Origin of the sequence: Nocardioides insulae DSM 17944 (genome assembly GCF_000422825.1) — a bacterium.
Classification (GTDB): domain Bacteria; phylum Actinomycetota; class Actinomycetes; order Propionibacteriales; family Nocardioidaceae; genus Nocardioides; species Nocardioides insulae.
The window spans coordinates 343,241-400,687 of sequence record NZ_KE383929.1; the positions used below are offsets into that span (position 1 = coordinate 343,241).

The 57,447-nt window shown below is 71.3% G+C and carries 50 protein-coding genes and 1 other RNA gene (2 of these 51 only partly in view); 23 read left to right on the forward strand and 28 right to left on the reverse strand.

Going from position 1 to position 57,447, the window contains the following annotated elements; all coding sequences use genetic code 11:
• A protein-coding gene (locus G515_RS0116170; RefSeq protein ID WP_028660985.1) for an alpha/beta hydrolase fold domain-containing protein crosses the window boundary here: on the forward strand, window positions 1-516 show its 3' portion. 378 nt of this gene lie to the left of the window's left edge; only the last 516 of its 894 coding nucleotides appear in the window; its start codon lies off the left edge, out of view; it ends in the stop codon at window positions 514-516.
• Between the two features lie 30 nt (window positions 517-546).
• Here the strand turns inward: G515_RS0116170 and G515_RS0116175 are convergent, their stop codons facing one another.
• A complete protein-coding gene (locus G515_RS0116175) occupies window positions 547-1,047 on the reverse strand; it encodes an SRPBCC family protein (RefSeq protein ID WP_028660986.1) in 501 nt (166 codons plus the stop codon).
• Window positions 1,044-1,361 carry an ArsR/SmtB family transcription factor gene (locus G515_RS0116180; RefSeq protein ID WP_036555894.1) on the reverse strand — a complete coding sequence of 106 codons (318 nt, stop codon included), beginning with the start codon at window positions 1,359-1,361 and terminating at the stop codon, window positions 1,044-1,046. Before G515_RS0116180 ends, G515_RS0116175 begins: the two co-directional genes overlap by 4 nt.
• A gap of 150 nt (window positions 1,362-1,511) precedes the next feature.
• On the opposite strand from G515_RS0116180, the gene G515_RS0116185 reads away from it, so the two are divergent.
• The 7 genes from G515_RS0116185 (at window position 1,512) to G515_RS0116215 (ending at window position 7,564) form a co-directional block, all read left to right on the forward strand.
• Window positions 1,512-2,273 (forward strand): maleylpyruvate isomerase family mycothiol-dependent enzyme, encoded by a 762-nt coding sequence (locus G515_RS0116185; protein WP_245565441.1) that lies wholly within the window; start codon window positions 1,512-1,514, stop codon window positions 2,271-2,273.
• Between the two features lie 123 nt (window positions 2,274-2,396).
• Window positions 2,397-3,566, forward strand: coding sequence for a ScyD/ScyE family protein (locus G515_RS0116190; RefSeq protein ID WP_157571149.1), 1,170 nt, complete (start codon window positions 2,397-2,399; stop codon window positions 3,564-3,566).
• A gap of 113 nt (window positions 3,567-3,679) precedes the next feature.
• The gene (locus G515_RS0116195; RefSeq protein ID WP_028660990.1) at window positions 3,680-4,249 is read left to right on the forward strand and encodes an RNA polymerase sigma factor; all 570 of its coding nucleotides are present in this window, start codon (window positions 3,680-3,682) and stop codon (window positions 4,247-4,249) included.
• Entirely contained in the window at window positions 4,246-5,073 is an 828-nt protein-coding gene (locus G515_RS0116200) for a cupin domain-containing protein (protein WP_028660991.1), read from the forward strand. The genes G515_RS0116195 and G515_RS0116200 overlap by 4 nt, the downstream gene beginning before the upstream one ends.
• Complete coding sequence (locus G515_RS0116205; RefSeq protein ID WP_028660992.1) at window positions 5,070-5,930, forward strand: ATP-binding cassette domain-containing protein; 861 nt, start codon at window positions 5,070-5,072, stop codon at window positions 5,928-5,930. The genes G515_RS0116200 and G515_RS0116205 overlap by 4 nt, the downstream gene beginning before the upstream one ends.
• Before the next feature lie 123 nt (window positions 5,931-6,053).
• A complete protein-coding gene (locus tag G515_RS0116210; RefSeq protein ID WP_157571150.1) occupies window positions 6,054-6,926 on the forward strand; it encodes a hypothetical protein in 873 nt (290 codons plus the stop codon).
• A gap of 2 nt (window positions 6,927-6,928) precedes the next feature.
• Window positions 6,929-7,564, forward strand: coding sequence for a hypothetical protein (locus G515_RS0116215; RefSeq protein WP_036555895.1), 636 nt, complete (start codon window positions 6,929-6,931; stop codon window positions 7,562-7,564).
• Here G515_RS0116215 and G515_RS0116220 read toward each other — a convergent pair.
• Entirely contained in the window at window positions 7,550-7,819 is a 270-nt protein-coding gene (locus tag G515_RS0116220) for a DUF1876 domain-containing protein (RefSeq protein WP_028660995.1), read from the reverse strand. The genes G515_RS0116215 and G515_RS0116220 overlap by 15 nt on opposite strands.
• Before the next feature lie 179 nt (window positions 7,820-7,998).
• Between G515_RS0116220 and putP the strand changes: the two genes are divergently transcribed.
• Entirely contained in the window at window positions 7,999-9,495 is a 1,497-nt protein-coding gene (gene putP, locus G515_RS0116225) for a sodium/proline symporter PutP (protein WP_028660996.1), read from the forward strand.
• 105 nt (window positions 9,496-9,600) lie between these two features.
• On the opposite strand, the gene gdhA is transcribed toward putP, so the two are convergent.
• Complete coding sequence (gdhA, locus tag G515_RS0116230) at window positions 9,601-10,938, reverse strand: NADP-specific glutamate dehydrogenase (protein ID WP_157571187.1); 1,338 nt, start codon at window positions 10,936-10,938, stop codon at window positions 9,601-9,603.
• Window positions 10,939-11,089: 151 nt separating this feature from the next.
• Window positions 11,090-11,443 (reverse strand): VOC family protein, encoded by a 354-nt coding sequence (locus tag G515_RS0116235; RefSeq protein WP_028660998.1) that lies wholly within the window; start codon window positions 11,441-11,443, stop codon window positions 11,090-11,092.
• Window positions 11,444-11,512: 69 nt separating this feature from the next.
• Here G515_RS0116235 and G515_RS21915 point away from each other — a divergent pair, with 69 nt between their 5' ends.
• From G515_RS21915 to G515_RS0116250, 3 genes are all read left to right on the forward strand, one after another.
• Complete coding sequence (locus tag G515_RS21915; RefSeq protein ID WP_157571151.1) at window positions 11,513-12,109, forward strand: TetR/AcrR family transcriptional regulator; 597 nt, start codon at window positions 11,513-11,515, stop codon at window positions 12,107-12,109.
• Between the two features lie 45 nt (window positions 12,110-12,154).
• Window positions 12,155-14,059: an alkyl/aryl-sulfatase gene (locus G515_RS0116245; protein ID WP_028660999.1), complete on the forward strand. Its 1,905-nt coding sequence runs from the start codon at window positions 12,155-12,157 to the stop codon at window positions 14,057-14,059.
• A gap of 135 nt (window positions 14,060-14,194) precedes the next feature.
• On the forward strand, window positions 14,195-15,667 hold the full coding sequence (locus tag G515_RS0116250; protein WP_028661000.1) for an MDR family MFS transporter: 1,473 nt from the start codon (window positions 14,195-14,197) through the stop codon (window positions 15,665-15,667).
• A 290-nt stretch (window positions 15,668-15,957) separates the two neighbouring features.
• On the opposite strand, the gene G515_RS21920 is transcribed toward G515_RS0116250, so the two are convergent.
• The 7 genes from G515_RS21920 to G515_RS0116285 form a co-directional block, all read right to left on the reverse strand.
• Complete coding sequence (locus G515_RS21920) at window positions 15,958-19,476, reverse strand: ATP-binding protein (RefSeq protein ID WP_245565442.1); 3,519 nt, start codon at window positions 19,474-19,476, stop codon at window positions 15,958-15,960.
• Complete coding sequence (locus tag G515_RS21925; protein WP_051218489.1) at window positions 19,473-20,213, reverse strand: DUF4194 domain-containing protein; 741 nt, start codon at window positions 20,211-20,213, stop codon at window positions 19,473-19,475. Before G515_RS21925 ends, G515_RS21920 begins: the two co-directional genes overlap by 4 nt.
• Window positions 20,210-21,742, reverse strand: coding sequence for a DUF3375 domain-containing protein (locus G515_RS21930; protein WP_084653656.1), 1,533 nt, complete (start codon window positions 21,740-21,742; stop codon window positions 20,210-20,212). The genes G515_RS21925 and G515_RS21930 overlap by 4 nt, the downstream gene beginning before the upstream one ends.
• A gap of 172 nt (window positions 21,743-21,914) precedes the next feature.
• The gene (locus G515_RS0116270) at window positions 21,915-24,911 is read right to left on the reverse strand and encodes a bifunctional [glutamine synthetase] adenylyltransferase/[glutamine synthetase]-adenylyl-L-tyrosine phosphorylase (protein ID WP_028661001.1); all 2,997 of its coding nucleotides are present in this window, start codon (window positions 24,909-24,911) and stop codon (window positions 21,915-21,917) included.
• Window positions 24,912-24,983: 72 nt separating this feature from the next.
• On the reverse strand, window positions 24,984-26,321 hold the full coding sequence (gene glnA / locus G515_RS0116275) for a type I glutamate--ammonia ligase (protein WP_028661002.1): 1,338 nt from the start codon (window positions 26,319-26,321) through the stop codon (window positions 24,984-24,986).
• A gap of 65 nt (window positions 26,322-26,386) precedes the next feature.
• On the reverse strand, window positions 26,387-28,468 hold the full coding sequence (locus G515_RS0116280; RefSeq protein WP_028661003.1) for an NAD(+) synthase: 2,082 nt from the start codon (window positions 28,466-28,468) through the stop codon (window positions 26,387-26,389).
• A 45-nt stretch (window positions 28,469-28,513) separates the two neighbouring features.
• Window positions 28,514-29,050, reverse strand: a complete 537-nt coding sequence (locus G515_RS0116285; protein ID WP_028661004.1) for a GNAT family N-acetyltransferase — start codon at window positions 29,048-29,050, stop codon at window positions 28,514-28,516.
• Between the two features lie 165 nt (window positions 29,051-29,215).
• On the opposite strand from G515_RS0116285, the gene panB reads away from it, so the two are divergent.
• Complete coding sequence (panB, locus tag G515_RS0116290; RefSeq protein ID WP_028661005.1) at window positions 29,216-30,070, forward strand: 3-methyl-2-oxobutanoate hydroxymethyltransferase; 855 nt, start codon at window positions 29,216-29,218, stop codon at window positions 30,068-30,070.
• A 230-nt stretch (window positions 30,071-30,300) separates the two neighbouring features.
• Here panB and G515_RS0116295 read toward each other — a convergent pair whose 3' ends face one another.
• Complete coding sequence (locus G515_RS0116295) at window positions 30,301-30,513, reverse strand: SPOR domain-containing protein (RefSeq protein ID WP_028661006.1); 213 nt, start codon at window positions 30,511-30,513, stop codon at window positions 30,301-30,303.
• Window positions 30,514-30,585: 72 nt separating this feature from the next.
• On the reverse strand, window positions 30,586-32,085 hold the full coding sequence (locus G515_RS0116300) for a SulP family inorganic anion transporter (protein WP_028661007.1): 1,500 nt from the start codon (window positions 32,083-32,085) through the stop codon (window positions 30,586-30,588).
• Window positions 32,086-32,389: 304 nt separating this feature from the next.
• On the opposite strand from G515_RS0116300, the gene G515_RS0116305 reads away from it, so the two are divergent.
• Window positions 32,390-33,769: an NAD-dependent succinate-semialdehyde dehydrogenase gene (locus tag G515_RS0116305; RefSeq protein WP_028661008.1), complete on the forward strand. Its 1,380-nt coding sequence runs from the start codon at window positions 32,390-32,392 to the stop codon at window positions 33,767-33,769.
• A 98-nt stretch (window positions 33,770-33,867) separates the two neighbouring features.
• Here G515_RS0116305 and G515_RS0116310 read toward each other — a convergent pair whose 3' ends face one another.
• On the reverse strand, window positions 33,868-34,308 hold the full coding sequence (locus G515_RS0116310) for a tetratricopeptide repeat protein (RefSeq protein ID WP_084653657.1): 441 nt from the start codon (window positions 34,306-34,308) through the stop codon (window positions 33,868-33,870).
• Between the two features lie 88 nt (window positions 34,309-34,396).
• On the opposite strand from G515_RS0116310, the gene rnpB reads away from it, so the two are divergent.
• Window positions 34,397-34,782, forward strand: an RNA gene (rnpB, locus tag G515_RS22865) — RNase P RNA component class A.
• 254 nt (window positions 34,783-35,036) lie between these two features.
• On the opposite strand, the gene G515_RS22810 is transcribed toward rnpB, so the two are convergent.
• Entirely contained in the window at window positions 35,037-35,750 is a 714-nt protein-coding gene (locus G515_RS22810) for a ComEA family DNA-binding protein (protein ID WP_169570668.1), read from the reverse strand.
• Window positions 35,751-36,038: 288 nt separating this feature from the next.
• On the opposite strand from G515_RS22810, the gene G515_RS0116320 reads away from it, so the two are divergent.
• The 4 genes from G515_RS0116320 (at window position 36,039) to G515_RS0116335 (ending at window position 40,924) form a co-directional block, all read left to right on the forward strand.
• The gene (locus G515_RS0116320; RefSeq protein WP_028661010.1) at window positions 36,039-37,316 is read left to right on the forward strand and encodes a cytochrome P450; all 1,278 of its coding nucleotides are present in this window, start codon (window positions 36,039-36,041) and stop codon (window positions 37,314-37,316) included.
• 37 nt (window positions 37,317-37,353) lie between these two features.
• A complete protein-coding gene (locus G515_RS0116325; protein ID WP_036555898.1) occupies window positions 37,354-38,469 on the forward strand; it encodes an NAD(P)-dependent alcohol dehydrogenase in 1,116 nt (371 codons plus the stop codon).
• Window positions 38,466-39,914: an aldehyde dehydrogenase family protein gene (locus tag G515_RS0116330; RefSeq protein WP_051218491.1), complete on the forward strand. Its 1,449-nt coding sequence runs from the start codon at window positions 38,466-38,468 to the stop codon at window positions 39,912-39,914. Before G515_RS0116325 ends, G515_RS0116330 begins: the two co-directional genes overlap by 4 nt.
• Before the next feature lie 113 nt (window positions 39,915-40,027).
• Entirely contained in the window at window positions 40,028-40,924 is an 897-nt protein-coding gene (locus tag G515_RS0116335; protein WP_028661013.1) for a hypothetical protein, read from the forward strand.
• Here the strand turns inward: G515_RS0116335 and G515_RS21940 are convergent.
• The 3 genes from G515_RS21940 to G515_RS0116350 form a co-directional block, all read right to left on the reverse strand.
• Window positions 40,914-41,969, reverse strand: coding sequence for a sulfotransferase family protein (locus tag G515_RS21940; protein ID WP_084653659.1), 1,056 nt, complete (start codon window positions 41,967-41,969; stop codon window positions 40,914-40,916). The two genes, G515_RS0116335 and G515_RS21940, sit on opposite strands and share 11 nt — an antisense overlap.
• Window positions 41,970-42,150: 181 nt before the next feature.
• A complete protein-coding gene (locus G515_RS0116345; RefSeq protein WP_028661014.1) occupies window positions 42,151-42,972 on the reverse strand; it encodes a sulfurtransferase in 822 nt (273 codons plus the stop codon).
• 235 nt (window positions 42,973-43,207) lie between these two features.
• Window positions 43,208-44,686: an RNB domain-containing ribonuclease gene (locus G515_RS0116350; RefSeq protein ID WP_028661015.1), complete on the reverse strand. Its 1,479-nt coding sequence runs from the start codon at window positions 44,684-44,686 to the stop codon at window positions 43,208-43,210.
• 19 nt (window positions 44,687-44,705) lie between these two features.
• Here G515_RS0116350 and yaaA point away from each other — a divergent pair, with 19 nt between their 5' ends.
• A complete protein-coding gene (yaaA, locus tag G515_RS0116355) occupies window positions 44,706-45,500 on the forward strand; it encodes a peroxide stress protein YaaA (RefSeq protein WP_028661016.1) in 795 nt (264 codons plus the stop codon).
• Window positions 45,501-45,517: 17 nt separating this feature from the next.
• On the opposite strand, the gene G515_RS0116360 is transcribed toward yaaA, so the two are convergent.
• Genes G515_RS0116360 through G515_RS0116370 form a run of 3 tightly spaced genes read right to left on the reverse strand, consistent with a single transcriptional unit; the run spans window position 45,518 to window position 48,607 of the window.
• A complete protein-coding gene (locus G515_RS0116360; RefSeq protein ID WP_028661017.1) occupies window positions 45,518-46,690 on the reverse strand; it encodes a bifunctional RNase H/acid phosphatase in 1,173 nt (390 codons plus the stop codon).
• Window positions 46,687-47,460 carry a zinc ribbon domain-containing protein gene (locus G515_RS0116365; RefSeq protein ID WP_245565443.1) on the reverse strand — a complete coding sequence of 258 codons (774 nt, stop codon included), beginning with the start codon at window positions 47,458-47,460 and terminating at the stop codon, window positions 46,687-46,689. Before G515_RS0116365 ends, G515_RS0116360 begins: the two co-directional genes overlap by 4 nt.
• A 22-nt stretch (window positions 47,461-47,482) precedes the next feature.
• The gene (locus G515_RS0116370; protein ID WP_028661019.1) at window positions 47,483-48,607 is read right to left on the reverse strand and encodes a Nif3-like dinuclear metal center hexameric protein; all 1,125 of its coding nucleotides are present in this window, start codon (window positions 48,605-48,607) and stop codon (window positions 47,483-47,485) included.
• Between the two features lie 140 nt (window positions 48,608-48,747).
• Between G515_RS0116370 and G515_RS21945 the strand changes: the two genes are divergently transcribed.
• Genes G515_RS21945 through G515_RS0116385 form a run of 3 tightly spaced genes read left to right on the forward strand, consistent with a single transcriptional unit; the run spans window position 48,748 to window position 51,300 of the window.
• On the forward strand, window positions 48,748-49,152 hold the full coding sequence (locus G515_RS21945) for a hypothetical protein (protein WP_157571152.1): 405 nt from the start codon (window positions 48,748-48,750) through the stop codon (window positions 49,150-49,152).
• Window positions 49,133-50,641, forward strand: a complete 1,509-nt coding sequence (locus G515_RS21950) for a sensor histidine kinase (RefSeq protein WP_245565444.1) — start codon at window positions 49,133-49,135, stop codon at window positions 50,639-50,641. Before G515_RS21945 ends, G515_RS21950 begins: the two co-directional genes overlap by 20 nt.
• Window positions 50,626-51,300, forward strand: coding sequence for a response regulator transcription factor (locus tag G515_RS0116385; RefSeq protein ID WP_028661020.1), 675 nt, complete (start codon window positions 50,626-50,628; stop codon window positions 51,298-51,300). Before G515_RS21950 ends, G515_RS0116385 begins: the two co-directional genes overlap by 16 nt.
• 37 nt (window positions 51,301-51,337) lie before the next feature.
• On the opposite strand, the gene G515_RS0116390 is transcribed toward G515_RS0116385, so the two are convergent.
• The 6 genes from G515_RS0116390 to G515_RS21960 form a co-directional block, all read right to left on the reverse strand.
• Entirely contained in the window at window positions 51,338-52,219 is an 882-nt protein-coding gene (locus G515_RS0116390) for a serine/threonine-protein kinase (protein WP_036555899.1), read from the reverse strand.
• Window positions 52,220-52,224: 5 nt separating this feature from the next.
• Window positions 52,225-52,659: a hypothetical protein gene (locus G515_RS0116395; RefSeq protein ID WP_028661022.1), complete on the reverse strand. Its 435-nt coding sequence runs from the start codon at window positions 52,657-52,659 to the stop codon at window positions 52,225-52,227.
• A gap of 248 nt (window positions 52,660-52,907) precedes the next feature.
• Window positions 52,908-54,461: an AMP-binding protein gene (locus G515_RS0116400; RefSeq protein WP_028661023.1), complete on the reverse strand. Its 1,554-nt coding sequence runs from the start codon at window positions 54,459-54,461 to the stop codon at window positions 52,908-52,910.
• A gap of 116 nt (window positions 54,462-54,577) precedes the next feature.
• Window positions 54,578-56,233 (reverse strand): phosphomethylpyrimidine synthase ThiC, encoded by a 1,656-nt coding sequence (gene thiC, locus G515_RS0116405; RefSeq protein WP_028661024.1) that lies wholly within the window; start codon window positions 56,231-56,233, stop codon window positions 54,578-54,580.
• A complete protein-coding gene (thiD, locus tag G515_RS21955) occupies window positions 56,230-57,096 on the reverse strand; it encodes a bifunctional hydroxymethylpyrimidine kinase/phosphomethylpyrimidine kinase (protein ID WP_051218493.1) in 867 nt (288 codons plus the stop codon). The genes thiC and thiD overlap by 4 nt, the downstream gene beginning before the upstream one ends.
• Window positions 57,093-57,447, reverse strand: partial view of a thiamine phosphate synthase gene (locus G515_RS21960; protein ID WP_036555900.1) — the 3' portion only. Its footprint extends 224 nt past the window's final position; the window shows 355 of its 579 coding nt (coding positions 225-579); the start codon falls outside the window, past its right edge; its stop codon occupies window positions 57,093-57,095. Before G515_RS21960 ends, thiD begins: the two co-directional genes overlap by 4 nt.

Sequence of the window (57,447 nt, forward strand, 5' to 3'; positions counted from 1 at the left end):
ACCACGAGCGCCCGGCTGTGGCTCGAGGCCGCGCAGCGCTACGGTCCGACGGCGCTGGCCGGCGACTCCGCCGGCGGGCAGATCGCACTGTCCACCGCGATCCTGCTGAGGGACGAGTACGACGCCGCCGTCCCGTCCCTGCTGATCTCGCCGGCGCTGGACCTGGAACTGACCAACCCCGAGGTAGACCTCGTGCAGCCGAGCGACCCGTGGCTGGGGCGGGAGGGCGGCGTGTTCTTCGCGGATGTCTGGCGCGGGGACCGTGACTGGCGGGACCCGTTGGTGAGCCCGCTCTTCGGCGACCTCGCCGGGCTGGGCCCGCTGAGCGTCTTCACCGGCACCCGGGACATCCTCAACCCGGATGCCCGCCTGCTGCGCGACCGCGCCCGGGCGGCAGGTGTCGAGGTCGACTTCCAGGAGGCCCCCGGCCTGCTGCACGTCTATCCGCTCACCCCCACCCCCGAGGGCGCCGCGGCCCGACGCCGGATCGTGGAGACGCTCGGCTCGATCGGCTGAGCCGGCAGGGAGGGCACATCGTCCCCGGCCTCACTCCCTGCCGTACATCAGGGAACCGGGGGTGGTGAGGCGTTGACCGGTCTCCAGGAGGGTCTTGAGCCCGGAGAGGATCATCGGCCAGCCGCCGTAGAGTTCGGCGTTGGCCGCCTCGGGGAGCTGGTCGTGGATGACGGTGAGGCGGCACGAGTCGCCGACCTGCTCGATCTCCCAGGTGACCCGGGTGGCACCGAGCGACCTGACCTGGTCGCTCCACAGCGCGGTGAAGGTCTGGACGAGCAGGTGCGGCGGCTCGACGACGAGGTTGTCCCCCTCGCTGATGGCGGTGCCCGGGACGCCGGCGCGGTAGGTCGATCCGGCGGTCCACTCGGACTCGACCCCGACGCCGAAACTGTACGTGGCGCGAAGATCGGGGTCGACGATCGCCTGCCACAGGCGGTCGGGCGTGGTCTTGATGTAGATCTCGAACACGGCGGTGTCGCCCACGGGGGCGGTGCCGCGCTGGAACGAGACGGGCGCAATGGTGTCGTTCACGAGGGCTCCTCGAGACTCCTCTTGAGCTGGGACAGGGTGGCCGTCCACGGCTCGGCGTACTTGCTGACCCATCGATCGTGGATGAGGCGGATCGGGATGGGGTTGAGGTGGTGCAGCTTCTCGCGGCCCTGCTTGCGGGACACGACCAGGCCAGCCGCCTCCAGCACCTTGAGGTGCTTCATGACTCCGAATCGCGACATCGGTAGCCGCTGCTCGAGCGCGGTCAGGGTCTGACCGTCCTCGGCGAACAACGCGTCCAGCAGGGCCCGGCGGGTGGGATCCGCGAGCGCCTTGAAGACGTCGTCCTCATCCATCGCCCCACAATAGGTGACCATTTAGTCACATGTCAACGGCTCTGCGGCCGGTCGGGCCGAGGCCTCCCGAGGCTGAGGCGTCGGGGCAGGTGTGCCCGATCGTCCGGTAGAGCCGCGTACCGTCCACGCTCGGCCCAGTAGGGTCGGGTCGTGCTGGAATTCATGGAGTACGGCGACGGGCTCGGCGCGGCCGGTACGGTGCTGCGCGAACACGCCAACCGCAACGGACCGCAGGCAGCGGTCCCCACCTGTCCCGGCTGGACGCTGCGCGACCTTGTCGCCCACCAGGGCGCCGTGCACCGCTGGGCCGCCGGCGTGATCCGCACGGGGTCGCTCGACACGGTCGACGCCGACGCCTCGTTCGCGGAGGGGCTGGCCGATCCGGACCAGCTGACCTGGTTCGACGAGGGCGCCCGCGCACTGCTCCAGGCGCTGGCCGATGCACCCGAGGACCTCGACGTGCCGTTCTTCCTGGCCGGCGATCCCCCGCCCCTGATGGGCTGGGCCCGTCGACAGTGCCACGAGACCACCATCCACGCCGTGGACGCGATGTCGGCCTCCTTCGGCCGCGCACCGCTCCCGGCGGAGACCTGGCTGGGTCCGCGGCTGGCCGCCGACGGGGTCGACGAACTGCTCACCGGCTTCCTACCGCGTCGCCGGCACCGCCTCCGCTCCGAGTCCCCGATCACGGTCCGGGTCGAGAGCACGGACACGGGTCAGGCCTGGACCCTGTCGGTCTCCGCGGAGCCCGTGACCACCGTCCGGGGCGGCGAGGCGAGCGCGGACGTCGTCCTCTCCGGCACGGCGGTCGAGCTCTATCTCGGCCTCTGGAACCGCAGCGATGGCCCCACCTCCTCGGACCCCGGCTTCCTCACCCAGTGGCGCGACCAGATGCAGGTCAGCTGGCGCTGAACCCCGACCGTCCCGGTCCGGCCGGAGATCAGCCGCCTTCAAATGGGGCATGACACGGCCTGATCGACGGGTCTTCCATTCTGGGTGGGAGGGAAAGACCCCCCACAGGTCAAAGGGGACCGGATGAAAACGACCACCAGACGCATCGGGACGGGGGTGGTCACCGTCGCGCTCGCGCTGGTGGCGGCCCCCGCGATCGCGGGCAACGGACACGGCGGTGGCTCCTCCACCGCGCTGCGCACCATCACGGCGCTCGACGGCCCTCGCGGCGTCGACGCCCTCGGCCACGGCCGCACCCTCGTCACCGAGACCGGCGGCGCGTTCAGCCTGGTCGTCGAACAGCGGCGCAAACCGGCGAAGGTCATCCCCCTGGGCGCACTGCCCGGCGGACTACCACCGGCGATCGCGGCCGGCAGCCACGGGAGCGTCTACCTGCTCACCGGCGCCGCGGAAGGTCCGCCCGAGGACGAAACACCCGCGCCCGAGGCGCTCGAGCCGACCGAGCCCGGTCCCGCTGCGGGGGCGACGCTGTTCAAGTGGCGCCCCGGCTGGTCCAAGCCGAAGCCGGTCGCGGACATCGGCGCCTACCAGGCCGACGACGTCGACCCGTACGACCTGGAGGACAACCCGGAGGAGAGCAATCCCTACGGCCTCGCCGCGCTCCGCGACGGCACCGTCCTGGTCGCCGACGCGGCCGGCAACGATCTGCTCCGGGTCTGGCCGAACGGGAAGATCCGGACGGTCGCCCGGGTCCTGCCACGGACGGTGACCGTGCCCGAGGGTCTGCCCGACGTTCCTGAGGAGGAGGGCGGTCCGCTACCGCCTGCCGGTCTGGAACTACCGGCCGAAGCGGTCACCACGTCCGTGACGGTCGGCAAGGACGGCTACTGGTACGTCGGCGAACTGCGCGGCTTCCCCGCAACGCCGGGAACCTCGCAGATCTGGCGTATCAAGCCCGGCTCGGTCAACGCCACCTGTGACCCGGAGCGGCCGCGCAACCGGCAGTGCACCAGGTACGCCGACGGGCTGACCTCGGTGACCGACCTCGCCAGCGGACCGTACGGCATCTACGCGATGTCGCTGTCCAAGATGGGGTGGCTGTCGATGGAGTTCGGAGTGCCCGGATCGGAGGTGGGCGGCCTGTTCCTCGTCGGTCAGCGGAAGGGACGCACCTACACCAAGGAACTCCTGACCGACCAGCTCATCATGCCCGGTGGGGTCGACGTCAACGGCCGGGAGATCTACGTGACCGGCCCGATGTTCGGACCGGGCGCGCTGATGAAGGCCGGCTGACCCACCTCGGTGTGGCTCCCCGTCTCCCGAGGACGCGGGAGCCACACCCCGACCGCAGAATCCTCGTGGTCCGGACGGGAACCGATCGCCCGTCCGGATGCGACAGGGAAGTTGTGGGCACTGACGGAGAACAGGTCGAGGACGCCGTCCTGCTGCGTGCGGCAGCGGACGGCGACCTCGCCGCGCTCCGGGAGCTCTACGACCGGCACGCCCCGTGGCTCTCGGCCCGTCTGATGCGTCGGTGCAACGATCGCGAGGTCGTCCTCGACGTCGTGCAGGACACCTTCGTGGCGATGTGGCGCGACGCCGGCAAATGGCGCGACGAGGGCGAGGTGGCCGGCTGGCTGTGGGGCATCGCCTTCCGCCGGATGGTCTCGCGGCTCCGGCAGCGCCGCCAGGTGGTGCTGGTCCCGGACTGGGAGACCGCCACCACCGGTACCCTCCCCGCCGCCGAGGAGCAGGTGCTCCTCGGCGTCGAGTACGGCGACCTGGGCGAGGCCCTGCGACGGCTGTCGCCGGAGTTCCGAGCGGTGGTGCAGGCCTGTGTCCTGGACGGTCTGACCACCCGTGAGGCCAGCCGGTTGCTCGGCGTCCGTCCGAACACGTTGAAGACCCGACTGCACCGCGCCAAGGCGCAACTCCGCGAAGCTCTGGCGGACCGACGTCTGGAGGGACTCTCATGAGCACGACCGCTCAGTGGCACGCCTCCCCCGCGCTGTTGCGCGAGTACGCCGGGGGTGGGCTCGACGCCGTCACCTCCGCCTCGCTGGAACGTCACGTCGACCGGTGCACCCGGTGCCGTGCGGCCGTGGGCGCCGTGCTCGAGCCAGCGTGGCTCGACGACGTGTGGGACGGTGTCCGCTCGGAGGCGCAGGCCCTCCGCCTCCCCGCGCCGCTGCGCTGGGCCAGGGGGCTCGGGCTGCCCGAGCCCACCGCCATCCTGTTGGCGGCGGCCGCCTCGATGCGGGTCGCGTGGCTCTCCAGCGCCATCGTCGCGCTGGGATTCGCCACCGCCGCCACGACCCTCAGCGACGGCGTCCTGTGGCCGTTCCTGCTGGTCGCGCCGATGATCCCCGTGCTGGGCGTGGCCGCCGCCTACCCCTCGCACGACGAGGCCTTCGACGCGCTGGCCGTGGCGACGCCGTACGGGCGTGGCCGGCTGATCCTGGTCCGCACCCTGGCCGTGCTGATCAGCGTGTTGCCCGTCTCCGGCGTCCTCGGCCTCTTCCTGCCCGGACCGCTCTGGGTGGCGGCCGCGTGGTTCGGCCCCGCCCTGGCCCTGGTGCCGGTGATGATGGCGCTGGCCAGCTTCATCGGCCCCCGGCTCGCGGCCCCGGTGGTCGCGCTGGCCTGGTGCGGCCTGGTGTTGGGTTCCCTGCGAACCGCGTCGAACACCTGGCCGGTGGAAGTGGACCAGCAACTCCTCTACAGCGCGCTCGCCCTGGCATCCCTCGCGATCCTCGGCCTGCGCTCCCAGCGCAGCCGAAGGATCGGAGCAGCCCTGTGAACGTCGTCCTCGACTCGGTCGGCAAGTCCTACGGGGGCACGGCCGCCCTCACCGACATCACCCTGCGACTCGGCACCGGCGTCACCGGTCTGCTCGGCCCCAACGGAGCCGGTAAGACCACTCTGTTGCGGGTGGTGGCGACCAGCATCTCCGCGGACCGGGGTTCGATCCGGCTGCTGGGACATGACCCGCTCGCCGCCCACCACGACCTCGTCACCGTGCGCCGCGGCCTCGGCTACCTGCCCCAGGAGCTCGGCTACCCCAGCGACATGTCGGTCTTCGGGTTCCTCGAGTACGTTGCGGTGCTCAAGGAGTGGAACCAGCGGCGCGCCCGCCACCGCGAGGTGCGCCGGGTGCTCGACCTGGTCGGCCTGAGCGACCTCGCCGGCAAGCGCGTGGCCCGACTCTCCGGCGGCCAGCGTCGCCGGGTCGGTCTCGCCCAGGCACTGCTCGGAGATCCGGCGCTGCTCGTCCTCGACGAGCCCACCACTGGACTCGACCCGACCCAGCGCGCGCTCCTGCGACGCACCCTCTCCACGGTCGCCCAGCACTCGACGGTGCTGCTCTCCACGCACCAGACCGAGGACGTCGCGGCGCTGTGCGAGCGGGTGATCGTGTTGGCCGGGGGCCGCATCCGCTTCGACGGCGCGGTCGTCGACCTCGTCGCCACCGCCGCGGGCCAGGTCTGGCTGAGCGAGGAGGAGGTGCCCGGGGCGATCGTCACCTGGCGTACCGGCACCGGGCGACACCGGGTCGTGGGAGGTCCACGCCCCGAGCAGGGTCTCCCGGCCGAGCCGACCCTCGAGGACGCCTACCTGCTCATGCTCGGACCGGAGCCGGCGGCCCACCCCGTCTGATCCTCCCGGATCCGCACGTGCATCCCGGCCGGACGCGTCGTCCGGCCGCACCATTCCGATCACCGCAAGGAGCCGATCGTGTATTCCACCCTGCCCGAAACCAGCCATGGCAGCCTCGGAGCCATGGTCGCCATCGAAGCCAAGCGCTTCGCCAAGCACCCGGTGTTCATCATCGGGGTGCTGGTCGCCTTCGGCCTGACCTTCTACCTCCACCTGGCCAACACGAAGGACTACACCGACGCGGTCCTGGCGATGACCATCATCCCCGCCTTCTTCATCGGACTGCCCAGCCTGGTGGTCGCGGCTCGGCTGACCCGGTCCACCGAGGTCGCCGTCGAGGCCGTGGGCACCGCGCCCGGGGGCGAGGCCCGCCGTACGCTCGCGGTGGCGGGTGCGTGCGTCGTCCCGCTGACCGCCGGCCTGCTATGGATCGGTGAGATCTTCGCGATCCTCGCCCTGAACGGGACCCACGCGAACGAGCTGTGGTTCGGCACCATGAACGACCTCCAGGTGTGGTGCATCCTGCTGGCCCTCGCCCCGGTGGCCTGTCTCGGCGGGGCACTGCTCGGCGTCCTGGTCGGCCGGTGGCTGCGCTTCCCCGGTGCCCCCGCGGTCGCGGTGGTCGCCGTCGTGGTCCTCGACCTGGCCGGCCAGGGGATCGTGCAGTACGGCGAGAACAACGAGTACCGGCTGTGGGTGCCGTGGGCGATGTTCCACTCCGGCACGATGGATGACGGCGACTACCAGGGCATCCCCGATCACGGCCAGGGCGTGATGGCGGGCAACCCCGGCTGGTACCTCCTCTATCTCCTGGCACTGTGTGCACTGGCGGTCGGCGCAGCGGTCTGGCACGACCGTGCCGCACGCACCCAGCGGCTGCGGCTCGCACTGTGGGGCCTGCTCGCGCTGACGGTCGTCTTCCTCCTGCTCGCCATGTTCACCGGCGTGGAGCACCTGATGATCTCCGAGCCGCTGCCCTCCGCGAACGCGGGCTGACCGTGACCGGCTGGTACCTGCGACGAGCGGTGCCGTGGCGTTCGGTCCTGGGCTGCCTGGCCTGCGGCGCCGTCGTCGCCCTGGTGGTGCAGCGGTGGGAGTACACGGGGAGCACCCTTGGCCCGGTGCTGGTCCTGGTCACGATCGCGGGGGCGGCCTTCGTCTTCGACGAGCCGGCCGCCGCGGTCGCGGCCGTGGCCCCGCGCGGGGACCGTTGGGCGCGCTCGGCCCGGCTGACGGCCGCCGTCGTACCCCTGTTCGGCGCGGTGCTGCTCGCGACCACCACGCCCGGTCCGTCCGGAGGCGACTGGATCCCCGTCCTGTGCGGTCTGAGCGCCCTGGTCCTGGTCTCCGCCCTGGCCGTGGCCAGCCGCGGGGTGTCCCGACCCGGGAGCGCCGTGGCCTCGGCCGTGGTCCTGGTGGGCACCGCGCCGCTGGTGACCGGGATGTTCCTGGACGTCGACTCGCCCTACCCCGCCCCCGACCTGTCCTCCGCCGTCACGGGTGCGTGGTATGCCGTCGCCGCGGTCTGCCTGGCCGGGCTGCTCAGGCTGCTGCTGGCCGGACCGGCCCGCCCCGCCGCGCCGCACGCCGCGACCGGCGGCACGCGGGCCGCGCCAGCCTCACAGCGCCAGTGAACGCGCCTTGCGGTGCGTGTAGGACTCGATGTCGTCGGCCGCAGCCCCGAGCAACTGATAGGCCAGATCGGACAGGGCCCGGGCCACCGCAAGCTCGTCACCGATGCGGGGCACCGAGTGGTCGTGCGGATTGCGCCGGCTGGTGCCGTGGCCGCGCAACTCCGCCTTGTTCTCCATGCTCCAGACCGCGTCGGCGAGCGTCACATCGCCCTCCTCCTCGATCCGCACCTCGATGGTCCATGTCTTCGTGGTCATCTGGGTCCCCTCCTCGCGGGAACGGCTGAGCCGAGACTCACCAGTCTGCTCCTCCGGCGAGCGCCGGGCCACCCGTGCGGCCGGGCGGCCTCCTGGCGACCGGTCGTACGTCGTACTCCCGGTCCCGGGCGGCCCGCTCCTCCACCTCCGGGCGCCGCGAAGGGTCTAGCGTGGATGGAATGTCCGATACCGCCTATCAGCTGATTGCGCTCGTCATCTACATGGTCGCCATGCTGGCGATCGGCGCCTGGGCCTACTCCCGCACGAGCAGCCTGGACGACTACATGCTCGCCGACCGCGGGCTCGGGCCGGCCGTCTCGGCCCTGAGCGCCGGCGCCTCCGACATGTCCGGCTGGCTGCTGCTCGGCCTCCCGGGGGCGATCTACGTCTCCGGTCTGGGTGAGGCCTGGATCGCCGTCGGCCTGACGATCGGTGCCTGGCTGAACTGGAAGTTCGTCGCACCGCGATTGCGCACCTACACCGAAGTCGCCAACAACTCGATCACCGTCCCGAGCTTCCTGGAGAACCGGCTCAAGGACCGCTCGCGCCTCCTCCGGATCGCCTCCGGCATCATCATCGTGCTCTTCTTCACCTTCTACGTCTCCTCGGGAGTCGTTGCGGGAGGTGTGTTCTTCGAGAGCTCCTTCGACGCGAGCTACCACACCGGCATGATCGTGGTGACCGCGGTGGTCGTCGCCTACACCCTCTTCGGTGGGTTCCTCGCCGTCTCCTACACCGACTTCGTCCAGGGCACGATCATGGTGCTCGCCCTGGTGATGGTGCCGGTGGTGGGCGTGTTCGTCACCGGGGGTTTCGCCGAGACCGCGGACAGCATCCGCGCGGTCGATCCCGACCGCCTCAGCATGGTCGCCGGAGTCACCGGCCTCGGGGTGATCTCCTCCCTCGCCTGGGGACTCGGCTACTTCGGGCAGCCGCACATCATCGTGCGGTTCATGGCCCTGCGGACCCCGCAGGAGGCCAAGCAGGCCCGCCGGATCGGGATCGGCTGGATGCTGATCAGCCTCTTCGGCGCGATCGGCACCGCCCTGGTCGGTATCGCCTACTTCCAGCAGAACCCCGAGGAGACCCTGGACGATCCAGAGGCGATCTTCCTGGCGATGGGTCAGATCCTCTTCCACCCGCTGGTCGCCGGCATCATGCTCGCCGCCGTCCTGGCCGCGATCATGAGCACCATCTCCTCTCAGCTGCTGGTCACCTCCTCGGCACTGGTCGAGGACCTCTACAAGGCCGTCTTCAAGACCAACGCGTCGCAGAAGCAACTGGTGTTCCTCGGCCGGATGTGCGTGCTGGTCGTCGCGATCATCGCCTCGGCGCTGGCCTGGGAGCAGAGCGACACCATCCTCGGCCTGGTGGCCTACGCGTGGGCGGGCTTCGGCGCCTCGTTCGGCCCGGTCATCCTGCTGGCGCTGTACTGGCGACGGCTGACCGCCGCCGGCGCGCTCGCCGGCATGGTGGTCGGAGCGGTCACCGTGGTGATCTGGGGCAACGTCGACGTGCTGACCGACAACCTCTACGAGATCGTCCCCGGCTTCGCACTGAACCTGATCGTCGCGGTGCTGGTCAGCCTGGCGACGTACAAGCCCGACCCCACCATCGAGGACGAGTTCGACCGCGCCGTCGAGTACGCCGAGCGCGAGGCCGAGCCGGCGGCGTGAGGGTGGCCCAGGTGCACGCATCACCGGTCGAGCGGTGATGCGTGCACTCCCGGTCCGTGGCAACCCCCAGCAAATGCTCCTACTGAGGGAGTGCGCGGTCCGGCGTCAGATCACTCCGTGGGAAAGCATCGCGTCGGCGACCTGGAGGAAGCTGGAGATGTTGGCGCCGGCGACGTAGTTGCCGGGCTGGCCGTACTCGTCGGCCGCCACCGCGCAGCGCTCGTGCACGCCCTTCATGATCCGGGTCAGGCGCTCCTCGGTGTACGCCGCGCTCCACGAGTCGCGCGAGGCGTTCTGCTGCATCTCCAGAGCGCTGGTGGCCACCCCGCCGGCGTTGGCGGCCTTGCCGGGGCCGAACAGGACGCCCTTGTCCTGGAAGATGCGGGCCGCCTCGGGGGTGCAGGGCATGTTGGCGCCCTCGGCGACCGCGATCACGCCGTTGCCGACCAGGCCGGCGGCCTGCTCGGCGTCGAGCTCGTTCTGGGTGGCGCACGGGAGCGCGACCTCGCAGGACTCGCTCCACACGCTCGCGCCGGCGACGTGGCGGGCCGAGCCGCGGGCCTCGGCGTACTCGGTCAGCCGGCCGCGGCGCACCTCCTTGATCTCCCGGAGCAGGTCGAGGTCCAGGCCGGCCTCATCGACGACGTAGCCGCCGGAGTCGGAGCAGGCGACCACGTGGGCGCCCAGCTGGATCGCCTTCTCGGCGGCGTAGATCGCGACGTTGCCCGAGCCGGAGACCGCGACCCGGCGTCCGGAGATGCTCCGGCCGGTCGCGGCCAGCATCTCCTCGGTGAAGATGACCGTGCCGTAGCCGGTCGCCTCCTTGCGCATCCGGGAGCCGCCGTAGGCGAGTCCCTTGCCGGTCAGGACGCCGGACTCGTAGCGGTTGGTGATCCGCTTGTACTGACCGAACAGGTAGCCGATCTCCCGCTCGCCCACGCCGATGTCACCGGCGGGCACGTCAGTGTACTCGCCCAGGTGGCGGTACAGCTCGGTCATCAGCGACTGGCAGAAGCGCATCACCTCGGCGTCGCTGCGACCCTTCGGGTCGAAGTCGGAGCCGCCCTTGCCGCCACCGATGGGCAGTCCGGTCAGCGCGTTCTTGAAGATCTGCTCGAAGCCGAGAAACTTCACGATGCCCAGGTAGACCGAGGGGTGGAACCGCAGGCCGCCCTTGTACGGCCCGAGCGCGGAATTGAACTCGACCCGGAAGGCGCGGTTGACCTGGACGCGGCCCTGGTCGTCGGTCCACGGGACCCGGAAGATCAGCTGGCGCTCCGGCTCGCAGAGCCGCTCGATCACGGCCTGATCGACGTACTCGGGGTGCTTGTCGACCACCGGGCCGAGCGACTCGAGCACCTCGCGCACGGCCTGGTGGAACTCCCGCTCCCCCGCGTTGCGCGCCAGCACGGTCTCGAAGTGCGACTCCAGTCGCTCGTGCAGCAGCGCGCTCATCGGCCGGCTCCCGTCGTTGCCGCGTCTCGATGACCGGTGATCGATCTGTGGAGACGGACGGGATTCACGAGAGCAGCACTGATCATGGGCTCATGAAAGACCTCGCCCACTTCCCCGGACAAATCCGGGCGCTACCCCCTCACTGCGTCGGGCCGCCACCCAACCCGATCTCGTTGCCGTCCGGGTCGCGGTAGGTCACCTTGCGTACGCCGTTGTCGTAGGTCTCCAGGTCCGCGGGCTCGATCCCGCGCGCGGAGATCGCGGCCACCCGCTCCTCGAGCTCGTCGAGCGACCCCACGAACAGGGTGTGCCGGGCATGACCGGCACTCTCGGGCAACAGCTCGACGTACAGGTATCGGTGCTCGGCCAGCTCCCAGACCGCCTCCACCTCATTGGGCCGGAAGGCCTCCTCCCCGCCCAGCAGCCGGGAATACCAGTCGATCGCGGCGCCGAGCTCGCTGACGGGCACGCCCGCGAAGAGATCCAGGCTCATCCCCCGACCGTAGCAACGACCACGCTCGGGTCGTTGACCGATTTAAGGCAGTCGCCTTAATCTGGCGCGGTGACCCGACAGAGCGCCAAGGGAGCCATGATCGCTGTGGCGGAGCAGTTGGTGGCTGAGCGCGGACTCGCTGCCCTCTCCCTTCGGCAGGTCCAGGAGCTCTCCGGGCAGGCGAACAAGTCGGCCGCGCAGTACCACTTCGGCTCCCGATCAGGCTTGGTCGAAGCAGTCATCGATGCCCGGATGAGCACCGCCGATGCCTCCCGCCGCGCGCTGCTCTCCGCCCTCGCCGAGAACACCGACGGTCCGACCCCCCGGCGCCTGGTCGAGGCCCTGGTGCTGCCGTTCGTCGAGGCGAGCATCGGGACCCCTGGCAGCCGCTACGCGCGGTTCATGGCCCAGGTGCTGCTCGACCCGGGACTGGCCGCGCCGGTGTGGAGCCACTACCGCGCGGGCAGCCTGCGTGAAGCGGGCGCCCTCCTCGTCGAAGCCTGCCCGCTCCCCTCGACCACCGCGCGTGCCCGGGTGGACCAGGTGATGTCCCTGGTCACGGTCACCCTCGCCTTCGCCGAGGCGCGTGGCCGCGATCCAGCCCTCGTCGGCGAGGAACTCGTGGATGCCTCGCTGGCCCTGCTCGAACTCGACCCCGGCCGCTGACCACCGACGTACCGACCACCCGTCCCAGACCCGAAGGACCCACCGATGCCCGACATCACGACCGTGCCCCAGCCCCCCACGGCGGCCACGCTCGCCGCCCAGAAGCTCGCCGCCGAGCAACTGCCCCACGACGACGGGCAGGACTTCGCAGACGCCCGTCGCGGCTTCATCGCCACCCTCGACCCGATCCGGATCACCGCAGAGAGCGGGCGGAAGGTGTGGGACCTGGAGCGCTTCGGGTTCGTCGAGGGCGAGGCCCCCGACACCGTCCACCCGAGCCTGTGGCGGCAGGCCAAGCTCAACCTGCATCACGGCCTGTTCGAGGTGACCGACCGCATCTACCAGATCCGCGGCTTCGACATCGCGAACATGACCGTGATCCTGGGCGAGACCGGCTTCGTCGTGATCGACCCGCTGACCAGCGTGGAGGGTGCCCGGGCCGGTCTGGATCTGGTCCGCGAGCATCTCGGCGACCGCCCCGTCACAGCCGTCATCTACACCCACAGCCACGCCGACCACTTCGGCGGCGTCCGCGGCATCGTGTCCGAGGAGGACCTCGCCGAGGGCCGGGTGCGCATCGTCGCGCCCGCGGGCTTCTTGGAGCACGCGATCAGCGAGAACGTGTACGCCGGCACCGCCATGGGTCGTCGTAGCCAGTACATGTTCGGCCCCCGGCTCCCCGCCGGCGAGAGCGGCCAGGTGTGCATCGGCCTGGGCGCGGCGCTGGCCGCAGGCACCATCTCGCTGCTCCCGCCGACCGACCTGATCGAGGAGACCGGCACCGAGCTCACCCTGGACGGCGTCCGCATCGTCTTCCAGTACACCCCCGATGCCGAGGCACCGGCGGAGATGAACTTCCACTTCCCCGACCTGCGCGCCCTGTGCATGGCCGAGAACGTCAGCCACAACATGCACAACCTCTACACGCTCCGCGGTGCCCAGGTGCGCGACGCCGCGGCCTGGAGCAACTACATCCGCGACGCCCTGGACGAGTTCGGCGACGAGACCGACGTGATGTTCATCAGCCACCACTGGCCGGTGTGGGGCCAGGACCGGGTGCGAGAGTTCCTGGAGAAGCAGCGCGACCTGTACCGCTACCTCCACGACGAGACCCTGCGACTGGCCGCGCACGGCTACACGCCGATCGAGATCGCCGAGCGGGTCGAGCTGCCCGAGGCGCTGTCGTCGTTCTGGGCCAACCGCGGCTACTACGGCACCCTGAACCACAACGTGAAGGCGGTCTACCAGTTCTATCTGGGCTGGTACGACGGCAACCCCGCGCACCTGCACCCGCACGAGCCCACCGAGGCCGGACGACGCTACGTCGACTGCATGGGCGGTGCCGACGCCGTCCTCGCCAAGGCCCGGGAGTACTTCGAGGCCGGCGACTACCGGTGGGTCGCCGAGATGCTCAACCACCTCGTCTTCGCCGAGCCCGACAACCACGCCGCCCGCGCCCTGCAGGCCGACACCTATGAGCAACTGGGCTACCAGTCCGAGGCGGGCACCTGGCGCAACTCCTACCTCACGGCCGCGATGGAACTGCGCGGCGCGGCACCTCGTGGAGGGGCCGGTTCGGTCCAGGCCGACACGGTCACCGCGATGACCGCCGAGATGCTGGTCGACTACCTCGCGATCCGGCTCAACGGCCCGCGGGCCGGCAACGCCGATCTCTCCCTACGCATCGTGGTCTCCGACACCGGTGACGAGCGATTCGTCCGGGTCAGGCACGGCGTCCTGACCCAGCGCGGGCACCTCGTCGCGGTCGACGAGCCGGCCACCGTCGCGCTGGCCAAGCACACCCTCGCGCTGCTCTCGATGGGGGCCCGCACCGTCGACGACCTGCTGTCCGAGGGACTGATCGAAACGTCCGACGCGGGCGCCACCCTGCGCAGCCTGCTCGGCCTGTGCGACGAGTTCGACGGCAGCTTCGCCATCGTCTCGCCCTGACCCGTCCGAGGCGCGGTTCCGGTCGGTCCGGTGAGGCCCAACTCTCACCGGACCGACCGGAACGCACAGGAATAGAACACACCTGCGAACACGTTGCAGCCGAGGCCGTACCCGATCTCCGCCGAAAGGCCGCACGTGAGCGTCGACCAGACCTCCGCGACGACCGTCGCCCCCGAATCCTCAGACCGCATCCCGGGCCAGGTGAAGCTGGTCCTGATCCTGCTGCTCGCCGCGTCCTTCGTGATGATCCTCAACGAGACCGTGATGAGCGTCGCCGTACCCCGTCTGATGACCGACTTCGGGGTCACCGCGGCGAGCGCACAGTGGCTGACCACCGCATTCATGCTGACCATGGCGGTCGTCATCCCGGTGACCGGCTACCTGCTGCAACGGTTCACCACCCGCGCGGTGTTCATCGCGGCGATGACGCTGTTCTCGGCGGGCACCCTGGTCGCCGCGGCCGCCCCGACGTTCTGGGTGCTCGTGGCGGGCCGCGTCGTCCAGGCCAGCGGTACGGCGGTGATGCTGCCGTTGCTCATCACGACCGTGCTGACCTTCGTGCCCATCAACCGCCGGGGCAGCACGATGGGCCTGATCTCGATCGTCATCGCAGTGGCGCCGGCGGTGGGCCCGACCATCTCCGGACTGATCCTGGCCGACCTCTCCTGGCGTTGGTTGTTCCTGATCATGCTGCCGATCGCCCTGATCGCCCTGGTCGCCGGCGCCGCACTGGTGCGCAACATCTCCGACCCGCAGCGGATCCCGTTGGACGTCGCCTCGGTGATCCTGTCCGCGGTGGCCTTCGGCGGACTGATCTACGGGCTGAGCAGCATCGGTGAGGCCGCCGCCGGACACACACCGGTGGCGCCCGCCGTACCCATCGCTCTCGGCGCGCTCTCCCTCGCCCTGTTCGTGTGGCGCCAGACCGTGCTCCAGCGTTCCGGGGCGCCCCTGCTCGACCTGCGACCCTTCCGGACCAGGTCGTTCGTCGTCGGCGTGATCATGCTGCTGGTGGCGATGGGCGCGCTGTTCGGCACCATCATCCTGCTTCCGCTCTACCTGCAGGGTGTGCTCGGTCTGACCACCCTGGAGAGCGGGCTGGTGCTGCTGCCGGGCGGATTGGTCATGGGTCTGATCGCGCCGTTCGTCGGCCGGCTATTCGACCGGTTCGGTCCGCGACCGCTGGTGATCCCGGGCGCGTTCGTGGTGACCGCCGCCCTCGGCCTGCTGACCCGACTCGGCACCGACAGCGAGGTCGGCCTGATCGTCGGCATCCACGTACTCCTCAGCCTCGGCCTTGGCATGCTGATGACGCCGCTGATGACGTCCTCCTTGGGCGCCGTACCTGCCGAGCTGTACTCGCATGCGAGCGCCATCCTGAACACCCTCCAGCAGCTCGCCGGTGCCGCCGGTACCGCCCTGTTCGTGACCGTCATGACCACCGGCGCGACCGCCGCGGCCGCCTCCGGGCTCGACCCCGTCTCCGCCCAGGCGGAGGGCATCCACGAGGCCTTCCTGTGGGGCAGCGCCCTCGCACTCGTCGCCGCCGCCCTGTCCTTCCTCATCCGCCGCCCCGCCCCCTCCGCCACTCCCCTCCCGGTTCACTGAGCCCACCCGCCCCGCTCCCCATCTGTTGAGTCGGGCCTCGTGGCACGTCGAGTCGGGCCTCGTGGCACGTCGAGTCGGTCCCCGTGGCACGTCCAGTCGGTCCCCGTGGCACGTCGAGTCGGTCCCCGTGGACCGGCTGTCCGCGAACGCCCAGCTCAACCGTCCGCGACGCCCGACTCAACCGTCCCGGAGGCTCGGCTCAACCCTCCGCGACGAGCAACTCAACCGCCCACAACGCCCGACTCGACCGTCTGGAGGGGCGAGCGGTTCGGGGTGGGCGGCCCGGGGGCTCAGGCGTCGCGCAGGCGGAAGACCGAGGAGAGGTTGGTCTCGGTGTTCTTGGTGACGGCCAGGAGTTCGTCCATGTGCGGTTCGAGACCGGTGACCTTGTCCAGCGGGACGCCGATGACCAGCTGGAACCCCAGGCCCTTCCAGGCCCGCACAGCCCGGCCCGCGAACTCCGAGTCGGCCTTGACGAAACCCTCGTCGAGGAAGACCGGGGCGAAGCGAGGCCGGGAGCGCAGCTCGTCGCCGAGCCGGAACCGCAGCGCGGACCCGACGATGAAGGCGACCAGCTCCTGCGACTCACCACCTGACTTCTCCCCCAGCGTCCGATAGGTCGAGCGGAGCTCGCCGGTGTGCTGGTCGTAGCGTTCGGCGCTGAGCTCCACATGCCGGCGTACGTCGAGCAGCCGGTCACGCTCGGAGAGCTCGGCACTGCCGAACGCGTCGTCGCGGGTGCGCAGCCGGGCCATGAACGTCCGCAGCCGGTCGAACCGTGCCTCCAACTGCTCCTCGGTGAGGTCGTCCGGGGCACCGGCGGAGAGCAGCCGGAGCTCGCGCACGAACGCCTGCACGTGGGCCGGGGCGAGCTTGCGCAGCCGGATCCGCAGGCGATCCTTGGAGGCACCGAACTCCAGGCGGCGCAGGATCGCGTTGATCGGCTCGAGCCGGTCCTCGATCTCCTCCACCGAGGCGTTCATCGTGCCCAGCAGGGGCACCAGGTCCTGACCCGACCACTGGGTGACCCGGCGCCGCCACTCGGCACGGCGCTCGGCCAGGCCGGTGGCCCGGATGGACTCGAGGATGGCCTCGAAGTCGGCGTACGACTCCACAGCGCTGCCGAGGTTGGGGTCCGGCCAGAGCCGCTGGTAGGCGGCGAAGATGCCGCACAGCTCCCGCCGGGTCGCCACCAGTTCGTCATGCGCGCCGGAGATCTGCTCGGTCAGCCGGGTCTGCAGCCGGGCGAGGTGCTCGGTGAACCGTCCCAGGTCCTCCGAGTCCGCCGGCTCGACGGCGGCGGCGAACTCGGCGTCGAGGCTGGCCTGCTGGACCTCGCTGAGGATCTCGGGGAGCCGGTCCTCCATCGGTTCGAGGAGTGCGCTGAGGGCGTCCTCGTCCTCGACCAGGCGGGCGTGCTCGGTGTCGAGCCGGTCCTTCTCCAGCCCCAGGGCGTAGCGCCGATTGCGGACTTCGTCGAGCTTGGCCTCCAGGGCCTCGACCTGGTCGGCCAGGGTGCCGAGGTGGTCCTCGGAGGTGAGCATCTCGGTACGCCGGGCGGCCAGTTCCGCGATCCGGGCATCGCTCGCCGCGAGGTCGACCTCGTCGTAGGCCGCGGCCCGGATCGCCTCGTGCGCGTCACGGACGGTGTCGAGGGTCCGCGCCTCGCGTTCGAGTTCGGCGACCTGCTGGTCGATGGTGCCCAGCTCGGCCTCCACGCCGGCGAGCGCGGCGTCCAGGTCGGCCAACGCCTCGGTGTTGCTGAAGCCGAGCAGCGAGCCGGCCTCGGCGCGGCCGTGCGATCCGCGGCCGCCCTGGCGGGTCTGGCCGGCCAGGGTCACGCGGTACCCGCCGCCACGGAGCTGGGCGGGGTCCTCGACGCAACGGGCGTTGCGGCGGGGCTCGGCGACGAACTGTTGCACCCAGCCGGAGAAGGGCGAGTCCCGGTGGACGAGCTTGCCGGCCACGGTGTCGGGATCCTGGGGGGCGGTAGCAGGCAGGTCCAGGTCGGCGGCGACGAACGTGATCCGTCCGCGCAGCTTGACCTGGTCGAGCCGGCGGGAGAACTCCTCGAGCCGGTGGGCCGGCACCAGGAGTTGCCGGGCCACCCCGCCCAGGACGGTCTCGACGGCCAGCCGCCAGCGCGCCTCCTCGGGGGCGACGTCGACCAGTTCGGCCAGGAAGGGCAGCTCGTGGACCGGGAAGCCGGTCGCGTCGCACACCACCGCGCGCAGGTCGTCGAGGTGCTTGGGGATCCGGCTCTGCCGCCCGGCCAACGAGGAACGCTCCCCCTGGAGGGCGGCCTTCCTCGCGGCCAGCGGGTACCGCCGGCCCACGGCCTCATCCCGGCGACGGAGCAGCTCGGCTCGGGCGGCGGGCTGGTCCTCGAGCCAGGCTCCGGCCTCGCGCCGGCGCTGCTCGAACTCCTCCCGGGTGCCCAGCGCGACCTCGCCGAGCGGCGAGATCCGTTCCATCAGCACGCCGCGCCGAAGCTCGCGCTCGGTGCGGACCAGCTTCTCCTGCTCGACCTCGGCGGCCAGCCGCTCGAGCGCGGCGCCACCGGAGCTGCGGTGCTCGTCGCGGGCGGCCTCGATGTCGGCGCGCAGGGCGGCCTCGTCGCGAGTGCTGTCGGCCAGCTCGGCCGACACCCGGGCGCGGCCGGCACGGTTGTCGCGCACGGCGGCGGCCAACAGACGCCGGTGGGTGGTCAGCCGCCACGCCGTGATCGGCGTGTGGCCGGGAGCGGTGACGCCGTACGCGTCCAGCTCGGCGAGCCGACGTCCGGAAGCCAGATGCCGGGCATGCAGCTCGGTGATCGGCGCGAGCACCTCCTGCTTCTGTTCCTCCGTGCGCATCGCGGCATAGGCCTGCTCGAGGTCGTCGAAGTGCCCGATGGCCCGGTCGGCGGCGGCGAAGGTCGCCGGCCGCTCGAGCACCATCTCCTTGTAGAGCTCGTCGACCGACCGCACCTGATTGCCCGCCTGGATCCGGGCCAGCAGCCGGAGGGCCTTCGCCCCGTCGCCGCCCGCGCCGATGCCAAGCCGGGCGTAGAGCAGGTCGGCGAACTCGGCGTAGGAGCGGTGCACCCGCAGTCCCGGGCTGAGCTTCTTGAGGGTGTTGGCATGGAACCGGTCGGGTACGGCGGCCTCGAGCTCGCTCAGCTCCAGCGCGCCGTCGAGGGTGACCAGCTGCATCGAGACGTCACCGGACCGGGTCGCCCGGCGCGGGACGTAGTAGGTGCGCAGCGCGGTGAACCGGCGGCCCTGGTCGTTGACGAAGGTCATCGACACCGCACCCCAGGTGTCCACGCCACGTCCGCGGAGCAGCTGCTCGACCGGTCGCCCGGTGCGGGGGTCGTCGATCACGTCGACGGCGCCGCGCAGGTAGGAGACCAGGTTGCGCTGACCCTCGCTGCGCGCCCGGCCGGCGACGGCGGCGTTGGAGGCGCCGTTGAATCGGGTGTCGCTGGACATCAGCAGGGCGGTGTAGGCGTCCAGGATGGTGGACTTCCCAGCGCCCGAAGCACCGGAGAGCATGGTGGCGTCGGCGTGCAGTTCGATCCGGGTGTGGCCCTCGAAGCCGCCCCAGTTGACCAACTGCAGCACCTCGGCCCGCCACTGGAGGGTGTCGTCGGTGGGCAGCGAGACCACCGTCTCCTCGAAGAGTCCCTCGAGGTCCCGGTCCCCCTCCGGCGCGCACGGTTCGGCGTCCGCCGCGAAGTCCGGCTCGGCGGGTGCGTCCTCCGGCAGTGCCTCGGGCCCGGCTCCGGCGTACGCCGCGCGGCCGGTCTCCTGGGTCAGATCACTCACGCGCGCTCCTCCGTCTCGAACAGGTCGGCCTCGGGCATCTCGGGTGCGCTGCTGGTCGCCGTCCGGAGTGCGGTGAGCAGCTCGCGCAGGGTCTCCAGCGGGAGCAGCGACTCGATCGCCTCGCTGATCTCGAAGCGCTCCTCACCGGCGGTGCCGATCAGCAGGCCCATCCGGTTGACCGCCAGCACCGCGTTGCGGGCGCGCCGCTCGTCACCGGAGACGTCGGTCGCGTGCGCGGGGCGGAAGTCGGCGATGTAGCTCACGATGTCCTCACGGTCGACGAAGACCCGGTCCTCCCCCGCGGTCGTCCCCGCCCGGAACCGGTCGCGGAGGAACACCAGGACGGCGGTCTCCTCGCGGGTCCACGCGGTGTCGTGCAACAGGGTGGGGAAGCGCTGCCCGGCCTCGCCGGTCGCCTGACGCTTCCAGGCCACCTCGCGGACGGGGTCCACGTGCAGGTCCAGGAAGAGGTCGTTGAGGCGACCGGTGAGCAGGGTCCGGTGGGCGATCAGGGTCTGCCACTCGCGCGGGTGGGTGCGGCCCGAGATGAAGCGCTGCTTGACCAGCACCAGCAGCGCCCGGCGCTGGGCCAGGTCGAGGGTGCCCTCGTCGCCCTCCCACAGACTCACCGTGCCGGCGTCGAGGTCGGTCTCGTCGTCGTAGGGCCGGTCGTCGGTCGATCCCGGGGCGAGCCCCTCGTCGAGGTCGCGGTCGACTCCGGCGTCGAGACTGGTCATGCGGGGCTCTCCTCGGAGCTGGGGGTCGGTCGGGGGCCGCCGTCGGCAGGCGCGGTCGCCGGGCCGACCTCGAGGCGGGGTACGGCGAAGGCGCGGCCGGTGCCGTCCGGCCGGACGGCGCGGTACTCCTCCTCGCCGTCCCCGGGTGCCAGGTCGCGCTGGGTGGCGAGCTGCAGCAGGCCGAAGATCTCCACCGGCCGTCGCAGCTCGTCCTCGAGTTGGTCGAAGAGGCCGCCGAGGGACGGCGTACCGCCGGATCGCGCACGATCGAGCGCGTCGCCGAGTCGGATCGCGAGCTCGGGCATCGTCGGCCCACCCTGGGCGAGGAGCTCGCCGAGCTCAGGCCCGGACTGTGCGGTCGGCTCGGTGCGCAGGCGCTCCGGCGGAAGGTCGTCGGCGGGGTCGTGGAACCGCTCGCGCAGCTGTTCGACCCCGGGGCGGGCGGGGAGCAGCGCGACCTCGACCGTGGCCCGGGGCCCGGTCGAGCCCATCCAGGCGGTCAGCTCGGACTCGATCTGGCGCAGGGTCTGCTCCAGCTCCCGGTCGCGTGCCCCGTCGTGACTGACGATGTACTCCTTGAGCGCCGCGGTCACCCGGGAACGTTGCGAGAGCACCCGGTCGAGTCCCTCGCGCACCAGCCGGACCGTGCCCCGCAACTCGGCGCGGTCGGCGTCGCTGAGCAGCCGGTCGGCCCCCGGGTGATCGAGCAGGGCGGCGAGGTCGGCACGGAGGCGGCCGACGAGTTCGTTGTCCCGTAGCAGCGTGAAGGCGCCCTCGAAGGCGCGCCCTTCGGGGGTGGTGGTCATCATCTCGTCGGCGCGCGCGAGGTAGCCGTCGATCACCTCTCCCGCGGGACGGTCCTCGGCTCGGAAGGCCGCGAGGATCTCGCCCCTGATCTGCGCGAACCGCTCCTCCACCCGGGCGAAATCGCTCGGCAGCGCGGCCACCAACGACAGCAGTTCGGTGAAGCCCTCGTCGAGGTAGTCCTCCGAGGGCGCGGGCAGGTCTCCGCCGCCCAGCAGCCGATCCCGCTCGGCGGCGAGCCGGGCGATCTCCTGGTCGAGGATGTCCACCCTGGCCTGCGGGTCGGGATTGGCGTCAGCGTTGAACCGGCGCACGGTGTCGACGATGGTCGAGATCCGGTGCTGGCTCAAGGTGGCGCGGTCACGGGCGAGACTCTTGACCAGCTCCACCGCCTGCTGCGCATGCCAGGTGAGGGTGTAGACCTCCTGGTCGGTCTCGTCCAGCGAGCGCACCAGCCACTGCCCGCGCATCCATCGCTGGCAGAGCTCGCGTCCGCTGCCGGAGGGGATCGATTCCGGCGTCTCCCCCGGCGTGTCCCTGAGCTCGGCCAGGTAGCCCTCCACCAAGGTATGTAGTCGAGCGGTCGGGACCGGGCGGTTGTCGCGCCCGAACGCCTGGCGGAAGACGGTGATGACCACAGCCGCCTGGCGCTGGTGGAGCAGGGTCAACGTCGGCTGGTCGAAGGCGCTCTGCACCCGCGCCAGCTCGGCGGCGATCTCGCTCATGCTCCTCTTCCCACGATCCGGTCCGTCCGGCGCTCGGCCGGCCGCCCATGATCCCATCCGCCCCCGTCCGGCCGCCCCACCGCCCCCGTTCGAACGGGCTGAGGTTCAGGACGCGAGGCCGGCGACATCCTCCGGGTGGGCGGGACGCATCACTCCCACCCGGTTCGGCGGGTCACTCCCAGAAGACGCGGTCCACGACGCCCTTGGCCAGGCGGGACAGCCGCAGGTGGTCGTTGACCATCTCCTCGCTGCCGCCGGGCGGATAACCGAGCACCGCGGCCATCGCACTGCGTTCGCGGATCCCGGCCGGGATCTGGTCGGAGGGCTTGCCGCGCACCAGCGTGATCGCGTTGCGCAACCGACTGGCCATCCGCCAGGCCTCTTCGAGAACGGCCGCGTCCTCGACCTCCACCAGCCCGGCCTCCGCCGCCGCGGCGAGGGCGGCCAGGGTGCGCGGCGTGCGCAGCTGCGCGAACTCGTGGCCGTGGCGCATCTGCAGCAATTGCACCGACCACTCGATGTCGGCCAGCCCGCCCCTGCCCAGTTTCAGATGGGTCTTCGGGTCGGCGCCGCGCGGGAGCCGCTCGCTGTCCACCCGACCCTTGATCCGGCGTACCTCCCGCACCTGATCCTCGGTGAGGCCCTCCGCCGGATAGCGCAGCGGGTCGATCAGCTCGGTGAACGCGGCCCGGAGCTCCTCGTCGCCCACCACCGCGTCGGCGCGGAGCAGTGCCTGGGCCTCCCACACCGCAGACCACTTGGCGTAGTAGCCGGCATAGGCCTCCAGCGTGCGGACCAACGGCCCCTGGCGTCCCTCGGGACGCAGGTCCGCGTCCACCTTGAGGGCCGGGTCCGGCCCGGCCACCCCCAGCTGCTGCTGCAGTTCGTGCGCGACCGACTGGGCGTAGCCCGCGGCCAACTGGGGGTCGACGCCCGGTTCGGGGCGGTGCACGAAGAGCACGTCGGCATCGCTGCCGTAGGAGAGTTCGAAGCCGCCGTAGCGCCCCATCGCGATCACCGCGATCCGGGTCGGTGCCTCGTCGAGGCCGCGCCTGCGTCGCTCCCCCGCGCCGATCGCGTTGAGCGCCGACTCGAGGGTGGCGTCGGTGAGCCGGGACAGGCCTGCGGCCACGTCGAGAACGCCGACCTCGCCCACCAGGTCGGCCGCCGCGATCCGCAACAGCTCGCGTCGGCGTACCGCCCGGATCGCCCGCACGGCCGCGGCCGGGTCCTCGCGTCGGGCACCGCCGGCGAGCATCTCCGACTGGATCTCGGCGGCCGTCCGGGGGGCCAGGGAACCGCCCAGCATCCGCACCCCCTCCGGCTCGCGTTCGAGCAGGGCGGTGGCGTAGCGGGAGGTCGAGAGGATCCGCGCCAGGTTCTCGGCGACCTGCCCCTCGTCCCGCAGGGTCCGCAGGTACCACGGCGTGGTGCCCAGGGCCTCGCTGATCCGGCGGAATCCGAAGAGCCCGGCGTCGGGGTCGGGCCCCTCGGCGAACCACTGCAGCATCACCGGCAGGAGGGCGCGCTGGATGTCTGCGCGCCGCGACACGCCCGCGGTCAGCGCCTCCAGGTGCCGCAGCGCCGCCTTCGGGTCCTCGTAGCCGAGAGCGGCCAGCCGAGTTCCCGCCGCCTCCAGCGTCAGGTGCGCCTCCTCCCCTTGGAGTCTGGCCACGGCGGTCAGCAGGGGGCGGTAGAAGAGCTTCTGGTGCAGCCGACGCACCTCGAGACGGTGATGTTGCCAGGTCTGCACCAGGGTCTCGGCGGGCTTCGAGTAATAGCCCATGCTCCGGCCGATGTGCCGCAACGACTCCTCGTCATCGGGCACCACATGGGTGCGCTGGAGTCGGTACAACTGGATGCGGTGCTCGAGGGTGCGCAGGAAGGTGTACGCCGACTGCAGCGCCTCGCCGTCCGCCCGCCCGACGTAGCCGAGCCGGGTGAGCGCGGCCAGGGCCTCCAGGGTGGAGGACAGATGGATACCGGGCTCGAAACGGCCGTGCACGAGCTGGAGCATCTGCACCGCGAACTCGACGTCCCGTAGCCCGCCCGGGCCGAGCTTGAGCTGCCGGGTCATCTCCTTGGCGGGGAGGTGGTCGATCACCCGGCGGCGCATCAGTTGGGTGTCGGTGACGAAGCCGTCCCGCTCGGCGGCGCTCCACACCAGCGGCTCGGTCAGCTCGTCGTAGGCGCGGGCCAGGGCGCGGTCGCCCGCGGCGGGGCGCACCTTGAGCAGGGCCTGGAACTCCCAGGTGCTCGCCCAGCGGCCGTAATAGGCGGCGTGGCTGGCCAGGGTGCGGCTGAGCGGCCCGTTCTTCCCCTCCGGTCGCAGACCCGGGTCGACCTCCCAGATCCTGCCCTCCGCGGTGTGCTCCGAGCAGACCTGGATCAGCTGGGCGGCCAACCGGTTGGCCACCCGACCCACGACCTCGTCGGAGGCCGGCTCACCACTCCCCTCGGCGGGTGCGTGGACGAAGACGACGTCGACGTCGGACACGTAGTTCAGCTCGTGCCCGCCGGTCTTGCCCATCGCGATCACCGCCAGCCGGACCTGGCCTGCCGCGTCGCCGACCCGTGCACGCGCCACCGCGAGCGCCGCGTCGAGGGTGCCGCAGGCCAGATCGGAGAGCTCCGCTGCGACGTTCTGCAACGACACGTGATGGCCCAGGTCGCGGGCCGCCAGCCGGAGCAGCAGCCGGCGATAATGCACCCGCAGCTGGTCGGTCGCCTCGGGGTCGGGCAGCGTGGCGACGGGCGTCTCGGCGTCCGGGTCGGCGCCCACGGCGCGCATCAGCTCGGCCCGTAGGTGGTACGACGGCGGCCGGGTGCTGCCGAGCAGGGGGTCACGCAGTTCGTGCCATTGCTCGGGGTGTCGCACCAGGTGGTCGCCCAGCGCCACCGAGGCGCCGAGGACGGCGGTCAGGCGCATCGCCGTACCCTCGTCGTCGGCGAGGACGCGGATCAGTTCCTCCGTTTCGCCGGTCTCCGCCATCGCCTCCAGGAGTCGCAGCAGGGAGCTCAGCGCGAGGTCCGGGTCCGCCGCGCGGCCGAACATCGGCAGGATCGGCTCGGCACACTCCCCGAGCCGGGCGAGTCCGTCCTCGGCCGCCCGGGAGTCCAGGAATCCCAGCTGGATCAGCCTGGTGCGACCGGTGACGTTCCTCGCCATGCGTGCTCTCCGTCGGTGCTCAGGCCGGCTGACTCGGACAGGCGGTGGGGCCGATCGGCCCGGGGGTACGGCTCACAGGATGGGCAGCAGCTGGCGGCGCTCCCACTCCGAGACCTCGGCGCGGTACTCGGCCCACTCGCGGCGCTTGTTGCGCAGGAAGAAGTCGAAGACCTGCTCGCCGAGCGTGTCGGCCAGCAGTTCGGAATCCTCGGCCAGCGCGATCGCCTGGTCGAGGGCCACCGGCAGCGGGTCGAGCCCGAGGCTGGCCCGCTCCCGGTCGGTGAGCGACCAGACGTCGTCCTCCGCCTCACGCGGGAGTTCGTACTCCTCCTCGACCCCCTTCATCCCGGCCGCAAGCAGCGCGGCGAAGGTCAGGTAGGGGTTGCAGGCGGCGTCGGGACTGCGGATCTCGATCCGTGTGGACTGCCCCTTGAGCGGCTTGTACATCGGCACCCGCACCATCGCGGAGCGGTTGTTGTGCCCCCACGAGATGTGCGAGGGGGCCTCCCCGCCGGCGTTGATCCGCTTGTAGGAGTTGACCCACTGGTTGGTGATGACGCTGATCTCGGGTGCGTGCTTGAGCAGGCCGGCGATGAACCGGCGACCCGTGGTCGACAGGCCGTACTCGGCGCCCGGCTCGTAGAAGGCGTTGCTGTCGCCCTCGAAGAGGCTCAGGTGGGTGTGCATGCCGTTGCCCGGCTTGTCGGTGAAGGGCTTGGGCATGAAGGAGGCCCACCTGCCCTGGCTCAGCGCCACCTCCCGGATCACCGTGTGGAAGGTCATGATGTTGTCTGCACTGGTCAGCGCGTCGGCGTAGCGCAGGTCGATCTCCTGCTGCCCGGGGCCGGCCTCGTGGTGGCTGAACTCCACCGAGATGCCCATCGCCTCCAGGTAGGTGATCGCCTCCCGCCGGAAGTCGGAGCCCATCGACTGGGCGGTGTGGTCGAAGTAACCGCTCTGGTCGACCGGGATCGGCTCGCGGCCGTCCTCCGGGTGCTCCTTGAACAGGTAGAACTCGATCTCCGGGTGGGTGTAGAAGGTGAAGCCCTTCTCGGCCGCCTTGGAGAGGGTCCGCTTGAGGACGTAGCGCGGATCGGCGTACGACGGCGACCCGTCCGGCATCACGATGTCGCAGAACATCCGGGCCGTCGCCGGTCCCTGGTCCCGCCACGGCAGGATCTGGAAGGTGGAGGGGTCGGGCATCGCCAGCATGTCGGACTCGTAGACCCGGGCGAACCCCTCGATCGACGAGCCGTCGAAGCCGATGCCCTCGCTGAAGGCACTCTCCAGCTCGGCCGGCGCGACGGCCACCGACTTCAAGAAGCCGAGCACATCGGTGAACCACAGCCGCATGAACCTGACCTCACGCTCCTCGAGAGCGCGGAGCACGAAGTCTTCCTGCTTACCCATGACACGAACCCTAACGGCGCCACGGTGGGCCGTCGCGCCCGGTCGGTACCTGGAACGGATCCGCCTCAGCCGCGATCGGACTCCTCGAAGAACGGCACCTCGGCCAGGTCGGCCAGCCAGGCGGCGACGGAGGCGTCGGAGGGCATCCGCCAGTCCCCGCGCGGCGACATCGTCCCGCCGTTGCTGACCTTGGGGCCGTTGGGCAGTGCCGAACGCTTGAACTGGTTGGCGAAGAACCTCTTCAAGAAGACCTCCAGCCAGTGCCGGATCTCGGCCAGGTCGTAGTCCCGCCGCTCCTCGACCGGGTACGCCGGCGGCCAGCCGCCGCGGTCGAGGTCGCGCCAGGCGTGCCAGGCCAGGAAGGCGATCTTGCTGGGCCGGACGCCGTCCCGCACCAGGTGGTGGAGGTTGAAGTCCTGCAGTGGGTAGGGACCGACCACGGCCTCGGTGCTCTGCGGCTTCTCCCCCTCGGCGGCGGGGACGAGTTCGGGCGAGATCTCCTGACCGAGGATCCGCATCAGCACCTCGTCGGTGTGCGCCTCGAACTGTTCGGTCGAGACCACCCAGCGGATGAGGTGCTGGATCAGGGTCTTGGGGACGCCGGCGTTGACGTTGTACGCCGACATCTGGTCGCCGACCCCGTAGGTGCACCACCCGAGGGCGAGCTCGGACAGGTCGCCGGTGCCGAGCACGATGCCGCCCCGCTGGTTGGCCGCCCGGAAGAGGTAGTCGGTGCGGAGCCCGGCCTGGACGTTCTCGAAGGTCACGTCGTAGACCGGGCTGCCGTCGCTGAAGGGGTGGCCGAGGTCCCGGAGCATCTGGGTGGCCGCAGGGGTGATGTCGATGGTCTCGGACGTGGTGCCCAGCGCCTCCATCAGCCGCAGCGCGTTGCCCTTGGTCTCGGCGCTGGTGGCGAACCCCGGCAGGGTGAAGGCCAGGATGTCGCTGCGCGGGCGGCCGAGCCGGTCCATCGCCTGCGCCGCGACGATCAGCGCGTGGGTGGAGTCCAGGCCGCCGCTGACCCCGATCACGACCTTCGGCTCTCCCGGGATCGCACGCAGTCGCTGCTCCAGGCCGGCGACCTGGATGTGGTAGGCCTCGTAGCAGTCCTGCGCGAGGCGGTCGGGGTCGTTCGGCACGAACGGGAAGCGATCCACCGCGCGCCGCAGTCCCACGTCTCCCGCCGGCGGCTCGAGTTCGAACTCCACCGTCTGCCACCGGCCGCCCGCACCGTCGGCCCGGTCGCCGGCCCGGTCCGCCAGGGTCCGGCGGTTGTCGTCGAAGGTGCCCTGCCGCAGCCGCTCCGCGCGGATGCGCCCGAGGTCGACGTCCACGACCGTGCGCCGCGGACCGTCGGGGAACCGTTCGGACTCCCCCAGGCACTCGCCGAGTTCGTAGACCATCGTCTGGCCGTCCCAGGACAGGTCGGTGCTGGACTCACCCGGCCCGGCGGCGGTGTAGACGTACGCCGCCGCGCACCGCGCGCTCGCCGAGGCCACCAGTGAGCGACGTGCCTCCGAACGGCCCACCGTGACCGGGCTGGCGCTGAGGTTGAGCAGCACCGTCGCGCCGGCGAGCGAGGCCCTGGCGCTCGGCGGCACCGGCACCCACATGTCCTCGCAGATCTCGACGTGGAACACCAGCCCGGGCACGTCGGCGGCCGAGAAGAGCAGTTCCGCGGAGATCGGCACCTCCTCCCCGGCGAGGGTGAGGTAGCCGGCCACATCGTCACCGGGCGCGAACCAGCGGCGCTCGTAGAACTCCCGGTACGTCGGGATGCTGGACTTGGGCACGACCCCCAGGATCTGGCCGGCGTGGATCACGACGGCGGCGTTGAGCACCCGATGCCCGTAGACCAGCGGGGCGCCGACGACGAGCACCGGGGCGAGGTCCGCCGAGGCCTGCGCGATCCGTTCGATGCCGGCCAGTACGCCGTCGAGCAGGCTCTCCTGCAGCACCAGGTCGTCCACGGCGTACCCGCTGAGGCACAGCTCCGGGAAGACCGCCACCGCGACACCGTCCTCATCGCAGGCCCGGGCCTGCTCCAGCACCGCCCCTGTGTTGGCCTCCGGGTCGGCGACGCGGATCGGGATCGTGACTGCCGCGACACGGGCGAAGCCGTGGGCGTAGGCCGAGTAGAAGTCCACGCGGTGAGTGTAGGGAACCACTGACCGATACCGGCGTCGCGAGGCTCAGAGTCGGTCGAACGGGGCGGCGTAGGTGTAGCGCCCGCGCCAGGACTCGTCGTACGCGGCCAGCGGTCGGGCCTGGAAGTAGTCGCCCCAGGCCGGGTCGGGTGGCTCGATCCCCATCGATGAGGCGGGGACGAAGCCGAAGCGGGCATAGAAGCCGGGGTCGCCGAGCAGGACCGCCACCGGCTCACCGAGCGCGTCCGCCGCGGCGAGCACGGAGTGCACGAGCACCGATCCGATCCCCTGCCCCTGTCGCGCGGGTACGACGCTGAGCGGCCCGAGTCCGAGGGCGGGGCGGTCCTGGAGCCGGCCCCGGGTGCCGACCACGTGCCCGATGATCTCGCCCTCATCCTCCGCCACCAGCGAGAGGCGTGGTTCCCAACCGACGTCGGCGCGCAGCCAGCCGACCAGGGTCGCCTCGCCAGGGACCCCGTCGGCCTCCACCGGCGGGGCCGCGTGCTCGGCGGCGGCGAAGGCGGCCGCGGTCACGGCACGGATGGCGGCCACATCGGCGGCCCGCTCGGGTCGGATCAACATGTCCTCCACGCTCGGTGCGGACGGCGTACCAGCGCAACCCGATTCCCGACCGTCCCGCGGACAGTGATCAGGACCACACCCGCGGGTCGGGTCAGCGGGACTAGCCTCGAAGACGGTCCGTGGACTCCATTCGGGAGCCGCGAGATGTCAGGAAAGGGCTCGAAGATGAGCGACCAGAACGAAGAGGCGGCGCCCTACAGCGCCCCGACCAGCGGCACCGCGGCGGTCAAGCGCGTCCGCACCCACCATCTCGCCACGTGGAAGAACGAGGGCGAGAAGTTCACCATGCTGACGGCCTACGACGTCTTCAGCGCCCAGATCTTCGACGCGGCCGGCATCGACACACTGCTGGTGGGCGACTCAGCGGCCAACACCGTCTACGGCTACGACTCCACCGTGCCCGTCACCCTCGACGAGCTCATCCCGCTGGCCCGGGCGGTGAGCCGCGGCGCGCATCGGGCGCTGGTGGTGGGCGACCTGCCCTTCGGCAGCTACCAGGCCTCCCCGCAGCAGGCCTACGAGAGCGCGGCCCGGCTGATGAAGGAGGGCGGTGTCGCCGCGGTCAAGCTCGAGGGCGGCGTGGAGATGGCCGACCAGATCGCGCTGCTGACCCGTGGCGGGATCCCGGTGTGCGCACACATCGGCTTCACCCCCCAGTCCGAGCACACCCTGGGCGGCTATCGCGTGCAGGGCAGGGGCGCCGGCGCCGACAAGCTGCTCGACGACGCCCGGGCGGTGCAGGAGGCCGGTGCGTTCGCGGTCGTGATGGAGATGGTCCCCGGTGACCTCGCCGCGGCGGTGACCAAGGAGCTGGCGATCCCCACCATCGGTATCGGCGCCGGCAAGGACACCGACGGCCAGGTGTTGGTCTGGCAGGACGCCTTCGGCCTCAACTCCGGGCGCACCCCTCGATTCGTGAAGAAGTACGCCGACCTGCACGGCGTCCTGTTGGACGCGGCACGGTCCTACGCCGACGATGTCCGCGCCGGGTCCTTCCCGGGCCCCGAACACACCTTCTGACCGTCCGGACAGCCCAGGGGAGACATGAGACGGTCCCCAGCACGGATCCTCGGTCTCGGGCAGGGTGACCATTCTCCGAACAGGGGGTGCGGACGCAGCCGCCTCGGGTACAAAATCGTCGTGGGACGGCATTGGGGGGTTGTCCCACACAGACGACGGGTCCGCGCTTTTCGGCACGGGCCCGTCGTCGCGGGTTCAGCCGTCCGGCTTCGTGGTCCTGCGGTGACGGGTCACCCGGGCGTGCTCGAGGCGTCGTCCTCGTCGTCGTTCCAGCGGGGGTCGTGCTCCCACTCGTCGTTGCGCTGGGCCACCTTCTCCAGGGCGTGCTCGGCCTCGGCCCTGGTCGGGTAGGGCCCCAGCCGGTCCTTGCCGCGGCACCCTTCGGTGCCCTCGACCCGGTGGTGTTTGAGGCAGAAGAAGAACTCCTCGGGCTCGCCGTCCATGGCTCGAGCCTAGCCCGGCCCACCCCCGTGACCGCGGCGGGTCCCCGGCTTCCTGCGCTGGTGCCGGGTGGCTCAGCCCTCCCCTGCCAGTCGCCCGGCGAGCCGGCGGTACATCGCCTCGGACTCGGGGTTCAGGCCGTGGATGTCGACGGTGGTGCCTCGGTGGGCGTACTTGTCGGTGACGCTGTCGAGGGCGGCGACGGTGGAGGCGTCCCAGATGTGCGAGGCGGACAGGTCGAGCTCGACCCGGGCAGGGTCCTCGGCGTAGGAGAACTGGCTGTAGAGATCGTTGCTGGAGGCGAAGAAGAGCTCGCCGGTGACGGTGTAGACCGCCTTGGCGCCGTCCTCGTCCTCGACGACCTCGCGCTGCACGTTCGCCAGGTGGGCCACCCGGCGGGCGAACAGCACCGAGGCGACGAGCACACCCACGACCACCCCGATGGCCAGGTTCTCGGTGGCCACGACGACCACCACGGTGGCGAGCATGACGGTCGTCTCCGACCTCGGCATCCGACGCAGTGTGCGCAGCGAGTGCCAGTCGAAGGTGGCGACCGCGACCATGGTCATCACCGCGACGAGCGCGGCCATCGGGATCTGCGCGACCACGTCGCCCAGGCCCACGACCAGGATGAGCAGGAAGACGCCGGCCAGGAAGGTGGAGATCCGGGTGCGTGCCCCGGAGACCTTCACGTTGATCATGGTCTGGCCGATCATCGCGCACCCGCCGATCCCCCCGAAGCAACCGGTGACCAGGTTGGCCACGCCCTGCCCCCAGGACTCGCGGGTCTTGTCCGAATGCGTGTCGGTGATGTCGTCGACCAGCTTCGCGGTGAGCAGCGATTCCAGCAGCCCGACCAGCGCCATCGCCAGCGCGTACGGCGCGATGATCCGCAGCGTGTCGAGGTCGAGCGGCACGTCCGGGAGGAACAGCGAGGGCAGTCCGTGCGGCAGTTCACCCTCGTCGCCGACGTTGGGCAGATCCCAGCCGATCAGCACCACGGCGCCGGTGAGGAGCGCGATCGCCACCAGCGGCGAGGGCACCGCGCGGGTGAACCGCGGCAGGACCACGATCACCGCGATCCCGACCGCCACCATCGGGTAGACCAGCCAGGGCACGCCGATCAGATGCGGGAGCTGCGCGCTGAAGATCAGGATCGCCAGCGCGTTCACGAAGCCGACCATCACCGACCGCGGGATGAAGCGCATCAGCCTGGCCACCCCGAGCACCGCGAGCACCACCTGGATCAGGCCACCCAGCAGGACGGTGGCGATGAAGTAGTCGAAACCGTGGTCGCGCATCACCGGCGCGATCACCAGGGCGACCGAGCCGGCGGCGGCCGAGATCATCGCCGGCCGACCACCCACGATGGCGATCGTCACCGCAGTCGTGAACGAGGCGAACAGCCCCACCTGCGGGTCAACCCCGGCGAGGATCGAGAAGGACAGGGCCTCGGGGATCAGCGCCAGCGCCACCACCAGGCCGGCCAGGACCTCGGTGCGCAGAAGCCGTGGCGAGCGCAGGACCTGCCGTACGGACTGCTCGGGCGGCCAGGACGAGGCGACGGCGCTCACGACGACTCCAAAGGGGTGACGGGACGGACGGCGGCGCATCGGCGATGCACACCGCAACGACGACGGGACCGCCCTCGGCGTCGCCCGCGCCACGGCGTACCGAGCACGACCCCAGCATCTCCTACACCGTCCGCACCCCGCGTGCGCGGTGTCTCGCTGTCCGGTCGAGCTTGTGTGTTGGCTCACCGCGGGGTACGCATGAGAGCGCCACCGAACCGGCCCGCACCGGGCGACGGTTCGGTGTGCCCGCGACCCGGCCTCGAGCCGGCTGCAGAGCAGAACAAGGCCATCCGAAGGAGCACCCGTGTCTCTGTACCAGATCCTCAACCCCGCCACCGGCGAGGTCGTCGAGGAGTTCCCCACCGCCACCGACGAGCAGATCCTCGACGCGCAGCAGCGCAGCCACCGGGCCTTCGGCCCGTGGGCGGCCACCTCGATCGCGGAGCGCACCCAGATCCTCACCAAGGTCGCCGACGCCTACGCCGAGCGGGCCGAGGAGCTGGCCGGCATCATCAACCTCGAGATGGGCAAGAAGGTCCCCGAGGCGCTGGGCGAGGTCAAGATCTGTGAGCTGATCTACCGCTACTTCGCCGAGCACGCCGAGAAGTTCCTCGAGGACGAGCCGCTGCGCGGGACGTCCGGGGCCGACCAGGCCTACGTCCGGCGTAAGCCCGTCGGCTCGATCCTCGGCATCATGCCGTGGAACTTCCCCTACTACCAGGTGGCCCGCTTCGCGGCGCCGAACCTGGCCCTGGGCAACACCATCCTGCTCAAGCACGCGCCGCAGGACCCGAAGTCCTCGGCGGTGATGGAGGAGATCTTCCACGCGGCCGGCGTGCCCACCGACGCCTATATCAACATCTACGCGAGCAACGAGCAGGTCTCCGACATCATCCTGCCCTCCCCGCTCAACCACGGCGTGTCCGTGACCGGATCGGAGCGGGCCGGTTCGGCCGTCGCCGAGGCTGCGGGCCGGAACCTGAAGAAGGTCGTGCTCGAGCTCGGCGGCTCGGACCCCTACGTCCTGCTCGACTCCAGCGACGTCGCGAAGTCGGCCAAGATGTTCTTCCAGACCCGGATGGGCAACACCGGGCAGGCCTGCAACAGCCCCAAGCGGATGATCGTGATGGACGACATCTACGACGAGTTCACCGCGGAGCTGACCGCCCTGGCGAAGGCGGCCACGCCGCTGGACCCCACCGCGGACGGTTCGCCGCTCGCACCGCTCTCCTCCCCCGCTGCGCGGGATCGCTTCATGGAGCAGGTCGAGGCGGTCAGGGCCGACGGCGCCAAGGTGCTGGCCGGTGGCGAGCACTACGACACCCCCGGCGCCTACGTGCAGCCGGTCGTGTTCGAGGGCGTCGAGCCCGGCAAGCGCGGCTACCACGAGGAGCTGTTCGGCCCGGCGTTCATGCTGTTCAAGGTCGGCAGCGAGGAGGAGGCCGTGAAGCTGGCCAACGACACGCCCTTCGGCCTCGGTTCGGCGGTCTTCTCCAACGACCTGGCGCGGGCCGAGCGGGTGGGCTCGCAGATCGAGGCGGGAATGGTCTTCCTCAACACCGCGGAGACCTCGCGCGAGTTCCTGCCCTTCGGCGGCGTGAAGCGCTCCGGCGTCGGGCGCGAGCTCGGCCCGCTGGCGATGGACGAGTTCGTGAACAAGCAGCTGGTCTACAAGAAGGGCTGACCCTCTCAGCGCTCCTCTGGAGTCCTCTGGGCTCCTCTGGGCAGGATGCGAAGCGGGGGCGCCGGTCATTCGACCGGCGCCCCCGTCGGCTGTCCGGGTCAGTCGCCGCCGAGCTGGCGTTCGACGCGGTAGACGGCCGCGAGGTGGTCGTAGTCGTCGCTCATCACCGCAGCGAGCCGCAGGTGCGGCAGCGCCTCCTGGGGGCGGGACTGCCGCTCCAGGGCCCGCCCGAGCGCGTGCTGCGCCCACGCGTCGGAGGGGTTCTCCGCGACCAGTGCCCGCAACTCCTCCTCGGCCCTCCCCAGTTGCACCCGGATCAGGTAGGCCCACGCCCGCAGGGTGCGCAGCCCGGTGTTGTCCGGATCCTCCGCCAGCGCCTTGTCGAGGACGTCGATCGCCTCGTGGGCGGCCCGGCGGGCGAGCAGATCGTGGGCGGTGCGGTACGCCGACTCCGGGCCACGCTGCCCTGGGAACACCACCACGGGAGCAGCCAGATCCTCGAACTCCCCCGGCCCGTTCACGTGCTCGTCGTACGTCATGATCGTGCAACCGTCCGACCGGTCGAGGTGTTCCCTCCCGTCGGCTACGGGCCCGGCCCCTGGATGCTCTAGGCTCACTGTTTGCGGATGGGCTGGCCGGGCGACCGCGGCGGAGCCTCCCTCGGGAGGCGAAGGCGAGGAAGGTCCGGGCTCCACAGGGCAGGGTGGTGGGTAACACCCACCCGGGGTGACCCGCGGGACAGTGCCACAGAAAACAGACCGCCTCCCGGCTCCGGCCGGGCGGTAAGGGTGAAACGGTGGTGCAAGAGACCACCAGCGACCCGGGAGACCGGATCGGCTCGGTAAACCCCACCCGGAGCAAGATCAGACAGTGTGCGACCGAGGGCGGCCCGCCCGAGCGCACGGGTAGATTGCTGGAGACCGTCGGCAACGGCGGCCCTAGATGGATGGTCGCCCACCGGTGACCCGCAAGGGTCCCGGAGACAAAACCCGGCCTATAGGCCAGCCCGTCCGCACAACAGGGCTCCCTGCACCGCAGCCACGGTCACTCTCGTGTTCGGCATACCCTCGGTCGGGGCGATGCTGGGGAGAACAGCACCCCATGGTGGGGTGCGGTCCCGACCGCGGCGGCTGCGAACCCGGAGACCGAGGTGCGAGGGCCATCCGGGCCGATGCGGTCCCCGAGAGACTTCGGCCGCACTCTCCGCCCCGTACAGGAACCGAGAGGCGGGTGCCCGGCGCCGAGGGTCGAGACGCGGGTGCGGGGGTCACAACACGATGATGCGCTCGACGACCTGGTCGTAGACGGGGTCGGGGACGCCGGCCAGGTTGACGAGGTCGTCGACCCGCTCGAACCCGCCGAGTTGGCGGCGTACGTCGATGACGTGGGTGGCGAGCGCCGGAGTCAGCCCGAGGCCCCTGACCAAGGCGTCGGCGGGTGCGCTGTTGATGTCGACGAGGCCGCCGTCGTCGTAGTGGCGGGGCAGGTCGGGGCGACCGATCCGGAGATCCCGGGCCAGGTGGGGGTCGCGTTGGGCCAGGGTGCGCGCCTCCGCTCGTTTCTGCCTCGCGGCCATGACGCCGGCGATCGCCTGCGCGTTGGGGTCTACCGGCGGGCCGACGTACCCCGGGGGTGGTGGGAGGTCGACCAGAGGTGCCGTGGCCCAGTGGACCTTCGCGCCGGCGATCACGCCGTAGCAGGCACCGCCGACCATCATTGCCAGCAGCAGGAACGCGCCCAGATCGGAGGCGAGGTTGTCGGCGTTGCTCGACTGCATCCCGGTCAGCAGGAACCCGACCAAGGACGTGAGGGCGAACCCCACGGCCCACAGGATCGTGGAGCGGGTCCGACACTTCGCGGCGATCACGACGGCCGGCAGGAAGCCGAGCAGACCACAGGTGAAGACGGGCACGGCCCACAGCCAGGCAGGGGTGCGTTGGCGTGGCGCGGGCGGGCCCATCATCGGCGGGGGTTGAACCATGAGGAGAACGGTAGGTCGCTGCACCGACATTCTCGGTGGGAACGCGAAATCGGCCCCGCTCCGGGCTCGGCACGAGCGGTCCGCGTGGAGCCGAACGGACTGCCATAACCAAACTTACGATTTGGTCCCGGAATCTGTTTACAGCCCGGGTTGGCGTGACTACGCTCACACTCGCCGACGGGCGGTCCACCGCCCGCGGGCCGGATGCGCCGGGCGCATCCGGTCGTCGGCGCCGAGCGTGCACCAGCCCCTACGGGCCGCGGTGCTCTGGCCCCCGAGGAGTAGGTCATGACCGCCACCCCCACCACCGATGAGCGTCGCCTGAGCGACGTCGACATCTCCAGCACCGCCTTCTGGAACCTCCCCTTCGACCGTCGCGACGAGGCCTTCGCCACCCTCCGCCGGGAGGCGCCGGTGAGCTGGCACCCGTCCCTGGAGGTCGCGGGCATGCCGCCCGAGATCCACGGCGAGCCGGGCTACTGGGCGGTGGTCAAGGCGCACGACATCTCCTACGTGAGCCGCAACCACGAGCTGTTCAGCTCCGACGCGCGCACCTTCTGGGGCATCAACTTCCGCCCCAACCACCCCGACTTCAAGATGGCCCCGCACTTCTTGGAGATGGACCCGCCCGACCACACCTACTACCGCAAGATCCTGAGCAGCGCGTTCAAGCCCAGTGCGGTACGCCGACTGACCGACAAGATCGAGCAGCGGGCCGAGGAGATCGTCGCGGGTGTCGTCGGCGCGGGCGAGATCGACTTCGTCACCGAGGTCGCGGCCAAGCTCCCCATGCTCACCGTCGCCGACATGATCGGCGTACCCGACGAGCTCAGCCACGCCTTCGCGGAGGCCGGTGACAAGGCGATCGGCGCGCGGGACCCCGACATCAACCCCGATGTCGACCCGCTGGAGTTCCTCATCCAGCAGCTGGGCGTGCTCCGCGAGATCGGCCTCGAGGTGATCGCGGACCGCCGCAAGAACCCCCAGGACGACGTCGCCACCGCCCTCGCTCTCGCCGAGATCGACGGCAAGCCGCTCAGCGACGACGAGATCCAGTCGGTGATGCTCCTGCTGAGCGTGGCCGGCAACGACACGACCAAGCAGACGACCGCCCACACCGTGCTGCAGCTGTGGCGCAACCCCGAGCAGCGCGCCTGGCTGGCCGAGGACTTCGACGGCCGGATCGACCGATCGATCGACGAGTTCATCCGGCACGCCTCGCCGGTGCTCGAGTTCGCTCGGACCGCGACCCGGGACACCGAGCTGAACGGTCAGTCCATCGCGGCCGGCGACAAGCTGGTGATGTTCTACTGCTCGGCCAACCGCGACGAGGACGAGTTCGCCGACGCACACCGCTTCGACCTGTCCCGCGAGCCGCACCCGCACAGCGGCTTCGGAGGCGGCGGGATCCACTTCTGCCTCGGCGCCGCAGTGGGCCGCAGCCAGCTGAGCGCGATGTTCCGCCGGATCCTCACCAAGCTGCCCGACATGGAGGTCGGCGAGCCGGAGCTGCTGCAGAGCGAGTTCATCCACGGCATCCGACGCCTGCAGGTGCGCATCCCGTGACCCACCTGCCTGCCCACACCGAAAGGAAGCGACGCCGATGGTGACCTCGCTCAGTGCTGTCCTCCGCAAGTCCGACGGACCCTTCTCGATCGAGGAGGTGACCCTGGAGGAGCCCCGCCCCGACGAGGTGTTGGTCAGGGTTGTCGCCGCCGGGATGTGCCACACCGACATGTTGGCCCGGCTCCCCGCACTGGAGGCGCTCCTTCCGGCGGCGCTCGGACATGAGGGAGCGGGGGTGGTCGAGGCGGTCGGCAGCCAGGTCGAAGGGCTCGCGGTCGGCGACCACGTCGTGCTCAGCTTCGACAGCTGCGGACACTGCTCCCCCTGTCTCACCGGGCGGCCGGCGTACTGCGCGACCTTCGAGCTGCGCAACATGTCCGGACGACGGGTCGACGGCAGCACCGGAGCTCGGCTCGTCGACGGCTCCGAGGTGTCCGCCCGCTGGTTCGGCCAGAGCAGCTTCGGCCAGTACGCCCTGACCACCGCGCGCAACACCGTCAAGGTGCCCTCCGACGTACCCCTCGAACTGCTCGGGCCGCTGGGGTGCGGGATCCAGACCGGCGCCGGCGCGGTGCTCAACGAGATGAAGCCCGGCCCAGGCAACAACCTTGCCGTCTTCGGGGCCGGCGCGGTCGGCCTCGCCGCGGTGATGGCGGCCAAGCTGTCCGGCGTACGCGAGATCGTGGCCGTCGACGTGCACACCTCCCGACTCGACCTGGCCCTCGAACTCGGCGCCACCCGCGTCGTCAACGGTCGCGACGAGGACGTGCTCGCGCAGGTCGTCGGCGACACCGGCGGCCTCGACTTCACCTTCGACACCACCGGCGTCGGATCGGTCATGCAGGTCGCTGTCCAGGCCCTGGCCCGCCCGGGGCTGTGCGTGCTGGTCGGCGCCGGACAGGACGAGTTCAGCATCGCTCCCACCGCGCTGATCGGCCGCCACGTCACCTTCGTCTACGAGGGCAGCGCGGTGCCGCAGCTGTTCATCCCCGAACTCGTCGAGCACTACCGCAACGGGCGGTTCCCGCTCGACCGGCTGGTGCAGAGCTATCAGCTCGCCGACATCGACCGGGCCGAGGCCGACAGCGTCTCGGGCGCCGTGGTCAAGCCCGTCATCCTCATCCCTTCGCCCGAACAGCAGGAGACCCGATGAACACCACAGCTTCACTGGACGGACTCGTCAACGGACTCGTGATCGGCGGTGAGATCGTCGAGACCAAGCAGAGCTTCGGCGTGATCAACCCCGCCACCGGCGAGGTCTTCGCGCAGGCCCCCGCCGCCAGCCCGGAAGACCTCGAGGCCGCCCTGCGCGCCGCCGATGAGGCCTTCGTCCCCTGGCGGGAGGACGAGCAGGTACGCCGCACCGCCCTGCACGCCGCCGCGGACGCGCTCGAGGCCGCCACCGACCGCCTCGCCACGGTGCTCACCGCCGAGCAGGGCAAGCCGCTGGCCGACTCGGCGACCGAGGTCGCCGTCGCCGCCATGTGGCTGCGCTACTACGCCGAGCTCGATCTGAAGCCCGAGGTCGTCCAGGACGACGACCAGGGGTACGCCGAGGTCCAGCGCCGCCCGCTCGGCGTGGTCGGCGCGATCACTCCGTGGAACTTCCCGCTGACGCTGGCGGTGTGGAAGATCGCGCCCGCCCTGCGTGCCGGCAACACCCTGGTGGTCAAGCCGTCGCCGTACACCCCGCTGGCGACGCTGGTGCTGGCCGACGTGCTGCGCCAGGTGCTGCCCGCCGGCGTACTCAACGTGGTGACCGGCGAGGACGGCGCCGACCCCCTCGGGGCACGCCTGGTCGAACACCCGCTGGTGCGCAAGGTCAGCTTCACCGGCTCGACCGCCACCGGCAAGCGAGTGATGGCCGCCGCTGCCACCGACCTCAAGCGGGTCACCCTCGAACTCGGCGGCAACGACCCCGCGATCGTCCTGCCCGGCACACCGATCGAGCAGATCGCACCGACGCTGTTCTGGGGCGCCTTCGGTAACAACGGCCAGATCTGCCTGGCGACCAAGCGGGTCTATGTCCACAGCAGCCAGCGTGACGCCCTGGTCGACGCGCTCGCGCAGATCGCCGACTCGATCGTGGTCGACGAGGGCACCGTACCGGGCGCCCAGCTGGGCCCGCTCAACAACGAGCCACAGTGGAAGCGCGTCACGGGTCTGGTCGAGGACGCCGTCAGCCGAGGCGCACGGGTCGCCGCCGGTGGCCGACCGCTCGACCGACCGGGCTACTTCTATGCCCCGACCATCCTCACCGACATCGAGGACGGAACCGCCCTGGTCGACGAGGAGCAGTTCGGCCCCGCCCTGCCGGTCATCGCCTACGACGAGGTGGACGACGCGGTCGCTCGGGCCAACCGGAGCAACTACGGCCTGACCGCCTCGGTGTGGTCGGAGGACCCGAACGAGGCGGCCAAGATCGCCGAGCAGGTGGACGCCGGCCAGGTGTCGATCAACGTGCACGGTGGCGCGGTCCGCCCCGACCTTCCCTTCGGCGGGCACAAGTGGAGCGGCATCGGAGTGGAGAACGGCCCCTGGGGCCTCTACGGCTTCACCGAGCTGCGCGTCATCGCCGGGCCGCCGCGCCGCGGCTGATCCGGGCGCACCCCCTGCGCATCCCCGGTGCCGGCCAGGACCCGGCCGGCACCGGGGACCGCTCACGGCTCGACCTGCCCGAGAATTGTCGAGTGAGTGAGTAGACTAATCGCGTGACTGTGACCGCGACCTTCCCCCTTCCCCGCGTCGACGACGCCGAGGTCGTGGTGCCCGCGCCGGCGCCCGGCCCCGGCAACTGGGCCGGCGCCGCCACCGCGACCCTGATCGACGGCGTGTACTGGCTGGCCTACCGGGTCCGCCGGCCGATCGACGCAGGGCGTGGCGTCTCCACGATCGTGGCGCGCAGCGACGACGGGATCCGCTTCGAGACGGTGACCCGGATCCGGAGGGACGACTTCGGTGCCGAGTCGTTCGAACGGCCCGTCGTCCTGCGCCGCCCCGACGGCGGCTGGCGGCTCTACCTCAGCTGCGCCACGCCCGGTTCCAAGCACTGGTGGATCGAGGCCGTGGACGCCGACACGCCTGCGGGGTTCCCCAGCGGACGACGTACGGTCGTGGCGGCCGGGGACGACGCGGTGGGCGTCAAGGACCCGGTCGTCCTCGTCCAGGACGGGGTGTGGCACCTATGGACCACCGAGCACCCGCTGACCGAGGCAGGGCACGAGGATCGGATGCGGACGGCGTACTCCACCTCCCGCGACGGGCTGTCCTGGACCCGACACGACACCGTGCTCCTGCCCCGAGCCGGAGACTGGGACGCGCGCGGCGCGCGGGTGACCGCCGTCCTGACCCTGAGCCCACTCGTCGTGTTGTACGACGGTCGCGCGCGGGCGGAGGACAACTGGCACGAGGTCACCGGGGTCGCCCGCGACCTCGGGGACGGCGTCCTGAGCGCCGACGTCGGTGGCCCGGTGGCTCGGTCCCCGCACTCGGACGGGGCGTTGCGCTACGCGAGCGCCGTACGCCTCGCGGACGGTCGGATCCGTTACTACTTCGAGGCGGCCCGACCGGACGGCGCGCACGACCTGCTCACGAGCGTCAGCCCCTGAGCGCGGGCCGCTCGACACCGTCGGTCAGCTCGGCCTCGCCCGGTGCCGAGCGCGGCCGCGGCACGGCGGCTCCGTCGCCGGAGCGTCGGGTCTCGAAGGAGCCACCGTCGCGATAGCCCTTCCAGTCCGCGAAGGACTCCCCCGTGACCCGTTCGAGGAGTTCGATGTCAGGCAGGTGCGGCTCCAGCAGCGTGGCCCGCTGCTCGGGGGTGAGCCTGGGCCGCGAGGTGGTGCCGTTCCTGTGCAACTGGGCGACCAGCGGTCGACTGATCCTGCGCCACACCTCGGGCGGCAGGAACTGGCCCAGCGCCGCACCGGCCCTGATCACGGGCGCGATGGCGCGCACGCGCGGGCCGTCCTGGACGAAGCGTCGCGAATTGTCCGACGGGATGGTGTCGATCTCGGCGCGCCCGACACCGAGGAACCCGAAGACCCGGTCGAGGGTCAGGGATGGCTCGTCGACCAGCTCGCGATAGCGCACCAGCAGCACCTGTTCGCGAGGCAGGTGGTCGTAAAGATCCGCCACCTGGCGGCCGTACATCCCGAGCGACTGGTAGTGCCAGAACGGCGCCCAGCCGCGGTCGATCCGCGTCGGCTCCCGCCGGACCGCCTCGAGCACGTCCGCGCACGGCTCGAGACCGTCCATCCACAGGTGCATCCAGTTGGAGTAGGCCCGATCGACGGGGTCTCGCAGCACCGCGATCACCCTGGCCTGGGGCACATCCGCCGCGATCCGGCGGCGGGCGTCCCGGTTGTAGAGGTAGAAGGGCGTGCTCTCCCCGCGTAGCCGGTCGCTGGGTGCGTCGTCGAACAGATCCAGGTATCGCTCGCGCTGCCACACCCACTCCTGATTGGAGTGGGCATCCCCCGGGCCCTTGTACGCCGGCGGCGGGCTGTCCCCGCACATGTAGTACTTCGGTTCCTTGACGCGCGACATGTTGATCCCGGGGTGTTGGCTGAGTGCCGCGTGCAGCGCGGTGGTGCCAGCCTTCGGCGCGCCGATCAGGAAGAAGTCCGGAGGACGTCGATCCGCTGAGCTACTCATGCACACAAAGCGTAGTGGTTAACATGACTATTAGGCCATGTCCCGGAGCCGGGCGCGGCGGAAGACGTCCGCTCCGACACCCCGGGTCCGCCGTCCTGCGCCACGTCGACTCGGGCCTCGTGGCACGTCGACGTGCGCGTCGCGGCACGCCGGATTCGGTGCGAGGTGCCCGGCCCCGGGCTCAGTCGCCGGTGGCGACCGGAAGCCCGAGGTTGCTCCACTGTGACCACGAGCCGGGGTAGAGAGCGCCGTCCAGGCCGGCGATGGCGAGCGCCGCCACCTCGTGGGCGGCGCTGATCCCGGACCCGCAGTAGACCCCCACCGGGTCGCCACCGGCCACGCCGACAGCGGCGAACCGGTGGCGCAGCTCCCGCGGCGGAAGGAAGGTGCCGTCCTCGGCGAGCAGATCGGTCGAGGGCAGATTGCGAGCGCCGGGTACGTGGCCCGCGATCGGGTCGATCGGCTCGGTCTCACCACGGAACCGGGCGCTGGCGCGTGCGTCGAGCAGGACGCCCGTGTAGGGACGCAGGTCGTCGGGTCCGAGCACCGGAAGTGCACCCGGCCGCGCGACGAAGCTGCCGGGCGCCGGGTCCACCGAATCGTTCGTCAGCTCGTGCCCGGAGGCGCGCCATGCGGCGAGTCCGCCGTCGAGCAGGAGTACGTCGCCGTGCCCTGCCCAGCGCAGCAGCCACCACGCCCGCGCGGCCGACATCGCGCCATTGTCGTCGTAGGCGACCACCAGCCGACCCGGCGAGACGCCCCAGCTGCGAGCCGCCGCCTGGAAGTCGACCGGGTCGGGCAGCGGGTGCCTGCCCTCCTCGGGTGTGCCGTGCCGAGCGAGTTCGGTCTCGAGGTCGACGTAGACCGCCCCCGGCAGGTGCCCCTCGGCGTACTCCTCCCGCCCAGGAGGACCGCCCAGTCGCCAACGTACGTCGAGCAGCACTGGCGGGACCTCGCTCGCCAGGAGATCAGCGAGCCGGTCTGCGGTGATGACCACGTCCATGCGCCTCACCCTAGGCGGCTCCCGATGTCGCCACGTCCCACGAGGGCCGACTCGATGTGCCACACAGCGAAACTCAACGACCCACCACGCACAGGTCGACGTGCCACAGGGCCCGAGTCAACGTGCCAGGAGACCCCACTCAACGTGCCACAAGCCCCAACTCAACATGCCACGAGACCCGAGTCAACGTGCCACGAGGGCCGACTCAACAGGAGGAGGGGGAAGGGGGGAGAGGTCAGGACAGGGTGAAGCGGACGGAGCGGGTGGTTGGGTCGGCCTCGGCGAGGCGGACACGGACCCGTTCGCCGAGGGGCAGGGTCCTCGACTCCGCGGCCTCCACCCGTGCCTCGACCGCGGGGCGGCGTACGTTCACCTGGCCGCGGTGGGGATGTTTCTCGTCGATCTCCACGATCGCGCCCTCGAAGTGCTCACCGACGTGCGGAGCGAGCGTGCCCGCCTCGACCAGGTTCAGCACGGCACGCTCGTAGGCTCCGGCGCGCGAACCCGAGGACCGCATCAGATCGGGCAGGGTCGGCAGCGTGCTCCGCACCCACTCGGGGACCGGTCGTTCGGCGCACAGCGCGAGACAGATCTCGCCGGCGTACCGGTCGGCCAGGCGCCGCAGCGGGGCGGTGACGTGGGCATAGTCCGAGGCCAGCGCCGCATGCCCGGTCAGCTCGGGGAGCCGGCCCTCGAAGGCGGCGTACCCGCTCCCCCGCAGCAGCCGGGTGCAGGCGACCACCATCGCCGCCTGCGCCGGGTCGGCCGGGTCGAGGGAACGGATGAACTCCGGATGGGGCTGCTCGGCCGGCCAGCTGAGCCCGAGTCCGCGAGCGGTGCGATGCAGGCGCTGGAGGTCACGCGGGTCGGCCGGCGGCAGGGTGCGGAGTACGCCGACCCGGGCCTGGGTCATCAGCGTGGCGGCAGCGAACCCGGTGAGCAGCGAGATCTGCGCGTTCCACTGCTCCACCGGCAGTTGGCTGCGGAACTCCAGACGCCAGGTGTCCCCGTCGATGTCGATCTCCTGCTCGGGCAGCGGCAGGTTCACACCGCCGCGCTCGGCCTCCCGGGCGAGCCGTAGTTCGCCGACCTCCCGCAGCAGCCCCAGGGTGTGGGCGTACGGCGTCTCGCCGGCGGTGCCGTCGAGGTCGATGATCCGCTGTGCCTCCCGGTAGCTGAGCCGGGCACGGGAACGGACCAGCGCCCGCTCCACCTGCACGCCGGTGCCCTCGCCCCTCGCGTCGACCCGGATGGTCCACAACAGGGCCGGGCGGACCCGGTCGGGCAGGAGCGAGGCGGCATCCTCGGAGAGCACCGTGGGGTGCAGGGGCACCTTGGAGTCGGCCGCGTAGTAGGTCTCGCCGCGTCGCTGGGCCTCGAGGTCGACCGGGTCACCGGGCGAGACGAACGCCGCGACGTCCGCGATCGCGTAGTGGACCAGGAAGCCTCCCCCGTCCCCGGCGCGGGTCAGGTGGACGGCCTGGTCGAGGTCGAGCGAGCCTTCGGGGTCGATCGTGATCAGGTCGAGGTCGGTCCGGTCGAGGTCGGGCAGCCGCGGCGCGGCAGCGGCGGCCGCGGCCGCCTCCTCGACCTCGGGGGCGAACTCGGGACGGATCCCCTGTTCGGCCCGGATGGCGGCGATCCCCTCCCGCAGCGACGTGGCGGCGACACCGTCATGGACGGTGCGTACCCGGATCACGCGCTGGCTGGGCATACCGGCACGATAGGGCACCGTGCTCATCCTGCTCCCGCCCAGCGAAGGCAAGGCCGCGCCCACGCGCGGTGCCCGGCTCGACCTGGCCGCGCTCACCATGCCCGGCCTCACCGACGCCCGCGCCGAGGTGATCGACGCGCTGCGGACGCTGTGCCAGGGCGATCCGGTGCGGGCCTCGGCGGCGCTCGGTGTGCCGGCGTCCCAGCCGGAACTGGTCGAGCTCAACGCCCACCTGCGCGAGCGGGCCACCGCGCGCGCGGATCGGATCTACACCGGCGTCCTGTACGACGCCCTGGACGCCGCCAGCCTCTCCAGTGCCGCCAAGCGCCGGCTCACCCGGCGGGTGCGGGTGGCCAGTTCCGTCTTCGGCCTGGTCTCGCCGGCCGACCGGATCCCGGCGTACCGCCTCTCCGGCGACACCCGGCTGCCCGGCCTCGGGATGGCGCAGGGCGAGCGGGTCTCCTCCTACTGGCGCCGGCACCTCGGCCCCGCCGCCGAGGAGGCGCTGGGCGAGGGACTCCTGATCGACCTGCGCTCGGGCACGTACGCCGCCTTCTGGAAGCCCGATGCCGCGCTCGGCGGACGGGTCGCCACCGTGCGGGTGCTGCACGAGACCGACGGACGCCGCAGCGTGGTCAGCCACTTCAACAAGGCGACCAAGGGCCGGATCACCCGTGCCCTGCTCGAGGACGGGGCCACCCCGCGTACCCCGACCGAGCTCGCCGACGCCCTGCGAGACCTCGGTTGGTACGTCGAGGCCGGGGCCCCCGGGCGGGCCGGCACCCAGCTCGACGTGGTCGTCGCCGAGCTCTGAGGGGGCCGGACCCCGGCTCACCAGCCGCCGATTGTCTCCCCGGTGGGGACGGCGTTGAACAGGCGCAGCGAGGAGCGGTCGTCTGCGTAGTAGGAGACCACGGTGACCGAGGCCGGAGAGAGCTCCATCGCGAACAGCGAGTCCAGCGGCGCCCCCATCGCGTCGGCCACGAGGGTCTTGATCGGCGTGACATGGGTGGCCACGACGACGGTCTGGCCGGCGTACTTGCCCAGGACGGTGCCCAGGCCGCGGAGCACCCGCCGCTGCACGGCCCGGAAGGACTCCCCGCCACCGGCCGGCTCGTCTACCGAGGAGAACCAGCGCCGCATCGCCTCGGGGTCCCGGGCCTGCACCTCGGGGAAGGTGAGGCCCTCCCAGGAGCCGAAGTCCATCTCCGCGAAGCCGGCCTCCTCGACCACGTCGAGGTCCAGCCGGGCGGCGAGCAGGTCGGCACTCTCGCGGGTACGACGCACCGGCGAGGCCACCACGGCCGCGGCGTGCTCGCCCAGCGGGCTCAGCCACTCGGCGGTGGCTCGCATCTGGGCCCGCCCCTCCTCGGAGAGTCCGGGGTTGGCCCCGGTCAGGCCACCGGAGAAGCGCTTGTCCAGGGTGTGCGCGGTGACGCCGTGCCGGACCAGCACCAGGGTGGTCGCCGTACGGGCCCCGCTCCAGCCGCGGCTGGGGGTGCTGGTCTGGTCCGCCGGCTCCGGCTCGACCAGCGACTCCGGCTCGGACGGCGCTGAGTCACCCGCCGCGGTCACGCCGTTGCGGACGCCGTCGAGCGCCTCGTTCGCCAGCCGGTCGGCGTGCTTGTTGCGCTCCCGCGGCACCCAGGTGTAGACGGTGCCGAAGGGCGCCAGCCGGTTGGCCTCCATGGCCAGCGGCTTCATGTCGGGATGCTTGATCTTCCAGCGCCCGGACATCTGCTCCACGACCAGCTTGGAGTCCATCCGGACCTCGATGTCGGCCTCGGGCGCGAACTCGGCGGCCAGCCGCAGCCCGGCGATCAGGCCGTTGTACTCGGCGACGTTGTTGGTCGCCACTCCGATCGGGGTGCCGTCCTCGGCGATCACCCGGCCGGTGGCGGCGTCCTTGAGCACCGCCCCGTAACCCGCAGGGCCGGGATTGCCGCGGGAGCCGCCGTCCGCCTCGATCAGGACGGCGGCCGGCCCCGCGCCGGATGCGGTCACAGGCCGGACTCGTCGGTGCGCACCAGGATCCGCGAGCACTCCTCGCAGCGGATCACCTCGTCGGTCGGGGCGCTCCGGATCCGGGACAGCTCGGCCTGGTCGAGGCTGAGCCCGCAGCCCCCGCACTGCCGGGCGCGCAGCAGGCCGACGCCCACGCCGCCCTTCTGCGAGCGGAGCTTCTCGTACAGGGCGAGCAGGTCGGCGGGCGTCCCCTCGACGGTGCTCGGCCGCTGGGCCACGGCCACCCGTCCTTCGGAGTCGATCCGTCCGGCCGCCTCATCGCGGGCGGCGGTGACCTCGGCGATGCGGCCATCGAGCTCGGCGAGCTGAGCGGTGAGCTCGTCGAGGGTGCCCTGGGACTCCTCGAGCTGCTCCATGACCTCCAGTTCCTCGTCCTCGAGTACGCCGATGCGCCGATCGATGTTCTCGATCTCCTTCTGCATCCGCTCGAGGTCCTTGGGGTTGCTGATCAGGCCGGCGTCGATCCGCTCCTGGTCGCGGCGCCGGCGGGCGCGCACCGACTCGACGTCGGCGTCGGCCTTCCGCTGCGCGACGGTGAGGTCGTCGACCTTGATGCGGGCATCGCGGGCCCGGTCGTCGAGATGCTTGCGCTGGGCGGCGAGGTTCTCCAGCTCGACGTGCTCGGGCAGGGCGGCGCGGCGGTGTCGAAGCTGGTCGATGCGGGAGTCGAGCTCCTGCACCTCGAGCAGCTGGCGCTGCGCGCGGGGATCGGCTTTCAGCGTGGGCTCCTGGGCTGAGTGGATGTGCAACGGGCGATCGGACGGAGTGCGGTCAGAGCCGCAGCGACCAGGGGTCGGTGACGGTGGTGCTGACGCGGGTCTCCACCGTATCTCCCAGCGCCGCGCGCAGCTTCCTCTCCACTACGGGCAGCCAGGTCCACTCCGCGGCCCAGTGGGGTACGTCGATCAGCGCCGGGCCGTCCTTCTCCAGGAACTCCGCTGCCGGATGGTGACGAAGATCGCTGGTCACATAGACGTCGACGTCGCTCCCGGCCACCCGGTCGAGCAGGAAGTCACCGGCGCCGCCGCACAGGGCCACCCGGCGTACCTCCCGGTCGAGGTCGCCGCCGACCCGCAGGCCACCGGCCGTCTCGGGCAGGGCGACAGCCACCGCGGCCGCGAACTCCTGCAGCGTCATCCCCTCGGGGAGGGTGCCGATCCGCCCGGTGCCCTCGCTGGTCGAGGGCAGGTCGACCAGCTCGACCAGATCCCAGGCCGGTTCCTCATAGGGGTGGGCGGCCAGCATCGCCCGCACCACGGCGCTCCGGCGATGACGCGGCACGATCGCTTCGATCCGCTCCTCCTCCACGACCTCGAGCCGGCCGATCTCACCGAGGTGGGGCGTGGCACCTCGGAGGGGGCGGAAGCGCCCCTCCCCCCGGCCGGAGAACGACGCCGACTCGTAGTCGCCGATCCGTCCCGCGCCGGCCGCGGCGAGGGCATCGCGCACCGCCTGTGCGTGGGTGAGCGGGACGAAGACGGTCACCTTGTCCCGGGGGGTGTTCCCGATCGAGGGCAGCAGCGGCGTCACCTCGGTGAGGCCGAGCGCCTGGGCCATCGCCTCGGAGACCCCGCCGGCGGCCTGGTCGGCGTTGGTGTGCGCGGTCAGGAGCGCACAGTCGGCCCGGATCAGGGTGCTCAGCGTGCGCACCTTCGGCGAGGAGGCCGGGAAGTCGTGGACGGCCTTCAAGAACAGTGGATGGTGCACCACCAGCAGATCCGCGCCCCAGACCGCCGCCTCCTCGGCCACCGGGAAGGTCGGGTCGACCGCGAACATGATCCGCTCCACCTCCGCCGTGGGATCGCCCGCGACCAGCCCGACGACATCCCAGGAGTCGGCGGTGTGCGGCGGATACCAGGAGTCGAGCAGGGTCACGACGTCGGCGAGCAGCGGCATGGGATCACCCTAGGGTGATGCGCCCGGGACGTCCCCTGGGACCGGCGCCGGGGTGCAGACCCGGCATGCCGCCACGGCCGATGAGAGGTCTCTCATGATCGGCTCATCCCGACCACACCGGAATGCGGCACGATCGGGACATGACGACGCCGTGGAAGGTCATCCTCCCGCTCGCGCTGCTCCTGCCCCTGGGCGCCTATTTCATCGGCAGCTGGATCGGGAGCGAGCCCGACCCCGCCCCCCGGCCCGTCATCGAGATCACCTCCCCCGCAGCCGACACGGGCGCACCTGGTTCGCCGACCGCGTCGCGTTCGGCCGCACCGTCCGGGTCGCCCTCCCCTCCGGCGGACTCGCGCCCCGGGGACTCCGGGCCGGGCGGCTCCGCCACGAAGTCGGCTCGGCCCTCACCTCCGGCCGACACGGTCGTCCCGCCCACGCCGTACTCCGACGATGATGGGGACGACGATGACGACGGCGGAGACGACCACGGGGATGACGGCGGGGACGACTCGGACGATGGGGACGATGACGACGGGGACAACTGATCCGCAGCCGGCGGCAGCCGGCGGACCCAAGCGCGGACTCACCGTCCGGACGAGGATCGCCGCGACCATGGCCGTGATCGTCGCGGCGACCCTCATCGGCGCCGGGCTGATCGTCTACCTGGTCGAGGCCGACCGGATCGAGGCCAGTGTCCAGCAGGAGATGGAGCAGGAGCTGGATGAGTTCGCCAAGCTCCAGCAGGGGGTCGACCCCCAGACCGGTGAGGCCTGGACGGACGTCGACGCACTGCTGTTCACCTTCTTGCAGCGCAACGTGCCCGACGACGACGAGCTGCTGGTCGCCTGGGTCGGCAACGGCCCCGAGCACTGGTTCCCCGACGACGAACTGGTCCACGACCCGGCCTTCCTCGAGGCCGCCGAACCGCTGGTCGCCCAGGGTGGTACGACGCGCTTCGACAGCGACTGGGGGAAGATCGTGATGACCAGCCAGCCGGTCGCCCAGGGCGAGACCACCGGGGCGCTGCTGGTGGTCGGCTATCTGGACGAGGACCTCGCCGAACTCCAGACCACGATGCGCACCTATGCGGTGGTGGCGCTGCTGTGCCTGATCGTCGTGGTACTGGTCGCCTACCTGCAGTCCGGCTGGCTGCTGCGCCCGCTGCGCACCCTCCAGCAGACCGCCGAGGAGATCAGCGCGACCGACCTGTCCCGGCGCATCCCCGAGACCGGCAACGACGACCTCACCGCTCTGACCCACACCGTCAACGGCATGCTGGACCGGCTCGACACCTCCTTCCAGAGCCAGCGGCGCTTCCTCGACGACGCGGGCCACGAGCTACGCACCCCGCTCACCGTGATCAGCGGCCACCTCGAACTCCTCGACCCCCACGACCCCGCCGAGGTCCGCGCCACCCGCGACCTCGTGCTGGAGGAGGTCGACCGGATGAGCCGCCTGGTGCGCGACCTGATCCTGCTCACCAAGAGCGCCCGACCGGGCTTCCTCACCGTGGACGCGGTCGACGCGGCCGCGCTCACCCGCGGCGTCCTCACCAAGGCCACCGCGCTCGGGTCACGGTCCTGGGTGATCGACGAGGTGGCCCCCGTGGTCGTGCTGGCCGACTCGCAGCGGCTCACCCAGGCGATGCTGCAACTCACCGAGAACGCCGTGAAGCACACCACCGAGGGCGACACCATCGCCCTCGGGTCGGCCTACGGACGGGGTCGGCTCACCCTGTGGGTCCGTGACACGGGACCCGGCATCCCGGCCGCGCAGCGCGACCAGGTCTTCGAGCGGTTCGGGCGCGCGGACGTCCCGCACGGCGACGACGGCTTCGGCCTCGGCCTCTCCATCGTCCGCGCCATCGTGGCCGCGCACGGGGGCACCGTGCGGGTCGAGGAGGCCGACCCGCCGGGTGCACTCGTCGTACTCGACCTCCCTGCCCCCGAGGCGGGGCACGATCCGGGTCACCCCGACCCTCCCCGAAGCCCTGCCGGCCCCACCCGCAAGGAGCACCCATGGCCCACATCCTGATCGTCGAGGACGAGGCCAGGATCGCCTCCTTCGTCGCCAAGGGACTGCGCGCCGACGGTCACCAGGCCACCGTGGTCGACGACGGCCTCGTCGGCCTCGACCACGCGCTCAGCGGGAGTTACGACCTGATGGTCCTCGACATCGGGCTCCCCGGCCTGGACGGCTTCGAGGTGCTCGACCAGCTCCGCGGCCAGGGGTCGGTCCTGCCCGTCATCGTGCTCACCGCCCGGGACTCGGTCGAGGACACCGTCAGCGCCCTGGAGGGCGGCGCCGACGACTACATGCCCAAGCCGTTCCGGTACGCCGAGTTGCAGGCCCGGGTCCGACTCCGGCTGCGCCAACTGCAGCCTGCGGTCGGGGACGACGGGTCGGCCGACGTCCTGGAGGGTGGCGGGGTGCGGCTCGAGCTGCGCACCCGTCGGGTCAGCTCCGGTGGGCAACCGGTCGAGCTGTCCGCCCGGGAGTTCGCCCTCGCCGAGATCTTCTTGCGCAACGCCGGCCAGGTGCTCTCCCGCGAGCAACTGCTCGACCACGTCTGGGGCTTCGACTTCGACCCCGGTTCGAACGTGGTGGACGTCTATGTCGGCTACCTGCGCCGCAAGCTCGGCGCCCACACGATCGAGACCGTGCGGGGCATGGGCTACCGCTTCCGGTTCTGACGCTGACCCGCACCCGCGGCCGGCCCGCCGGGTCGGGTCAGCGGGCCCGCAGACCGCCGAGGCGGGCGCGGGGCAGCGCCTCCATCACGGGGGCGAGCAGTTCGGAGATCTGGTGCGGTGCCGGCCGGGCGGCAGGGTCGGCGTCCAGGGTGCTGACCAGGAGGTCCACGATCTGCGGCGGTGTCCGGTCGGGGAACTCGTAGGGCGGGTCGACCAGCTGGGGGTAGCGGCGGATTCGGTCCTCGGCGTCCGGATCGCCCTCGTCGAAGGGGCGGTATCCGGTGACCGCGTGATACACCGTGGCCCCCAGGCCCCAGACGTCGCTGGCGAAGTCGGGCACCTGCGGCCCGCCCGGGACGCACTGCTCGGGCGGCATGTAGGCGTCCGTGCCGATCTCGTAGGTCAGGGGGCGTGCGGCCTCGACCGGGCGTGCCACCGAGAGGTCGATCAGCCTGGCCGGGGCACCCATGATCACGTTGCTCGGCTTGATGTCCAGGTGCACCCAGCCGACATGCCGCAGGTAGTGCAGCACGCTGGCCAGGTCCATCGCGAGGGCGACGTACTGCTGCGGGGGCAACGGCCCCTGGCGTCGGATCAGGCTGGAGAGGCGCGGTCCGTCGACCTCCTCGAGCACCACGTGGGGCCGCTCCCCCTCCAGGTGGTGCCGCAGCCCTCGGACGACGCCCGGATGGTTGATGGTTGCCAGGGCCTCGACCTCCCTGCGGAGTCCGCGCAGGGAGGTGGCGTCACCGGCCTGCCCGGGGCGCACCACCTTGACCACCACCGGGGCATAGGTGATCTCGTCGAAGGCCAGATACGCCTCGTACGCCGAACCGCCCCCGAGCAGCCGCATCGCGGTCAACTCGGGGGTGATGGGGGCGCCGGCTTGAAAGCCCCACTCGTCCTCGGGTCGGGTCACCTGCGTCAGCCGCGGGTGTCGTTGCGGCTGCGGTCGTTGGTGGAGTTCTTCGACCAGTCCCGCTTGAGCTTGTTGTTCTTCCCGTCCCGCGTCATGTCCCGGGTCAGGTCGGCCCGGCTGCGGTCCCGGTCGCGGCTCACCTTGGTCTTACGGCTGTTGGTGGCGTCCGCGCGGGAGCGGCTCACCCCGGTCCGGTCGCGGCTGGTGCCGTTCTCCCGGCTCCGGGTGTCCTTGGTGCTCTTGGTTCGGTCGTTGGTGTCGTCCTCGTCGTCGTCGTCGACCGTCATGATCACGTCGACCGCGTCGTCGTCCCGCTTGAAGGCGAGGTCGCCCTCGGAGTCCGCGGACCCCGCCGCGCTGAGCGTCAACAGCCCCGCTCCGACCGCCAGTGCGGTGGCGACGGTGAGGCTCCTGAGTCCGACCTTGGTGATGGTGCGCATGGTGTTCCTTCCCCGGGCCCGGAGACCCCTCGCTGAACTGACGAGGACGACTCTGCCGATCCGGCGTGAGCCCACCATGAGTCGCAGATGAGACGCCTCTCATCTCGCGCGATCAGCCCCGCCCGGCACGGCGGCGGAGACACGCTCGCGCAGTGCCACCGCGGCAGCGTGGCGGGAGCCGCCGGTGCCACGCTTCTGTCTTCCGGCACGGCGGCGGAGACACGCTCGCGCAGTGCCACCAGCGGCACTCAATTCACCTGGCGGTCCATGCCCTCCCAGTACGGCGCCCGCAGCTTGAACTTCTGCAACTTGCCCGTGGCGGTGCGGGCCAGTTCGGTGCGGAACTCGATCACGGTGGGCGACTTGTAGCCGGCCAGGCGCTGCTTGCACCACCCGATCAGGTCCGCCTCGGTGGCCTCGGCTCCCTCGGCGAGGACGACGAGGGCCAGGATGGTCTCGCCCCACTTCTCACTGGGGACGCCGATCACGGCGACCTCGGCGACGGAGGGGTGGGAGAACAGGCAGTCCTCGACCTCGATGGAGGAGACGTTCTCGCCGCCGGTGATGATCACGTCCTTCTTGCGGTCGCTGATGGTGAGATAGCCGTCCTCCCCCAGCTCGCCGCCGTCCCCGGTGTGGAACCAGCCGTCGCGCAGGGCCCGTTCGGACTCTTCGGGCTGCTCCCAGTAGCCCTCGAGCACGACGTTCGACCGGGCCAGCACCTCGCCGCCGCCCTCCCCGGCGGCGTCCGACTCCTCGACGGCCAGGCTCACCCCGAGGGCCGGCGCACCGGCGCGGGTGAGTCGCTGGGCGCGTTCGAGGGGCTCCAGATCGTCCCACTCCTGGCGGGTGCGGTTGATGGTGAGCAGCGGGCTGGTCTCGGTGAGGCCGTAGATCTGGATGAACTCCCAGCCCAGTTCCTCCTCGACCCGTACGACGGTCTTGGTCGGCGGGGGCGCTCCGGCCATGATGATCCGCACCCGGTCGCGCCCGGGGATCTCGCCCTCCCAGGTCTGTGCGGCCTCCAGCACCGCCGCAGCCACGGCCGGCGCCGCGCACATGAAGGTCACGCCCTCATCCCGCACCCGGCGCAGGATCTCGGCGCCGTCCACCTTGCGGAGGATGACCTGCTTGATCCCGAGCCCGGTGGCGGCGAAGGGCATGCCCCATCCGTTGGCATGGAACTGGGGCAGGGTGTGCAGGTAGACGTCACGGTCGGTGAGGCCGGCGTGCAGCGCGAAGGTGACAGCGTTGGTCCAGATGTTGCGATGAGTGATCTGGACGCCCTTGGGCCGGGCGGTGGTGCCGGAGGTGTAGTTGATGGTCGCGGTGGCGTTCTCGTCGTGCTCCCACGGCTGCGGCTCGGCACCGATCGGTGCGAACATCTGCTCGTCCTCGCCGAGCACGAACCGGTGCTCCGCCCGCACCCCGGCCAGGGCCTGGTCGATCTCCGGGTCGACGTAGAGCACCCGGGCGCCGGAGTGCTCCACGATGTACTGCACCTCGTCGGGGCTCAGCCGGAAGTTGATCGGCACCAGCACCCGCCCGAAGCCCGAGACCCCGAAGAAGCTGGTCAGCAGCCGGGCACTGTTGTGGCTGACCACCGCCACCCGGTCCCCCGGTGCGATGCCGAGTTCGTCCAGCTTCGCCGCCTGGCGCCGGGCCAGGGCGCCGATCTCACGGTAGGTGAGCGAGCCGAGCGAGGGCGCCGGCTGGCCGGGCTCGTCGACGACGCCCACCCGGTCGCCGTACACCTGCACGGCTCGGTCGATGAAGTCGGTGACACTGAACGGGACGAACACGTCTTACCTCCCAGGCGATGGTGATGCGGCTCACTCTAATGATCCGACCCGGGCCCGCCTATCGCCTCCCCCTACCGACCTGGAGCGACCGGTGACCCCCCGACATCGTGCTGCCCTCAGCCCTCGACGTACACGCTCGCGCCCAGCTCGACGAACTGCCGTGACTTCGCCTTCATCCCGGCCTCGGCGCCGAAGCGGTCCCGGACGTCCTGGCTGATCCGCATCGAGCAGAACTTCGGGCCGCACATCGAGCAGAAGTGGGCGGTCTTGGCGTTCTCGGCGGGCAGCGTCTCGTCGTGGAACTGCTCGGCGGTCACCGGGTCCAGCGAGAGCGCGAACTGGTCGTGCCAGCGGAACTCGAAGCGGGCCTTGCTCAGTTCGTCGTCCCAGGCCCGAGCGCCCGGGTGTCCCTTGGCGACGTCGGCCGCGTGCGCGGCGAGCTTGTAGGTGATCACGCCGGTCTTGACGTCCTCGCGGTTGGGGAGGCCGAGGTGCTCCTTGGGGGTGACGTAGCAGAGCATCGCGGTGCCGTGCATCGCGATCGCCGCGGCACCGATCGCGGAGGTGATGTGGTCATATCCCGGCGCGATGTCGGTCGCCAGCGGGCCCAGGGTGTAGAAGGGTGCGCCGTGGCACCACTCCTGTTGGAGGCGGACGTTCTCCTCGACCAGGTTCAGCGGCACGTGCCCCGGTCCCTCCACCATCACCTGGACGTCGTGCTCCCACGCCCGCTCGGTGAGCTCGGCCAGTGTCCGGAGCTCGGCCAGCTGGGCCTCGTCGTTGGCGTCGGCGGTGCATCCGGGACGCAGCCCGTCGCCGAGGGAGAAGCTCACGTCGTAGCGCGCGAAGATCTCGCAGAGCTCGTCGAAGTGGGTGTAGAGGAAGTTCTCCTCGTGGTGGGCCAGGCACCAGCCGGCCATGATCGAGCCGCCGCGGGAGACGATGCCGGTGATCCGGTCGACGGTCAGTGGCACGTAGCGCAGCAGTACGCCGGCGTGGATGGTCATGTAGTCGACGCCCTGCTCGGCCTGCTCGACGACCGTGTCGCGGAAGATCTCCCAGGTGAGCCTGTCCGCCTCCCCGTCGACCTTCTCCAGCGCCTGGTAGATCGGCACCGTCCCGATCGGCACCGGGCTGTTGCGCAGGATCCACTCGCGGGTGGTGTGGATGTCCTGGCCGGTGGAGAGGTCCATCACCGTGTCGGCACCCCAGGTGACCGCGTGGGTGAGCTTGTCCACCTCCTCGCCGATGCTGCTGGTGACCGCGGAGTTGCCGATGTTGGCGTTGATCTTCACCAGGAAGCGACGACCGATGATCATCGGTTCGCTCTCCGGGTGGTTCAGGTTGACCGGGATGATCGCCCGACCGGCGGCGACCTCGCTGCGCACGAGTTCGACCTCGCAGCCCTCCCGGGCCGCGACGTACTCCATCTCGCGGGTCACCTGCCCCCGCCGGGCGTAGTGCATCTGGGTGACGCGCTCGCCACGGCGCGGTGGGCGGCGGTCTCCCTGCCACTCCTCGCGCGCGGTGCCACGGTGTACGGCGGACCGGCCGTTGTCCAGCAGGCGGGTCTCGCGTCCGGCGTACGTCGCGCTGTCGCCGCGCTCGACGATCCAGCCCTCGCGGAGCGGCGGCAGGCCGGTGGCCGGGTCGCTGCCCGGCCCGGTGGTGCAGTACCGGTCGAAGCTCTCGCCGTTGGTCAGTCTGACCCGGGTGGCAGGGACCCGCAGGTCGCCGCGCTCGATCCGGGTGTGGGCGGGGTGGATGGTCATCTCGCTCCTCGGAGGCTGGTGGTGGGAAGTCGGGTCCCGGCGACGGGACCGGTCGTGGTCAGATGGGCGATCGACCCGCGCCCTCGGCCGAGCCGCCAGTCCCGGCTGAGTCGCAGCTGGCGGGTGGTGAAGTCGGCGGAGGCCTCGACCGCCCCGGTGAGGGCGAGTCCATGGGCGAGGTGCGCGGCCAGGGCCGCGCTGAACGTGCAGCCGGTGCCGTGGTCGTGCTCGGTGTCGACCGCCGGGTGGGTGAGGGCGACCGGTTCCCGGCCCGGCTCGGCCAGCCAGTCACGGCACGGACCGTCGATGGCGGCGCCGTCGGGGCCGCCGGTCACCACCACCGCGGGCCCGAGTTCGCTGAGCCGTCCCGCAAGCTCGCGCGGCCCCGCGGTGGGATCGCCGGCCAGGGCCCTGGCCTCCTCCAGGTTGGGCGTGACCACGGTGCAGACCGGCAGCAGCGCCTCGACATAGGCACGGGCCACCTCGGCGTCGCCGAGCACCGCACCCGAGGTGGCCACCAGCACCGGATCGACCACGACGGAGGCCCCGCGAGAGGTTCCTTGGGAGGTGGCGAGCCCGGCCAGGCGGTGGCTCAACCACTCGACCACCTCGGCAGTGCCCAGCATGCCGGTCTTGACCGCCGCCACCGACAGGTCGCCGAGCACCGCCTCCCACTGCCGCTGGACCGACGCGGTCGGGACCGGGTGGACGTCGTGGACCCCGGTGGTGTCCTGGGCGGTGACGGCGGTGACGACGCAGCCGCCGTGCACGCCGAGTCCGGCGAAGGTGGCCAGGTCGGCGGCGACGCCGGCGGCACCCCCCGAGTCGGTGCCCGCGACGGTCAGGCAGACCGGCGGCGTCATCGGATCGCTCCGGCAGGGCAACGGCCGAGCAGCTCCGCGATCACCCGCGCCGGGTCGGCGGCGCGCATGACCGCGCCCATCACCGCCACCCCGTGGGCACCCTCGGCCAGGGCCTCGCCGATGTTCTCGGGGGTGATCCCGCCCAGGGCGTAGGCCGGCACCGGGAGTCCGGTGAAGGCGCCGTCAGGCAGCAGCGGTCCGTAGCCCGGCTTCGACGCGGTGGTGGCGTACGGGCCCAAGGTCACGTACGCCGCACCGTCGGCCGCCGCCCGCTCGGCCTCCGCCCGCGTGTGAGCGCTGCGTCCCAGGAGTCGCCCGGCCTCATCCCCGCACCCGGCGGTCGGCTGCTGG

Coding starts and splice junctions, on each gene's coding strand:
- G515_RS0116180 (WP_036555894.1), bottom strand. CDS start 1,361: ATGGATGAGGACGACGTCTTCAAGGCGCTCGCGGATCCCACCCGCCGG.
- G515_RS0116190 (WP_157571149.1), top strand. CDS start 2,397: ATGAAAACGACCACCAGACGCATCGGGACGGGGGTGGTCACCGTCGCG.
- G515_RS0116200 (WP_028660991.1), top strand. CDS start 4,246: ATGAGCACGACCGCTCAGTGGCACGCCTCCCCCGCGCTGTTGCGCGAG.
- G515_RS0116210 (WP_157571150.1), top strand. CDS start 6,054: ATGGTCGCCATCGAAGCCAAGCGCTTCGCCAAGCACCCGGTGTTCATC.
- G515_RS0116220 (WP_028660995.1), bottom strand. CDS start 7,819: ATGACCACGAAGACATGGACCATCGAGGTGCGGATCGAGGAGGAGGGC.
- putP (WP_028660996.1), top strand. CDS start 7,999: ATGTCCGATACCGCCTATCAGCTGATTGCGCTCGTCATCTACATGGTC.
- G515_RS0116235 (WP_028660998.1), bottom strand. CDS start 11,443: ATGAGCCTGGATCTCTTCGCGGGCGTGCCCGTCAGCGAGCTCGGCGCC.
- G515_RS0116245 (WP_028660999.1), top strand. CDS start 12,155: ATGCCCGACATCACGACCGTGCCCCAGCCCCCCACGGCGGCCACGCTC.
- G515_RS21925 (WP_051218489.1), bottom strand. CDS start 20,213: ATGACCAGTCTCGACGCCGGAGTCGACCGCGACCTCGACGAGGGGCTC.
- G515_RS21930 (WP_084653656.1), bottom strand. CDS start 21,742: ATGAGCGAGATCGCCGCCGAGCTGGCGCGGGTGCAGAGCGCCTTCGAC.
- G515_RS0116270 (WP_028661001.1), bottom strand. CDS start 24,911: ATGGCGAGGAACGTCACCGGTCGCACCAGGCTGATCCAGCTGGGATTC.
- glnA (WP_028661002.1), bottom strand. CDS start 26,321: ATGGGTAAGCAGGAAGACTTCGTGCTCCGCGCTCTCGAGGAGCGTGAG.
- G515_RS0116285 (WP_028661004.1), bottom strand. CDS start 29,050: ATGTTGATCCGACCCGAGCGGGCCGCCGATGTGGCCGCCATCCGTGCC.
- panB (WP_028661005.1), top strand. CDS start 29,216: ATGAGCGACCAGAACGAAGAGGCGGCGCCCTACAGCGCCCCGACCAGC.
- G515_RS0116295 (WP_028661006.1), bottom strand. CDS start 30,513: ATGGACGGCGAGCCCGAGGAGTTCTTCTTCTGCCTCAAACACCACCGG.
- G515_RS0116310 (WP_084653657.1), bottom strand. CDS start 34,308: ATGACGTACGACGAGCACGTGAACGGGCCGGGGGAGTTCGAGGATCTG.
- G515_RS22810 (WP_169570668.1), bottom strand. CDS start 35,750: ATGGTTCAACCCCCGCCGATGATGGGCCCGCCCGCGCCACGCCAACGC.
- G515_RS0116320 (WP_028661010.1), top strand. CDS start 36,039: ATGACCGCCACCCCCACCACCGATGAGCGTCGCCTGAGCGACGTCGAC.
- G515_RS0116325 (WP_036555898.1), top strand. CDS start 37,354: ATGGTGACCTCGCTCAGTGCTGTCCTCCGCAAGTCCGACGGACCCTTC.
- G515_RS0116330 (WP_051218491.1), top strand. CDS start 38,466: ATGAACACCACAGCTTCACTGGACGGACTCGTCAACGGACTCGTGATC.
- G515_RS21940 (WP_084653659.1), bottom strand. CDS start 41,969: ATGAGTAGCTCAGCGGATCGACGTCCTCCGGACTTCTTCCTGATCGGC.
- G515_RS0116345 (WP_028661014.1), bottom strand. CDS start 42,972: ATGGACGTGGTCATCACCGCAGACCGGCTCGCTGATCTCCTGGCGAGC.
- G515_RS0116350 (WP_028661015.1), bottom strand. CDS start 44,686: ATGCCCAGCCAGCGCGTGATCCGGGTACGCACCGTCCATGACGGTGTC.
- G515_RS0116370 (WP_028661019.1), bottom strand. CDS start 48,607: ATGCCGCTGCTCGCCGACGTCGTGACCCTGCTCGACTCCTGGTATCCG.
- G515_RS21945 (WP_157571152.1), top strand. CDS start 48,748: ATGACGACGCCGTGGAAGGTCATCCTCCCGCTCGCGCTGCTCCTGCCC.
- G515_RS21950 (WP_245565444.1), top strand. CDS start 49,133: ATGACGACGGGGACAACTGATCCGCAGCCGGCGGCAGCCGGCGGACCC.
- G515_RS0116385 (WP_028661020.1), top strand. CDS start 50,626: ATGGCCCACATCCTGATCGTCGAGGACGAGGCCAGGATCGCCTCCTTC.
- G515_RS0116395 (WP_028661022.1), bottom strand. CDS start 52,659: ATGCGCACCATCACCAAGGTCGGACTCAGGAGCCTCACCGTCGCCACC.
- thiC (WP_028661024.1), bottom strand. CDS start 56,233: ATGACCATCCACCCCGCCCACACCCGGATCGAGCGCGGCGACCTGCGG.
- thiD (WP_051218493.1), bottom strand. CDS start 57,096: ATGACGCCGCCGGTCTGCCTGACCGTCGCGGGCACCGACTCGGGGGGT.